Below are 56,661 nucleotides of genomic sequence, written 5' to 3'. Positions count from 1 at the left end.
GCATCGCCCCGGTGGTGTTCAAAATCATCGGCAATATCATCCGCAAAGCGGTGACGGCGCCATTCAGCCTGCTGACAGGGGCTTTCGCCTCTGCCGATGACAAGAGCGACATCACCTTTGAGCCAGGCTATGCGCGCTTGGATGCGCAAGCCCAAGAGAATTTGCAAAAGCTCGCCAAAGCACTGCTTAGCAAGCCACAACTGAAACTGACCTTGGTGGGGCAGGCCGATAGCGCAACAGAAGTGCAGGGATGGAAGCAGGCCCAATTGGAGCAACTGTTGAGCGGCGGTGCCGACGATAAGGATGAGGAAGATGCGCCGGCGCGTACGGAAAAGCAAAAGCTGGCTGCCCTCAAGCAGGTTTATCGCAACACCGTCAAAGAGCGTCCGCGCAATATGCTGGGCTTGGCCAAGGAGTTGCCCGCAGAGCAGATGCGGGCGCTGATTCTGCAAGATATGGTGGTGCCCGCTTCGGCGTGGCAAGATCTGGCCGCAGAGCGTGCACGCAACGTACGTGACTATTTGCTGGCCCAAGGGGTGGAGGCAGAGCGCGTTTTCCTGGGAAGTTCTGGCGGCAAGGCGCAAAACCCGGTAACTCCTGCAGTGTTATTGAACATTTCTGTCCAGTGATACTTTAGGTCTTTGCAAATAGCGGCGAAAATACGCCCCAGTCCGTGCGTGTACTTCGTTCAGAGGTGGCACGCCATTGCACCAAGCCCTTCATGCCTTTGGAATGAAGGGCTGTTTTCCTATTTCATGACTCCTAATTTATTCGCAGCAAAATGTCCGACGCACCTGAAATGAACCCGTCCCCAGCCAAGCACACTGAGGCTCATCCGCTGGATGCTCTGACTGGTGGTGCATTTTCGGCCGCCACATCGGGCGATCGTGCTGCTTGCATCCGCGAGTGGTTGGCCAAGCAGCCTTCTGAAGAGCAGTTGCAAGAAGTGTTTAAGGAGCTGAGCGTGCGCGACAAGAGCGTAGCGCGCTTGGTGCGTGAACGCATGGATGACCTGCGCCGCGCCAAAGACCAAGAAGTGATTGCCGTGGAGTGGGCACAAAAGGCCAATGATCTGCTGTCGGCATCGACACTGAATGTGGCAGAAGCGGTGGCATGGCAGCGTGAGGCGGCCAAAGCAGGTGCACCTTTGTCGCGCGAGCCTTTGTCTGTCTTGAAGCAACAATTGGTGGAGCGTGTCAAAACCATTGAAGACTTGCAGCACCGCGTCCAAGTGCAGCGTGAAGCCGCTGTATTGCTGGCTCAGCGCATTGAGGTGCTGTCCACCAAGCCTTGGCGCGATGCACAAGCGGCCCAAGAGGGGTTGCGCAGCGATGTGGCCCACTGGCAGGAGCAAGCGGTCGCGTTGACCAATGACGCCAGCTGGAACAGCGTGGATGGCCGTTTCCCCCCATTGCTCGACGCTTCGCGTGCGCAGTTGTTGGTGGTGTGGGAAGCCTACCAATCCGCTCTGGCCTTGACCCAAGCGGCTGCTGCGGATGAGCAAGCAGCGTTGCCCCCAGTGCCTATGTGGGCCGATGAAATTCGCGTCGCACGTGGCTTGCCGTCGGAGTTGGCCGTTGCAGCACCAGTCAAGGCTGCCGTGAAAGTGGATGGTGCGCACAAGCAGCAAGCCGCTGTTCAAGCGTTGACGCCTGCGCTGAAGGTGCTGGCTGCAGCGCCGGAAGGCAAAAAAGGCCAGGCCATTCAAGCATTGCGTGCTGTGCTCAAGCAGCATGGTCGTTGGCTGGATGATGCAACTGCCCAGCAGGTGCATGAGCAGTTGCTGGCGGCCGGAGATGCGCAGGGCTGGCAACCTAAAAGTGTTGACCGTTTGCGTGAAGAGTTGCTCGCCAAGGCGGAGGCACTGGTCAACCGACCTGAAGGACAGGCTTTGGGCGGGCGCAAGCTGCAAGATTCGCTGCGCCAACTGCGTGAGCAATGGAAGCTGGCAGATCAAGGTGCTGCGCCCAACCATGCGTTGTGGAAAAAGTTTGATGAAGCGTGCAATCTTGCATACAAGCAAGTGGAGGCATGGCTAGAGCGTGTGCGCGCCGAGTCTTCGCAGCACAAAGCCTCGCGTTTGGCCTTGATTGAAGAGGTTAAGGCTTGGGCGGCAGCGCATGCTGACACGCAGGACTTGAAGGGCGTTTCGCGTGCTTTGCGTCAGTTCTCCGAGCGTTGGCGCGATAGCGGGCATGTGGGTGAAAAAGTGTTTGCGGAACTGCAAACGGCGTGGAAGCAGGCCATCACTTTGGCAGAAGCGCCTTTGCATGCCGCACAAAAAGCCAGCTTGGATCGTCGTCACGCCATGATTGCGGAAGCGCAGGCGTTGGCTGATGCGCCGGTGCTGCGCATTGACGCAGTCAAGGCATTGCAGCAACGCTGGCAGGCGGAGGCCCAGGCCGTGCCTTTGGATCGCAAGCATGAGCAAAAGCTGTGGGATGCTTTCCGCAAGCCTTTGGATGAGGCATTCAATCGCAAGGGTGCGGAGCGTGGCCGCGCTGCCCCTTCGTTGGAAAATTTGTCCCAGCATGACCGTGTGGTGCTGGAGGCTTCCAAAGCCTTGCAGGCAGCGAATGCATCGGGCGATGTGCAGCAGATTCGTGCAGCCATGGCGGCCTTGGAAGATGCAATGCGAAATCAGCCGCTAGAGCAGGCTGCTAGCGCGTCTGCAGCTCCTGTTCAAGAAGCGCTGACTGCGGATGCGCCTAAGTTGGACAAGCCTGTGGTCGCGGTGCGTGGTGATGATCGCCCAGGTGTGAAGAAAGAGGCGGCAGCGCCTGCACGTGATCCACGTCCCGTGCGTGAGCGTAAAGATGCGCGTCCTGTGCGTGCAGAGCGTGCTCCCCGTTTGGGGGATGTGGCGTTTCGCGCGCAACGCGATGCGCTGGAAGGTGCGCAGTTTGCCCTGCGTAAACTGGCAGCCCAGGCGCATGGAGAGGCGTTGAGCAAGCTGGTAGAAGCATGGAACAAGCGCGATGCGCAGATGTTGCCTTCTGCCCAGGAGTTGGGTGGGAAAGTCACCGCTCAGGTGCGCAATGCTTGGGCGCAAGCCGTGGCAGCTCCTGCCGCCGCAGCGGATGCGGCAGAAGCATTGCTGCGTCTGGAAATCGCATCGGACAGTGCAACGCCTGCCGAGCACATGGCAGCGCGCCGTATGTTGCAGCTGCAATTGTTGACGCGCCGTAATGCCGCGGCTCCCAGCGAGACATGGGGGCAGGATGTGGCCGCGGTTCTGGCATCAGCCCACAGCGATGCGCAAGCACGTCGATTGCAAAACGTGCTCAAAACTTTGCTGCGTAAGTAAATTGCACTGCACGGCTGCCTGTGCGGCCTGTAGGGCATACAAATAAAAAAGCCAGCGCTTTCGGGTGCTGGCTTTTTTTATCTCGAATGCTGGGGTGTTGAAGACGTTTGGGTGAAAAGGCCCTGCCAACAAAAAAGCCGTTGTATGTGTATACAACGGCTTGCTGTGTTTGGTGCCCAGGAGAGGACTCGAACCTCCACGGAGTTACCCGCTAGTACCTGAAACTAGTGCGTCTACCAATTCCGCCACCTGGGCAAAGCTAGTTGCGTTTATATGAGTGAGGTAGCACTCAACAAGCTATCTTTGTCGGCATACAAACAAATATGCCTATCTAAATTTTGGTGCCCAGGAGAGGACTCGAACCTCCACGGAGTTACCCGCTAGTACCTGAAACTAGTGCGTCTACCAATTCCGCCACCTGGGCAAAAGACAAATTGTTTTTAAATAAGTGAGGTAGCACTCAACAATTTGCTTTTGTTGATGCGTGCTGAACAAAGCATGCATCGCAAATTTTGGTGCCCAGGAGAGGACTCGAACCTCCACGGAGTTACCCGCTAGTACCTGAAACTAGTGCGTCTACCAATTCCGCCACCTGGGCTGATATTTACTGAAGACACCAAGGTCTTTCAATAAATCTCATATTTCGCTGAAAAGAGAAGTTTACTTCTAAACAAAACGTTCATTTGGTAATTTATGAACTTTTTGTTTTCCAACACTGCAAGCAGTTGTCGTTAAACTTGGTGCCCAGGAGAGGACTCGAACCTCCACGGAGTTACCCGCTAGTACCTGAAACTAGTGCGTCTACCAATTCCGCCACCTGGGCTTTTCAGGAAAGATTTAGATTGTATAGCAAAAAAATGGACCCTCGCACCAACCCACGCACTTCGCCAAAAGAGATTGAAGGGATTGTGCAGGGGCATCGAGACGGGCACGGTTTTGTCATTCGTGATGATGGCGATGCCGATATTTTCATTCCAGCGAACGAAATGCGTGCGGTGCTCCATAAGGACCACGTGCGCGTCAACATCGTGCGGCAAGACCGGCGCGGCCGCCCCGAAGGACATATTGTTGAGATTGTCGATCGCCCCACCAAAACCTTGATTGGCCGTTTGCTGCAAGAAAGCGGTGTGTGGCTGGTGGCGCCTGAAGACAAGCGCTATGGTCAAGATGTGCTGGTGCCGCAGGGCGCGACAGGCGATGCCAAAACAGGCCAAGTGGTGGTGGTGGAGCTGACAGAGGCGCCGGCCCTGTTTGGCCAGCCCGTGGGGCGCATTGTGGAAGTGCTCGGGGAGATGGATGACCCCGGCATGGAAATTGAAATTGCCGTACGCAAATACGGCGTGCCGCATATTTTCTCTGAGGCCTGTTTGGCGGCAGCCAAGGCCTTGCCTGACAAAGTCGTGGCCAAGGATCGCAAAGGACGGGTGGATTTGCGCGATGTGCCGTTGTGCACCATCGATGGCGAAGATGCGCGCGACTTTGACGATGCGGTGTACTGTGAACCTGCCAAGGTGGGGCGTAGCAAAGGGTGGCGATTGCTGGTGGCGATTGCGGACGTGAGTCACTATGTGCAAAACGGCAACGCCATCGATATCGATGCCTACGAGCGCGCTACCAGCGTGTATTTCCCGCGCCGCGTGATTCCGATGCTGCCGGAAAAACTCTCCAACGGCTTGTGCTCCTTGAACCCCGATGTAGATCGTCTGTGCATGGTGTGCGACATGCTGGTGACGGCCAAGGGGGAGGTGCATGCCTACCAGTTTTACCCCGGTGTCATGCACAGCCATGCACGCTTCACTTATACGGAAGTCGCGGCTATTTTGTCGAACACGCGCGGTCCTGAAGCCAGCCAGCGCAAGGAGCGTGTGCCTGATTTGTTGAATTTGCACGGCGTCTTCCGAGCGCTGCTGCAATCGCGTCAGCAGCGTGGGGCGGTGGACTTTGACACCGTTGAGACGCAAATCGTGTGCGATGAAAACGGGCGCATTGAAAAAATTGTGCCGCGCACGCGCAATGATGCGCACCGGTTGATTGAAGAGTGCATGCTGGCGGCTAATGTGTGCGCTGCAGACTTTATTGAGCAAAACGGCCGCACTGCACTGTTCCGTGTGCACGACAAGCCGTCGGCAGAGAAAATTGATTTGCTGCGTGGCTATCTCAAGGCCACGGGAGTCAATATGTCGGTGAGCGACTCTCCCAATCCGGCGGAGTTTCAGGCGATTGCCGATGCCACCAAGGATCGGCCAGACGCGCCACAGATTCACACCATGTTGCTGCGCACCATGATGCAGGCCATGTATATGCCAGACAACGGCGGGCATTTTGGTTTGGCATTTGATGCGTACACGCACTTCACCAGTCCGATTCGCCGTTACCCCGACTTGCTGGTGCACCGCGTCATCAAATCTATTTTGATGGATGCGAAGTACAAGCTGCCCCAACTGCCAACGCCCGGTGAGGCGCAAGAGAAGCTGGCCAAGCGCTTGGTGGGTCGGGTGACAGAGCCGCCAGTGAGCCCGCGCAGTAAATTGCAGCAGGCAGAGTTGCAGGCCTGGGAAGCAGCGGGCCTGCACTGCAGTGCCAATGAACGCCGGGCAGACGAAGCCAGCCGTGACGTAGAGGCTTGGCTCAAGTGCAAATACATGCGCGACTTCCTGGGTGAGGAGTTTGCGGGCACGGTCACTGCGGTCACCAGCTTCGGCATTTTTGTCACGCTGGATGCGATGTATGTCGAAGGCTTGGTGCACATCACAGAGCTGGGTGGCGACTACTTCAAGTTTGATGAGCTGCGCCAAGAGTTGCGTGGGGAGCGCTCTGGCGTGCGCTACACGATTGGAACGCGTTTGCAGGTGCAGGTGGGGCGCGTTGATCTGGATGGACGCAAGATTGACTTTCGCATCGTGCAAGACGAGGCGGATGCTGCACAACCGCGTGCGGCTGCCGGTCGCTCTGGGCGACAGCGCGGCGCGGATTCACGCCGTGAACGTCGTGAGGTGCAGGCGCCATCTTCCTCCGTTTATGCAGAGCCAGCGCCGCGCGCACGTGCGCAAGAAGATAGGTCAGGCAGAAGGCGCGATGCCGACAAGCCGGTGAAGGCGGCAGGCGCTGCAGCGTGGGTAGATCCTGCTGTCGCAGCATTTGGCGCGGTGCGTGGCCAAAAAACGGGCGCCAGCGGCCAGGGCGCCAAGGCGCCAGGCAAGACTACAAAAAAGCGCCGCTAAGGCGTTCAAGGTAGCTAGCTTCACATAATGAGAGCTGCTAGCGCTGATGTTTGGTGCATTTCAGATAGCTTTCTATCTGAAGTGACCGAATATCAAGCGCTGGCAGCTCTCTTTTTTATTGAAATGGAGTTAGCTGCGCTTGGGCTAGGGCCGAGGCGGTCAGTGCCTGTTGGGCAGGCCATTGGTCAGCCAGGGCGCCATGCTTCCAGGCGGCGTGGCAGGCGACGCTGTGGCTGTCTGTGCCTGGGCGCCAGCGTGCTGCCACCAGGCCTGCCAGCACATCGCCGGTGCCGCCAATCGCAAGGCGAGCGTTGCCCGTGGGGTTGATGTGCGGGGTGTGCTCGGGGCTGGCGATGATGCTGCCAGAGCCTTTGAGGATGATGGTGGATTGCAGCTGATCTGCCAGCGTTTGTGCGGCCACCAAGCGCTGGGCTTGTACTTCGGCGGTGGTGCACCCCAGCAGGCGTGCGGCTTCCAGGGGGTGGGGGGTGAGGATGGTGTGCTGCTCGCGTGCGCGGCGTGTTTGCAGGGAGGTGCGCAGTGCTGGTTGGTGTGCCAAGGTGTTCAGCGCGTCAGCATCCAGCACCAGTTGTGGGGTGAGTGTCAGTGCCTCGGCAAGCCAGGGGGCTATGGCCGTGCCGCCGCCACAGCCGCAAACTACGGTGGCATGTGCCAAGTTGGCGTGGGTGCTGGAAGTGCTGGCTTGCATCACATCAGGCAAGGTGGTGCAAATGCTTGGGGGGGCGGTATCCAGCAGGTGCAGCAGCGTGCGCCCTGCGCCGTGGTGCAGGGCGGTGCTGGCAGCCAAGATGGCCGCGCCCGTCATGCCAGGTGCGCCGCCAATCACCAAAACATCGCCAAAACTGCCTTTGTGGCTGTTGTGCGGGCGTTGCGTGGGTGTTGGGGTAGCATTCAGCCATGCGCTGGCGGGGTGCAGCTGTAGCGCGTTGCCGCAGTCGAGCGTCTCCCACCAAATATCGCCACAGGCATCACGGCCGTCGCCTGTGAAGAGGCCAGGTTTGAGTGTCAGAAGGCTGAGGGTGTGGCGGCTGCTGGGGGCCCAGGTGTCTGGCGGGCGGCAGTTGGGGTGCCAAATGCCGTGGTCCGTATCAAGGCCTGTGGGAATGTCAATGGCCAGCGAATGCGCGGGACTGCCGTAGCTGCTGTGCAGCAGTTGTTGCACGGGGTTGGTTGTTGCTGTGGATTGCGCGCGTTGGCCAAGCCCGAGAAGGGCGTCAATCACCACGTCGTCGGCGCCCAGCGTGGGTGTGTGGTGCACCTCTAGCCAATGCAGGGGAGCTTGGCGCGCTTGTTGCCAGGCGCGCAGGGTGTCAGGGCTGCAGCGCTCAGCGTTGCCTAACCAGTGCACCCAAACAGTCAGTCCGCGTTGTGCCAGCGCATGGGCAGCTTCCAGGCCGTCACTGCCATTGTTGCCGGGGCCGCACAGCACCCAGGCTTGGCGTGCATGGGGGGCAATTGCGCAGGCCAGTCGCGCCGCAGCATGGCCTGCACGTTGCATCAAGCTGGGGCGCTGCGGTGTGGCGAGTGCCGCTTGCTCAATAAGTTTGCTGCTTTGCGCATTCCACAGCGGTAGAGGTAAGGCTTGATGGGGGTGAATGCGCTGCAGCATGGCTCGTCCTAAAAACGTTGGGGTGAGAAGGCTTGCATGTCGATGGCGGGTGTTTGGTGCTGCACCATGTCAGCAATGACGCGGGCGCAACCGGTCGCCAAGCTGATGCCGTGGCTGCCGTGCGCGATATTGAGCCACACATTCGGGTGTCCGCTGGAGCCAACTGCTGGAAGGCCGTCCGGCAAGTAGCCGCGATTTCCGCGCCATACCTGCACCTGGGGGGAGGATAAGTGCGCTCCGCCCGGAAACCAGTCGTTAAGCAGGCGGTACATGCGCTGCAGTGTGTGGTTGTGATGTGCAGTACCTGGATGGCTGCCCATTTCAAGCCCGGCTGTGATGCGAATGCGTTGCCCCATGCGGCTGATTGTGGCCTGCTGCGCCCAGTCCATGATGGCTGCGCGCGGCGCTTGCAGTGCGTCGCGCACAGGTGCTGTGACGCTGTAACCCCAAATGGGCATCAATGGCAGTCGCAGGCCCAATGACTCGGTAAGCTGGTGTTTGGCACCTGTGCACAGCACGATGGCGTCAAAGGGGTGGAGCTGCCCAGAGATTTCGAGGCCGGTAGGCTGACTGCTGATTTTCTGCACCGATATGCCAGTGCGAAAAATGGCGCCCATTGCCTGTGCTTGCATGCGCAGGTAATGCGCCCACAGACGCGGGTTGATGGACTCGCTGTCGGGAAAGTGCAGGGCGTTGAGCCAGGCAATCTCTTGGCCCAGGCCTGGCTCCAGGGCTTGAGCTTGGGTGGCGTTGAGGAGTTGGCATGTCACGCCCTGCGCTTGAAGTGACGCAAGCTGTGTGTTCCAGAACGCCACTTCCTGTGGCGTGCGTAGCAAAACCAGACTGCCGGCCTTGTGCTCTGCCGCCATCTCGGTGTCTTCACAGTTTTGCCAGCGCAAGCTGGCGCTGTAGCTGCCCAGTGTGTGCAGAGCAGTGCAAAACGGTTGATTGCCTTGCTTGTGGGCAAGCTTTTCGTTTTTTTTCCACTGGCGCATCCAGCGCCAATTTGCTGAGCCCAGCATGCCCGGTGCTTGCAACAGGCTGGCCCCGCTGCGCAAAGATTTCAAGGGCATGCCCGCGCCAGGAGCGGCCAAGCTTTGCGCGACCAAAGGCGACAGCCAGCCGCCAGGAGCAAAGCTGGCATCTTCGGCGGCGGCATTCATTTGTTCGTAGACGGTAACTTGGTGCCCGTCTCGGGCAAATTCCAAGGCCGTGGAGATGCCGGTGATCCCGGCTCCCACGATGGCGATATTCATGGCGTGTAGGCGCTAGTGCGGAACTCATGATTTTGACGCGCAAACACTGTCTCCAGTAGTGCAATTCGCAAAGAAATATAAAGTGTTGATTAGCGTCTCGTGCATCCAGCGATCACGGGCTTGTGAGTACATCTTGGCGATGCATGCTTCTGTCTTGTGCTAAAATTTTTCGGCTTTGCAGTTGATTGCCTCGTAATGTGCGTGGTATGGCTTGCAAAGCTAATCGCAAATCAGCTCTCATAAGGTGTTGTTGACGCTGTTGTCCACAAAATCGAGCTGCATTTAAGACCTAACCTTTTGGAGAAAATTATGTCCGTTACTATGCGCGAAATGCTGGAAGCCGGTGTCCACTTTGGTCACCAAACACGTTTCTGGAACCCCAAGATGGCTCCGTTCATCTTCGGTCATCGCAACAAGATTCACATCATCAACCTGGAAAAGTCCCTGCCCATGCTGCAGGACGCCCAGAAGTTTGCTAAGCAGCTGGCTTCTAACGGTGGCACCATTTTGATGGTTGGTACTAAGCGTCAAGCCCGTGAGCTGGTAGCTGAGCAAGCACAGCGCGCTGGTGTGCCTTTCGTGGACCAGCGCTGGTTGGGCGGTATGCTGACCAACTTCAAGACGGTGAAGACTTCCATCAAGCGTCTGAAAGACATGAAGGCCCAGCAAGAAACTGGCCTGGAATCTTTGTCCAAGAAGGAACAGCTGATGTTCGCTCGCGAACTGGAAAAGCTGGAAAAGGACATCGGCGGCATCCAAGACATGGCTGCTCTGCCTGACGCTATTTTTGTGATCGACGTGGGTTTCCACAAGATCGCTATTTCCGAAGCCAAGAAGCTGGGTATTCCATTGATCGGTGTGGTGGACTCGAACCACAATCCCGAAGGTATCGACTACGTGATTCCTGGTAACGACGACTCTGCAAAGGCTGTGGCTCTGTACGCTCGCGCCATTGCTGACGCGATCTTGGAAGGCCGCGAAGCGCGTCTGAACGACGTGGCTAAGGTTGCTGCTGGCGAAGGCTCTGACGAATTCGTCGAAGTGGAAGATTCCGCTGCCTAAGTCCTGGCTGCGCGACGTGTCGCGATAAAAAAGCGGGGCTCTACGTAGCCCCCTTTTTTTAGCTGAAATCCTGTAACGATTTGAACTGAATACGGAGAAACAAGATGGCTGCAATTACCGCAAGCATGGTAGCTGAACTGCGCGCAAAGACTGATGCGCCCATGATGGAATGCAAGAAGGCGCTGACAGAAGCTGATGGTGATATGACCAAGGCGGAAGAGCTGCTGCGAGTGAAGCTGGGCACCAAGGCTGGTAAGGCTGCTTCGCGCGTGACTGCTGAAGGCGTGGTGGCTTCCTTCATCGATGGCAACGTGGGTGCTCTGATTGAAGTGAACAGTGAAACTGACTTCGTGTCCAAGAACGACAGCTTCTTGGCAATGGCTGCAGCTGCTGCGCAATTGGTTGCCAAGCACAACCCCGCAGATGTGGAAGCGCTGGGTGCTGTAGCTTACGAACAAGACGGTTTTGGCCCCACACTGGAAGATGTGCGCAAGGGTTTGATCGGCAAGATCGGTGAAAACATGTCTTTCCGTCGCTTCAAGCGCTTTGAAGGCAATCTGGCTTCGTATGTGCATGGCACGCGCATTGGCGTGATCGTTGAGTTCGAGGGCGATGCAACTGCTGCGAAGGACGTGGCAATGCACGTTGCTGCCATGAAGCCTGTGGCATTGACTTCTGCGGACGTGCCTGCTGAGCTGATCGCCAAAGAGCGTTCGGTGGCAGAAGGTAAGGCGGCTGAATCTGGCAAGCCTGCTGACATCGTGGCCAAGATGGTTGAGGGTTCCGTTCAGAAGTATCTGAAAGAAGTTTCCTTGGCTGACCAAGTGTTCGTGAAGGCTGCTGACGGCAAGCAAACCGTGGCGCAGATGCTCAAGGCTGCCAATACCACCGTAAAGGGCTTTACGCTGTACGTGGTGGGTGAAGGTATTGAGAAGAAGGCTGACGACTTTGCAGCTGAAGTGGCCGCTCAAATGGCCGCTGCTAAGGGCGCTTAATTACCGGCTAGCGCAACTGCTCTCGATCGTTTTCACATCCACAACCACACATCACACCGGAGTTACCCATGACACAAGTTCAACCAGCCCACAAACGCATCTTGCTGAAGTTGTCTGGTGAGGCGCTTATGGGTGACGACCAATTTGGTATCAATCGCGCCACGATTGAGCGCATGGTCTCCGAGATTGTTGAGGTCTCCAAAGTGGGGGTGCAGGTTGCGGTTGTGATCGGTGGGGGCAATATCTTCCGTGGTGTGGCAGGTGGCTCGGCCGGTATGGACCGGGCGACTGCTGACTATATGGGCATGCTGGCCACGGTGATGAATGCCTTGGCATTGGCAGATGCGATGGACAAGCAAGGCTTGACCGCTCGCGTGATGTCGGCCATCGGTATTGAGCAAGTGGTTGAGCCTTATGTGCGCCCTAAAGCGCTGCAGTACCTTGAAGAAGGTAAGGTGGTGGTATTTGCAGCCGGAACTGGCAACCCTTTCTTTACGACAGATACGGCTGCAGCGCTGCGCGGTGCAGAGATCGGTGCAGAAGTGGTTTTGAAGGCCACAAAGGTAGATGGCGTATACACTGCTGATCCAATGAAGGATCCTACGGCCACTCGTTACACCAAGCTGGCTTTTGATGAAGCCATCGGTCGTAATTTGGGCATCATGGATGCCACGGCTTTTGCTTTGTGCCGCGACCAGAAGCTGCCCATCCGCGTATTCTCTATCGTGAAGCCTGGCGCGCTGCTGCGCGTGGTGATGGGTGAAGATGAGGGCACGCTGGTACACGCTTGATTAATTTAAAGCGACTTTAGGCCTTCCTTGTGCAAGCATGGAAGGCCATTTGCTTTCAGAGGTAATAAATATGACGATTGCTGACATCAAGAAAACCGCCGAAACCAAGATGGGTCAGTCCCTGGAGGCGTTGAAAAACAACTTGTCCCGTATTCGCACAGGACGTCCCAGCCCTCAGTTGCTGGATGTGATTCATGTCGATTATTACGGCTCCATGGTGCCGCTGTCACAAGTGGCTAATGTGTCTTTGCTGGATGCGCGTACGCTGAGTGTGCAGCCTTGGGAAAAAAACATGGCGGCGAAGGTGGAGAAAGCCATTCGGGAAAGTGATTTGGGGCTGAATCCTGCTTCTATGGGTGACTTGATTCGCGTGCCCATGCCTCCCATGAGTGAAGAGCGTCGCAAGGAGATGACCAAGCTGGCGCGTAACGAAGGTGAGGCTTCGAAGGTGGCTGTACGTAATTTGCGTCGTGATGCCAACGAAGCGGTGAAGCGTTTGGTCAAGGATAAGGAAGCTTCTGAAGACGATCAAAAGCGCTCGGAAGCAGAGATCCAAAAACTGACCGATAAAAATATTGCTGAGATCGACGCTTTGGTAGCTGCCAAAGAAGAAGAAATCATGGCCGTTTAAGGCTGTGTGAGTGCGCGGGGAAGAACGATGACCCAATTACATGTAATTCCTCGCCACATTGCCATCGTGATGGATGGCAATGGACGCTGGGCCAAGAAGCGTTTTCTGCCTCGCTTGGCCGGCCATAAGCAAGGTGTTGAGGCTTTGCGTCGCTGTGTGCGCTTGTGCATTGCGCGAGGTGTGCGCGTGCTGACGGTGTTTGCGTTTTCCTCGGAAAACTGGAATCGTCCGGCAGAAGAGGTTTCGGGGTTGATGAACCTTCTGGCGGGGGCTTTGGCGCGAGAAGTACCCAGCTTGCATGCAGAGGGTGTGCGGCTGCACTTCGTGGGGGAGCGGGCAAGCTTGTCTGACAAGGTGCAGTCTGGGTTCGCGCAAGCAGAAGCATTGACAGTGGCCAATGACCGATTGGTGCTGAATGTCTGCTTTAACTATGGCGGTCGCAGCGATATTGTGCAGGCGGCTGCGCATGTGGCGGCGCAAGGGCAAACTATGACCGAGCAAAGCCTGAGCGCTGCGATGGGCATGGCACACGTGGCAGATCCTGACCTGATCATTCGCACTGGCGGAGAGTTCCGGATTAGTAATTTTCTGCTGTGGCAGGCGGCATACTCTGAGTTGTACTTCAGTCCCGCCTTATGGCCGGATTTTGATGCGCTCGATCTCGATGCCGCGATTGCGGACTTTGCGCAGCGCGAGCGCCGCTTTGGTCAAACATCTGAACAAATCACACAGTCGTCGGCATCAGCGGTGGCTATTTAACCAGGGAGAAATTCCCATGCTCTTGCAGCGTGTCATCACAGCCGTGGTGTTGCTGGCTATTTTGTTGCCAGCTCTTTTTGCCTCTAATCCATTAGCGTTCAACATGATTGTTTTGGTGATGTTGACAGCGGGCGCTTGGGAGTGGGGGCGGTTGATTGGCTTGCGTGCTGTAGGTGCGGTTGTCACGGGTGTTGTGATGCTGCTGCTGTGCTTGCTGACGTGGCAGCAGGGTTGGCTGTCGAATTCCTATCGTGTCTTATGGGTGGTTGCTGGCGGTGCTTGGGTGTTGCTGAGCGTGTTGCTCGTCAAGGCAGGGGTGCCTGCTTGGGGCCGGGTGCCTCAATGGATGCGCTGGCTGGCAGGAATGTTGGCTCTGTGGGTGGCAGGCTTAGCCATCGTACAAGCGCGCCAGATCGGGATTAATTTTTTGTTGTCTGTACTGGCCTTGGTATGGGTGGCAGACGTCTTTGCCTATTTCTTTGGGCGCGCTCTGGGGCTGCGTTTTACCAAGCAAAAACTCGCCCCAACGATCAGTCCTGGCAAAAGCTGGGAAGGTGCTTGGGGTGGGGCTTTGGGCGTAGTTTTGATGGCATTTGCCTGGGTGTGGATAGACGCCGCCCAGAAGGTAGAGGTTGCAAGCTTTTACACGCACCTTTACGAGCAAGGCTGGTGGCTGCTGTTGGTGGCAGCTTTGTTCATGGCTGCGATGAGCGTGTTGGGTGATTTGGTGGAGTCTTTGATCAAGCGCAGCGCAGGATTTAAAGACAGCAGCCAGCTTTTACCCGGCCACGGTGGAGTGCTGGATCGTATTGACGCGCTCTTGCCCACCTTGCCACTGGCCATGATGCTGACTTCTTTGGTGCAATGATGAAACAACGTTTGACGGTGCTGGGCTCTACGGGCTCGATTGGAACAAGTACTTTGGATGTCGTGCGGCGGCACCCTGCAAGCTATGAAGTTTTTGCGCTGAGTGCAGCTACGCAGGTTGATGTGATGTTGGCGCAGTGCGCTGAGTTCAAGCCGCAGTATGCGGTGATGGCCAGTGCTGTTCATGCCAAGGCATTGGCGGAGAAATTGCAGTCAAATGGGCTTGCAACGCAGGTGCTGCAAGCGCAAGATGCTCTTGAAAAAATAGCGTCGCATCCAGAAGTCGACGCTGTGATGGGGGCGATTGTGGGAGCGGCCGGCTTGTCACCCTGCTTGGCTGCGGCCAAAGCGGGTAAACGCTTGTTGCTGGCCAATAAAGAAGCGTTGGTGGTAGGCGGTGCGCTCTTTATGGAAACGGTGCATGCCCATGGCTGCACTTTGTTGCCGATTGATAGCGAGCATTCGGCCATCTTTCAATGCTTGCCAGAAGACCGCTCCACATGGCGCGCGCGGCTCGATAGCTTGTTGCTAACTGCTTCCGGCGGGCCGTTTAGACAGCGTGATCCCGCTACGTTGGCAGAGATTACGCCTGCACAGGCCTGCAAGCATCCTAACTTTTCAATGGGGCGGAAAATTTCGGTGGATTCCGCCACGATGATGAATAAGGCCTTGGAAGTTATTGAGGCGCGCTGGCTCTTTGATGTGGAGCCGGACCAAATCAAGGTCGTGATACATCCGCAGCAAATTGTGCATTCCATGGTGCAGTTCAAAGATGCGTCCATCTTGGCACAGTTGGGAACGCCAGATATGCGTGTGCCGATTGCATGTGGGCTGGCGTGGCCAGAGCGTATTGAGAGTGGGGTTGCGCCGCTCGATTTCACCGCTTTGGCAGGGTTGACGTTTGAAGAGGCTGATGCTCAGCGTTTTCCGGGGCTGCATCTGTCGTGGCAAGCGCTGAAGGCACCCGAAGGTACTACAGCGGTATTGAATGCCGCAAATGAAGTGGCTGTGGCTGCTTTCTTGTCGGGTCAATTGCGTTTTGACCGCATTCATGCGGTGAACCTGGAAACATTGAGTGCGGTGACTCCACCGCAGCCTCGTAATGTGGGTGATTTGCTCGCATTGAACGATGAGGCGCGTAGCGTCGCTGCTGAGGTGCTGGAGCGGTTTGCTGCGTGATGGCTTGCACTAGCTACGAAGGGGAGACAGCATGCTGACCTTGGTTGCCTTCATCGTTGCCCTGGGGTTGCTGATAGCCATTCATGAATATGGCCACTATCGCGTTGCAGTTGCATGCGGTGTCAAAGTGTTGCGGTTTTCGATTGGGATGGGAAAGCCCCTTTTGACCTGGAAACGTGCTGGCTCAGATACGGAGTTCGTGATTGCGCTGTTGCCGCTTGGCGGTTATGTGCGCATGCTGGATGAGCGTGAAGGTGCAGTTCCTGCCGATCAACTGCACCAAGCCTTTAACCGTCAGCCTTTGCGTAAGCGCGCAGCCATTGTTGCGGCAGGCCCTCTGGCTAATTTGCTTCTCGCGGTGGTGCTGTACAGCGTTGTGAACTGGGTGGGCCAGGAGCAGCCTCAGGCAGTGATTGCTGCCCCGAAGGTGGGAACGCTGGCGGAGCAAATGGGGTTGCGTGGCGGTGAACGCGTGCAATCCGTGCAAGTGGGGCAAGATGCTGCGGTTGTGGTGGAGTCCTTTGAGGAACTGCGCTGGCAATTGACGCAAGCTGCATTGAATGGCCAAGATGCGACGCTGACATGGGTTGGTGCGGAGGGGAGTGACCTTGCGCAAGGTGTTATGCGTCTGTCTACATTAGCGCAAAGTAGTCTAAATCAGACCGCCTTAAAGCGCATAGGGATTGATGCGCCTTGGACCCCTCCTGTTCTGGGCGAGATCATTCCGCAGATGCCTGCGCAAACTGCGGGTTTGCAAGTTGGTGATGTGGTGATTGCAGTGAATGGACACACCATCACAGATGGCACACAACTGCGAGAGTTGATCAAGTCGGCTGCTGCTGATGAAAGCTTGCGCGACCAGGCGTGGAGAGTTGAGCGCAACCAACAATTGTTAACTATTCGGGTGCAACCAGATCTTGTGTCAACGCCAGACGGAGAAATTGGTCGCATCGGTGCTTATGTGGGTGGCCGTCCTGAGATGGTCTGGGTGCAAAAAGGAGCATTTGAGGGGCTTGCTTTAGGCATCGGGAAGACTTGGGAGGTATCACTTCTAAGTCTGCAGATGATGGCAAAAATGCTGCTGGGGCAAGCTTCGTTGGACAATTTGAGCGGGCCCTTGACGATTGCAGATTACGCAGGAAAGTCAGCAGGCCTAGGCCTGACACAATATGTATTGTTTTTGGCGCTCATCAGCGTTAGTCTTGGCGTTTTGAATCTCTTGCCACTTCCTGTCTTGGATGGGGGGCACCTGATGTATTATCTTTGGGAGGCAGTCACTGGGAAGCCTGTAAGTGACGCTTGGATGGAGCGCTTTCAACGGGTAGGCATAGCCCTTTTGCTGGTGATGATGTCCATTGCTTTATTTAACGATCTCAGCCGCCTTGGGGGCTAATCAACACAGTCAAACTGCCTACTTCGAAGTTGGCGCCTGTATCACAAATGAAATTCTCAAAAAATAGATTTGGCGTTCGTACGGCAACTGCCGTGGCGGCTTGGCTCTGCGCTGCTCAAGCAGCCTGGGCGTTAGAGCCTTTCAAGGTTCAAGATATCCGTGTGGAAGGCTTGCAACGCGTTGAAGCTGGTACTGTCTTTGCTTCGATGCCGCTGCGCGTGGGAGATGACTACAACGACGACAAAGGGGCCTCAGCCATCCGTTCCTTGTTCGCTTTGGGGCTGTTTAAAGATGTGCGCCTGGAGGCAAACGGCAATGTGCTGGTAGTCGTTGTAGAAGAACGGCCCACGATTGCAGGGGTTGAATTTGTTGGTACCAAAGAATTCGACAAGGAAGCGCTGCAAAAGGCTATGCGTGATGTTGGGTTGGCTGAAGGGCGACCATTCGACAAAGCTTTGGCTGATCGTGCCGAACAAGAGTTGAAACGTCAGTACATCAACCGCAGTTTGTACGGCGCTGAAGTGGTGACGACGGTAACGCCGATCGAGCGGAACCGTGTAAATTTGACGTTCTCTGTTACTGAAGGCGATGCCGCAAAAATTAACGATATTCGTATCGTTGGTAACAAGGCTTTTAGCGAGTCAACACTGAAAAAACAGTTTGACCAAGATACGGGTGGTTGGTTGAGTTGGTATACCAAGTCCAATCGTTATGCGCGCAGCAAACTGAATGCAGACTTGGAAACTTTACGCTCTTATTATTTGCAGCGTGGATATTTAGATTTTCGGATCGACTCGACCCAAGTGGCAATTTCACCAGACAAACAAAAAATTTCCTTGGTGGTGAATATTCACGAAGGGGAAAAATTCGTTGTCTCCGGTGTTGAGTTAGAAGGCAACTATTTGGGGCGTGACGATGAGTTCAAGTCGCTCGTGAAGATTCGTCCGGGACAGGCCTACAATGCAGATTTGGTGGCAGAAACAACCAAAGCTTTTTCGGATCACTTTAGTAATTTTGGTTTCGCATTTGCTCGTGTTGAGGCTGTGCCCGAGGTGGATCGCGAGAACAATCGTGTAGCTTTTGTATTGCGCGCCGAGCCTTCGCGCCGTGCTTATGTGCGCCGTATCCAAGTAACGGGTAATGACCGCACGCGTGACGAAGTGATTCGCCGGGAGTTTCGTCAATTTGAGTCTTCGTGGTACGACGGTGACAAAATCAAGTTGTCGCGTGATCGCGTAGACCGTTTGGGTTATTTCACAGAGGTTGATGTGGATACCCAAGAGATTCCGGGTTCGCCAGACCAGGTTGATCTGGTGGTGCATGTGAAGGAAAAGCCCACTGGTGCTGTGACTTTGGGTGCGGGTTTCTCTAGCGCAGAAAAAGTTTCTTTAAGTTTTGGTATCAAGCAAGAGAACGCTTTTGGCTCAGGTAATTATCTGGGGCTGGATGTTAATACCAGTAAGTTCAATCGCACACTGGTTGTTAGCACTACCGATCCGTATTTCACGCAGGATGGTATTTCCCGCACTGTAGATGCTTATTACCGGACTTCGCGCCCATATTCAGGTGATGTTTATGTCGGTAATGAGTTGGTGAAATCAGAGGATTTGTACAAAATCGTTTCTAAAGGGGCATCTGTAAGATTTGGAGTTCCTTTTAGCGAAATCGATACGGTGTATTTTGGTGCTGGGGTAGAGCAGACTAGGATTGATCAAGGTGTGTATATGCCTATTCAATACCGTGATTATGCTGGTAAAAATACAACCGGCATCCCTCTGACTTTAGGTTGGGGGCGTGATTCGCGCGATAGTGCTTTGGCGCCCAATTCGGGACGTTATCAGCGATTTAATGCAGAGTGGTCGCCGGCAGGTGACATGAACTACGTTAAGGCCAACTATCAATTCCAGCAATATTTGCCAATTACGAAGGCAATGACTTTTGCTGTAAATGCAGAGTTGGGTTGGGGTAAAGGACTTGGGGGAAAGCCTTATCCAATTTTTAAAAATTTCTACGCAGGTGGTTTGGGGTCTGTGCGAGGCTTTGAGCAAGGTAGCTTAGGACCTCGTGCGAACCAATATGTAGGCTTAAATGGCGTAATTGAGAATTACGCTTCTGGAAGTTACTCATATTTGGGGGGGGCGAAAAAAGCAGTCATGAATTTTGAATTGATTGCACCTTTCCCTGGGGCTGGTAATGACAAAACCCTGCGCTGGTTCACTTTTGTTGATGTGGGCGCTATTTATGGTGAAAACGACCCCATTCGAGCTGATGAGTTGCGGGCTTCTGCAGGCATCGGCTTGAGCTGGATTTCTCCTTTGGGACCGCTGCGTCTTGCGTGGGCAAACCCTATTCGCAAGAAAAATGGTGATGAGCTGCAAAAGCTTCAATTTCAAATTGGAACATCTTTCTGATGAAAAACATGTATCGCACATTGGCAGTATCTGCCTTGTTGGCTAGCCTGACGCTGACTGCTTACGCGCAGGATTTCAAAGCTGGGTTTGTGAATACAGACCGAATTTTCCGTGAGGCAAATTCCGCAAAAGCGGCGCAAAGCAAGCTGGAACAAGAGTTTTCCAAGCGTGAGCGTGAGCTGGTGGCTGCAGGCAAAACACTAAAAACAGCTTCGGAAGCGTTTGAGCGTGATGCGCCGACGTTGTCCGAAAGCCAGCGTATTGCGAAGCAGCGTGCTTTGGTGGACCAAGACCGTGATTTCCAGCGCAAGAACCGTGAGTTCCAAGAAGATCTGAATGCACGCAAGAACGAAGAGTTGGCGCGTGTTTTGGAGCAGGCCAATCGCATTGTCCAGCAGGTCGCAGAGGCTGAAAAGTACGATGTGATTTTGCAAGAAGCGGTTTATGTTAATCCCAAGCATGACATTACTGACAAGGTGATTAAAGCTTTGAATGGGGCCGCAAAGTAGGCTTTTGAGGACGTTCTGTGATTGTTCAGCTTGGACAAATCATCGATGCCTTGGGGGGGGAGCTGATTGGGGGATTGCGAGACCAAGAAATTGCTCGTATTTCCCCGCTAGAGACGGCAGACGCCGCCTCTATTAGTTTTCTCAGCAATCCAAGGTATGCGACGCAAATGGCCGCCTCCAAGGCGGCTTGTGTCATTGTGGCCCCTGCGATGCGTGACGCTGCGGTAATGCGTGGTGCCTGCATTGTGGTTGCGAACCCTTATGTGTATTTCGCGCGTTTGACGCAATTTTGGCGTGCGAAAAAACAAGGGCTTAAACCTTCCGGCATTCATTCGACAGCGGTGGTTGATGCAACTGCGATTGTTGGCGAGGGTGCTTATATAGGCCCCCAATGCGTGGTGGGTGCTGGTGCTCGCATAGGTGCAGGTACGGTGCTGAGTTCTCGCGTGACCGTAGCCGATGAATGTGAGATCGGCGAGCGTTGTTTACTGCACCCAGGTGTGGTAATCGGCGCGGATGGGTTTGGCTTTGCCAGCGATGGAGCCAGTTGGATCAAAATTGAGCAACTGGGCCGAGTGCGAATCGGGAACGATGTCGAGATTGGTGCTAACACCTGCATTGATAGGGGGGCACTCGATGACACCATCATCGAAGATGGTGTGAAGATCGATAATCTGGTGCAGATTGCACACAATGTGCATATTGGTGCGCACTCGGTGATTGCCGGTAATGTCGGTATTGCAGGTAGTGCGCGCTTGGGGCGCAATTGCTCCATCGGTGGCGCCGCGAATATTCTGGGGCACTTGACTATTGCGGATGGAACCAGTATTTCGCCGACGTCAATGGTGACGCGCTCTATTCATCAGCCTGGCTTGTACACTGGTATCTTCCCATTGCAGACCAATGAGCAATGGGAAAAAAACGCTGCTTCTTTCAAGCAACTGCATGTGCTGCGAGAGCGCATCAAAAAGCTTGAGAAAGCGCTTGAAGCGCAAAAAAGCAACAACGGAAATTCATAATGGATATTCACGCAATTCTCAAACAACTTCCTCACCGCTACCCTTTTTTGCTGGTGGATCGCGTTGTTGAGTTGGAGAGCAATAAGCGCATTCGCGCAATCAAAAACGTTACTTTTAACGAGCCGTTTTTTCAGGGGCATTTTCCAGGCCGTCCGGTGATGCCTGGAGTGTTGATGCTCGAAGCACTGGCACAAGCCGCAGGTTTGCTGGCCTTTGACGCCATGGGTCAGGTGCCTGATGAAAACAACATCTATTATTTTGTTGGCATTGACTCGGCGCGATTCAAGCGCCCTGTTGAGCCAGGTGATCAGCTGATTTTGGAGGCTTCGATTGACCGTGTGCGTGGCGGCATTTGGAAGTTCAAGGGTGTTGCGCGCGTTGGTGATGATGTGGCTTGCGAAGCTGAGCTGATGTGCACCATGCGTTATGTGGGACCTGAAAAGCAGGCTTGATGAGCGCGAATATTCATCCAACAGCCATCATTCACGAAGGGGCACAACTGCACCCGTCTGTGACTGTGGGTGCGTACAGCATCATCGGCCCCCATGTTTCGATTGGCGCGGGTACATGCGTTGGACCACATTGCGTCATCGAAGGGCACACCTCGATTGGTGTCGATAACCATATTTTCCAATTTGCTTCGTTGGGCGCTCAACCGCAAGACAAAAAATATGCGGGAGAGCCGACTCGGCTTGCAATAGGCAATCGCAACACCATCCGTGAGTTTTGTACCTTCAACACCGGGACTAGCCAAGATGCAGGGGTTACGCGCATTGGCGACGACAACTGGATCATGGCTTATGTGCACATTGCACATGACTGTGTTGTAGGCAACAACACCATCTTGGCCAACAACGCCACATTGGCTGGTCATGTGCATTTGGGCGATTGGGTCATTTTGGGTGGGCTGACAGGTGTGCACCAATTTGTGAAGATTGGCGCACATGCCATGGCGGGTTTTGCCAGTCGTGTGGCGCAAGATGTGCCGCCTTTCATGATGATTGAAGGTAACCCGCTGGCTGTGCGTGGCTTCAATTTGGAGGGCTTGCGTCGTCGTGGATTCACACCTGAGCGTTTGAAGGCGGTCAAGCAAATGCACCGGTTGCTGTATCGACAAGGGCTGACTTTGGAAGATGCCATGCAAGCGATTGCAGCTTTGCTGCAAGAAATGCCGGAGGCAGCACAAGACATTGCATTGATGCAGTCTTTCCTTGCCGCTTCCACTCGGGGTATTGCGCGCTAAGGCCATGTCTTTTTTACAGAATCAGCAACCGCGTGTTGCCATGGTGGCCGGCGAGACGTCAGGAGACTTGCTCGCCGGTTTGCTTTTGGATGGCATGCGCCAGCAGTGGCCTCTGGTGCAAAGCTATGGGATTGGTGGCTCACAAATGCAGCAGCGTGGCTTTGATGCCTTGTGGCCTAGTGAGCGGCTGGCCGTGCATGGCTATAGCTTCGAAGTGCTGATGCGCTTGTGGGATATCTTGTCGATTCGCAAACAGCTGCGAGGCAAGCTTTTGCAAGATCGACCCGATGTGTTTGTGGGAATCGATGCTCCTGACTTCAATTTGGGGTTGGAGCAGGATTTGCGCGCATCCGGGATCAAGACAGTGCATTTTGTGTGCCCCTCGATTTGGGCTTGGCGCCCTGAGCGTATACACAAAATTCGCGCTGCGGCAGATCATGTGCTGTGCCTGTTTCCTTTTGAACCAGAGTTGCTCGCTCGGCACGATATTGCGGCCACATATGTAGGCCATCCTCTGGCGCAAGTGATACCGATGGAGCCTGATCGTGCTGCGGCCCGTGCGCGTTTGGGGCTGTCTGCAGATGCGCCAGTGCTGGCATTGCTTCCGGGGAGTCGCCGTGCAGAAGTGCAATATATTGCCAAGCCTTTCATGCAAGCAGCGGCGCTGCTCAAGCAGGAGTGGCCAAACTTGCAAGTGATACTGCCTGCAGTGCCAGCGTTGCATGACAAGCTGATAGCTTTAAGCCATGAGCTGGGCGTGGCGGGTTGGTTGCAGATTGTCCGGGGGCAGTCGCACGATGTGCTGGCGGCCTGTGACTGCACTTTGATTGCCAGTGGTACCGCGACTTTAGAGGCTGCATTATTCAAGCGCCCCATGGTCATTTCCTACCATATGCATCCTTGGAGCTACAAACTCATGCAGCGCAAGCAATTGCAGCCCTGGGTGGGTTTGCCCAATATTTTGTGCTCTGATTTTGTGGTGCCTGAGTTGTTGCAAAACCAAGCATCACCGCGCGCTTTAGCGGATGCTGTGGCGCAGTGGTTAGATGGCAGCGCCCATGCCTGCGCCAAAATTAGTGCTGTCCAGCAGCGATTTACCGCTTTGCACCAAGAGCTGTGCAGAGACACTCCGACCTTGTCTGCCCATGCCATCCAAAAAGTCCTTTCCGCCTGAGCAAAGCTGCCTGCAGTGGCATGCGCCAGGTTTGGTGGCGGGTGTGGATGAGGCAGGGCGCGGTCCACTGGCGGGTCCTGTGGTGGCTGCTGCCGTGATCTTGGATGATCTGAACCCTGTGATGGGGTTGGCAGACTCTAAAAAACTCACGGCATTGCGCCGCGAAAAGCTGTTTGATGAAATCCGTGCCAAAGCTTTGTGTTTTTGCATTGCCGAGGCATCCGTGGAAGAAATTGACCGCCTCAATATTCTGCAGGCCACCATGCTGGCCATGCAGCGGGCGGTCAACGGCTTGCGCCTTAAGCCTGCTTTGGTGCAGGTGGATGGCAATCGCATTCCCTTGTTGGATGTTCATGCAGAAGCCATTGTGAAGGGGGATGCACTGGTACCAGCCATTTCTGCGGCCTCCATTTTGGCCAAGGTGCACAGGGATCGTTGGTGTGAAGCCTTGGATCGCAGCTACCCACAGTATGGTTTTGCAGCGCACAAAGGCTACGGCACCGCAGCGCACTTGCAAGCGCTGAACGCGCATGGGGCAACTCCTGAGCACCGGCGCAGCTTTGCGCCCGTGACACACGTTATTCATAAATTTGCAGTCCAGCAGACTGCAGCCGCCACGGCATGAACATCACAGAAATTAGTTCCCGCGACAACGCGTTGGTTAAAGAGTTGCGCCGTCTCTCCCGTGAGAGTGGCATGTACCGCAAGCTAGGCTATGCATGGATCGAGGGTGACCACCTGTGCCGCGCCGCACTGGCGCGCGGTTTGCAGCCGAAGGTGGCGGTGTTTGCGAAGTCTTTTTGGCCTAAAGCGCCCGTGGAATGGGCGCAAGCAGCTAGCAAAGTCGTGGTTTTGGATGATGCGTTGTTTGCGGACATCAGTGGTTTAGAGTCCCCTGCGCGCATGGGCTACGTCATGCCGTGGGCGGCGGATGTGCAGGTGCGTTCGGGTGTGCCGACCGTGGTGCTTGATCGTGTGCAAGATGCGGGCAATGTAGGGTCCATCTTGCGCTCGGCGTCGGCCTTTGGTTTCCAGCAAATTGTTGCTTTGAAGGGCACGGCTGCACTGTGGAGTCAAAAAGTGCTGCGCGCAGGCATGGGGGCGCACTTTGCCTTGCACCTGGTGGAAGGTGTTCAAGCTGAGGCGCTGTCGCAATTGCAGGTGCCTGTGGTGGTGACCAGTTCGCACCGCGGTGATTTGATTCACCACTCCAGCTTGCCTTGGCCTTGCGCATGGGCCATGGGGCATGAGGGGCAGGGCGTAGGCCCTGCGGTGGAGGCGATGGCGGCGCAACACGTGCGCATTGCCCAGCCTGGAGGGGAAGAGTCGTTGAACGTGGCTGCAGCTGCGGCCATCTGTTTGCACGCGAGTGCAGTGAGTCATCTCGATTGAAGGGGTAGGGGGCAATCCCTGTGAATAGCCAGTAGGGCAACTGGAAGTGGATATAATGAGAGGCTTTTCAGCATTCTTTCCATACGCCTAGCGACGCTTTTCCCGTCATTCATTGCAGACAAGCAAATTCCCTATGCCGCTAGGCAGTAGGGCTCACGCTGGGCGTAACCGTACTTAAAACCGGAGAATCCAGTGCTTTTGTCTCTCAAGGGAAACTTCCCATCCGCCATCTTGGCGCTCGCAGACGGCACGGTCTTTGTTGGCAACTCGATTGGTGCGCAAGGCACCACCGTTGGTGAAGTGGTGTTCAACACTTCGCTGACTGGCTACCAGGAAATCCTCACCGACCCCAGCTACTGCCAGCAGATCGTGACGCTCACGTATCCGCACATCGGCAACTACGGTGTCAATCCTGAAGATGTCGAAGCTGACAAGATCCATGCCGCAGGTCTCATCATCAAGAACCTGCCCTTGCTGGCCAGCAACTTCCGCAGCTCCCAGACGCTGTCCGAGTACCTGACCGAAGGCAAGACCGTTGCCATCGCCAACATCGACACCCGCAAGCTTACGCGACTGCTGCGTGACCACGGAGCGCAAAACGGCGCGATTGTGGGTTTGGCCGCTGGCGAAGAAGTCACACAAGCCAAGATTGACGAAGCTATTGCTGCAGCCAAGGCCGCCCCCAGCATGAAGGGGCTGGACTTGGCCAAGGTGGTGACCACCGACGAATCCTATGCATGGACTGAGACCGAGTGGAAGCTGGGTCAAGGCTACGGCAAGCTTGAAGCGCCCAAGTTCAAGGTCGTGGCTTATGACTTTGGCGTGAAAAAGAACATTCTGCGCATGCTGGCCGAGCGCGGTTGCGACGTGACCGTGGTGCCCGCCCAGACGCCTGCCAAGGATGTGCTGGCTATGAACCCCGATGGCGTGTTCCTGTCCAATGGCCCTGGCGACCCAGCACCTTGCGACTACGCCATTACCGCTGCGCAAGAGATCATGGCTGCCAAGAAGCCGCTGTTTGGTATCTGTCTGGGCCACCAGATCATGGCCCTGGCCTCCGGCGCCAAGACCTTCAAGATGCAAAACAGCCACCACGGTGCCAACCACCCTGTGAAGGATCTGGACTCCGGTCGCGTCAGCATCACCAGCCAGAACCACGGCTTTGCGGTGGAACTGGAGTCGTTGCCTGCGAATGTGCGCGCCACGCACATCAGCCTGTTTGACGGCACGCTGCAAGGCTTGGAACGCACCGATGTTCCCGCTTTCTGCTTCCAGGGCCACCCTGAAGCATCGCCTGGCCCGCACGATATTGGCTACCTGTTTGACCGCTTCACAGCGCTGATGGAGAAGAACTAATGCCTAAGCGCACCGACCTTAAAAGCATTTTGATCATTGGCGCCGGTCCCATCGTGATCGGTCAAGCCTGCGAGTTTGACTACTCTGGCGTGCAGGCCTGCAAGGCCCTGCGCGAAGAGGGTTACAAGGTTATCCTGATCAACAGCAACCCCGCCACGATCATGACCGACCCCGCAACAGCGGACGTCACCTACATCGAACCCATCACCTGGCAGACGGTCGAGAAGATCATCGCCAAAGAGCGTCCCGATGCGATCCTGCCTACCATGGGTGGTCAGACCGCGCTGAACTGCGCGCTGGATCTGTGGAAGCACGGCGTGCTGGACAAGTACAACGTCGAACTGATTGGCGCCAAGCCCGAAGCGATTGACAAGGCGGAAGACCGCCTGAAGTTCAAGGACGCCATGACCAAGATCGGTCTGGGCTCCGCGCGCTCCGGCATCGCCCATTCGATGGATGAAGCGTGGGCCGTGCAAAAGCAGATGGGCTTTCCTACCGTGATTCGCCCCAGCTTCACGCTGGGCGGCACCGGTGGTGGTATCGCTTACAACTCGGAAGAGTTTGAGACTATTTGCAAACGCGGTTTGGAAGCATCCCCCACAAATGAACTTTTGATCGAAGAGTCGCTGCTGGGCTGGAAAGAGTACGAGATGGAAGTGGTGCGCGACACCGCGGACAACTGCATCATCGTCTGCTCCATCGAAAACCTGGATCCCATGGGTGTGCACACCGGTGACTCCATCACAGTAGCACCTGCCCAGACTTTGACCGACAAGGAATACCAGATCATGCGCAATGCCTCCTTGGCAGTGCTGCGTGAGATTGGTGTGGACACGGGCGGCTCCAACGTGCAGTTCTCGGTGAATCCCAAGGACGGTCGCATGATCGTCATTGAGATGAACCCCCGCGTTTCGCGTTCCTCGGCGCTGGCTTCCAAGGCCACGGGCTTCCCGATTGCCAAGATTGCGGCCAAGCTGGCCGTGGGTTTCACGTTGGATGAGCTGAAGAACGAAATCACCGGTGGTGCTACGCCTGCGTCGTTCGAGCCCTCCATCGACTACGTGGTCACCAAGATCCCACGTTTCGCGTTCGAGAAGTTCCCCACCGCCGACAACCGCCTGACCACGCAGATGAAGTCCGTGGGCGAGGTGATGGCCATCGGCCGTACCTTCCAGGAATCCTTCCAGAAAGCCCTGCGCGGCCTGGAAGTGGGCGTGGACGGCATGAATGAAAAGACCCAGGACCGCGAAATCCTGGAAAAGGAACTGGGCGAGCCCGGTCCCGACCGCATCTGGTATGTGGGTGATGCCTTCGCTGCCGGCTGGTCGCTGGACGAAGTGCTCGCCATCACCAAGATCGACAAGTGGTTCCTGGTGCAGATCGAAGAGATCGTCAAGATCGAACTCGACCTGGACAAACACTACGAAGCCCATGGCGACAAGGCCCTGTCCCTGCTGGATGCCGCCACGCTGCGCACGCTCAAGCAAAAGGGCTTCTCGGACCGCCGTCTGGCCAAGCTGCTGCACACCACCGACAAGGCGGTGCGCGAAGCGCGCAAGGCGCTGAAGGTGCGTCCCGTGTTCAAGCGCGTGGATACCTGCGCGGCCGAATTCGCCTCCAACACGGCGTACATGTACTCCACGTACGACGAAGAGTGCGAAGCCGCACCCACGGACAAGAAGAAGATCATGGTGCTGGGCGGTGGCCCGAACCGTATCGGCCAGGGCATTGAGTTCGACTACTGCTGCGTGCACGCCGCCATGGCCATGCGCGAAGATGGTTACGAAACCATCATGGTCAACTGCAACCCTGAGACGGTTTCGACCGACTACGACACCTCCGACCGTCTGTACTTCGAGCCGCTGACGCTGGAAGACGTGCTGGAAATCGTCGATGTCGAGCAGCCCGACGGCGTGATCGTGCAATACGGTGGTCAGACGCCGCTGAAGCTGGCCCTGGGCCTGGAAGCCGAAGGCGTGAAGATCATCGGCACCACACCCGACATGATCGACGCCGCCGAAGACCGCGAGCGCTTCCAGAAGCTGCTCAACGATCTGGGCCTGCGCCAGCCTCCCAACGCCACGGCACGTACCGAAGCTGAAGCCCTGGAAAAGGCTGCCGGCCTGGGTTACCCCCTGGTGGTGCGTCCTTCCTATGTGCTGGGCGGCCGTGCGATGGAAATCGTGCACGAGCAGCGCGACTTGGAGCGCTACATGCGCGAAGCGGTGAAGGTGTCGAATGACTCACCCGTGCTGCTGGACCACTTCCTGTCCAACGCCATCGAGTGTGATGTGGACTGCGTGCGCGATGCCACCGGTGCCGTGTACATCGGCGGCGTGATGGAGCACATCGAGCAAGCGGGCGTGCACTCCGGTGACTCTGCCTGTTCGCTGCCGCCTTACTACCTGAAGGCAGAAACTGTTGCGGAAATCAAACGCCAGACCGCTGCCATGGCCCAGGGCCTGAACGTGGTCGGCCTGATGAACGTGCAGTTCGCCATCAAGGAAGTGGACGGTCAGGACGTGATCTACGTGCTGGAAGTCAACCCCCGTGCTTCGCGCACCGTGCCCTTCGTCTCGAAGGCCACTGGCGTGCAACTGGCCAAGGTGGCGGCACGCTGCATGGCCGGCCAGACCCTGGCCGCACAGGGCGTGACCAAGGAAATCACACCGCCTTACTTCAGCGTAAAGGAAGCTGTGTTCCCGTTCGTGAAGTTCCCCGGTGTGGACACCATCCTCGGCCCCGAGATGAAGTCCACCGGTGAAGTCATGGGTGTGGGCAAGACCTTTGGCGAAGCCTTTGTGAAGAGCCAGATGGGTGCTGGTGTGCATTTGCCAGAAACAGGCAAGGTTTTCCTGTCGGTGAAGAACAACGACAAGGTTCGGGCCGTTGCGATTGCGAAGGAGCTGGTTGCCATGGGCTACAGCCTGTGCGCCACCCGCGGTACCGCGGCGGCGATTGCCGAAGCTGGCTTGGAGGTGCAAGCGGTCAACAAAGTGACCGAAGGCCGTCCCCACATTGTGGACATGATCAAGAACGGCGAAATCGCTCTGGTCATCAACACCGTGGAAGAGCGCCGCAACGCCATCGCCGACTCGCGCCAGATTCGCACCAGCGCGCTGCTGGCCCGCGTGACCACCTTCACCACCATCTTCGGCGCGGAAGCAGCCGTGGAAGGTATGAAGGCCATGCGTGGCAACCTCGACGTACATTCCGTGCAAGAGTTGCACGCCATGCTGGCGCACTAAGCGCTGGCGCTTGGCTGCATTCGTCGGGTAATACTTGAGGGCAGTGTGCCGTAATCACGGCATAATTAGTCCTTGAACCTAGGAACACCGCCGCGTGGCACTCTGCGCGGCGGTTTGCTTTTGGGGCGTCCCAAACAGCCACGTTGTTGTGGCACTCTGGACATGCCCTCGCGGCGCTACTGTGCTTTTGTTGCGCGTGTACGCCCAGCCGTATGTGGAGAAACTGACATGGCAACCATTCCAATTACCAAGCGTGGTGCAGAAAAGCTCAAGGCTGAATTGCACCAACTCAAGACCGTTGAGCGCCCCAGCATCATCCAGGCGATTGCGGAAGCACGCGCCCAGGGCGATTTGAGCGAGAACGCCGAATACGAGTCGGCCAAAGACCGTCAAGGTTTCATCGAAGGCCGCATCATGGAGGTGGAAGGCAAGCTGTCTGCTGCCCAAATCATTGATCCATCCAGTCTGGATGCCGGTGGCCGCGTGGTGTTTGGCACCACGGTGGAGCTGGAAGACGAAGACAGCGGCGCTGCCGTGACCTACCAGATCGTGGGTGAAGACGAGGCCGACATCAAGCTGGGGTTGATCAATATCTCCAGCCCCATCGCACGCGCGCTGATCGGCAAGGAAGAAGGGGATACCGCCGTGGTGCAAGCGCCGGGCGGTGAGCGCCGCTACGAGATCGTAGCCGTCAAATACATCTAATTGGCTGCTCGGCAGATTGCAGAAAAACGCAGCACACACATGACCCACAACGCTTCAACCGCTTCCGTGCGCTGGCCTTTGTGGCTGGCGGGAGTGTGGCTGCTGGCCAGTATTGCAACGATTTTTGCGGTGCCGGTGCTGATTGCCACGGTGCCCGCTTGGCACGAGGTGCGCACGTATCTGCAGCAGTTGGGACAGGTGCATGCTTGGATTGCGATAGCAGCTTGCGTAGGCCTTCTGGTGCTTTCCAAGCGAAAACATGCTGAAACCGAAGAAACGTGGGCGCAAGGTGCTCTGCTTATTTTTGTATTAGGTGGTGTGCTCAGTGTGCTGGTGCTGCAGTTTGGGGTATGGCCCCAGTGGTTGGCGCGCTCCAACAGCACCACTTTGCAACTCCAGGTATTTGGCTTGATGGCCGTACACGGTGGGTGCGCCATGTTGACCTGGCGCCGCTTGCGCGCTTGTGCGCGCGGGAACCTGCCCAGCGATAGCACTTAGGCAATCGCTGCACTGTACGCCGCATTCCCTCCCAAACCGCTGGTTCTGCCAGCGGTTTTTTTGTGGGGTGCAAGGTGTGGACGTTGAATGGGCAGCGCGCTGTGGCTGTGCTACAGATTGCCCACCATGTCTTTGGCCACCACCCACTGGTCAAACTGCTGTGCCGTGACATGGCCGCTGGCAATCGCTGCATCGCGCAGGCTGGTGCCTTCGTGGTGCGCTTTCTTGGCGATAGAGGCGGCCTTGTCGTAGCCAATGTGCGGGTTCAGTGCGGTGATCAGCATCAGCGAGCGATCGACCAGCTCAGCAATGCGATCGCGGTTGGGCTCGATGCCCACGGCGCAGTGCGTATTGAAGCTGACCATGCCATCGGCCAGCAGGCGCACGCTTTGCAAAAAGTTGTGCGCCACCAGCGGGCGGAACACGTTCAGCTCAAAGTTGCCGCTGGCACCGCCAAAGTTGATGGCCACATCGTTGCCAAAGACTTGCGCACACAGCATGGTCATGGCTTCAGACTGCGTGGGGTTCACCTTGCCGGGCATGATGGACGAGCCCGGTTCGTTCTCGGGGATGCGGATCTCGCCCAATCCACTGCGCGGGCCACTGGCCAGCCAGCGCACATCGTTGGCAATCTTCATCAGGCTGGCGGCCAGGGTCTTGAGCACGCCATGGGCGTGCACCAGTGCGTCACAGCTGGCCAGCGCTTCGAACTTGTTGGGCGAGGTCACAAACGGGTAGCCCGCCAGCCTGGCCAGCTCGGCCGCCACACCTTCGGCATAGCCTTGGGGCGCATTCAGGCCAGTGCCCACGGCGGTGCCGCCCAGAGCCAGCTCGTACAAATGGGGCAAGGCGGCGCGCACATGCTGCTCGCCGTGCGCCAGCTGGGCCACCCAGCCGGAGATTTCTTGGCCCAGCGTCAGCGGTGTGGCGTCTTGCAAGTGGGTGCGGCCAATCTTGACGATATCGGCAAAGGCCTCGCTCTTGGCCTGCAGCGTGGCGCGCAGCTGGGCGATGGCGGGCAGCAGCTTTTGCTCAATGGCGGTGACCGCTGCCACGTGCATGGCCGTGGGGTAAACGTCGTTGCTGGACTGGCTTTTGTTGACATCGTCGTTCGGGTGCACCAGGCGCGCCTCGCCGCGCACGCCGCCCAGCAGCTCGCTGGCGCGGTTGGCCAGCACTTCATTCACATTCATATTGGTTTGGGTGCCTGAGCCGGTTTGCCACACCACCAGCGGAAATTCGCTGGGGTGTAGGCCTGCCAGGACTTCATCGGCTGCGGCGTTGATGGCGGTGGCCTTCTTGGCATCCAGCAGCCCCAATGCGCTGTTCACCGTAGCGCTGGCTTTTTTGACCTGGGCCAGCGCTGCAATGATCTCGCGCGGCTGCTGCTCGCCACTGATGTCAAAGTTCTGCAGCGAACGCTGGGTTTGTGCCCCCCAGAGTTTGTCTGCGGGCACGGCAATCGGGCCGAAGGTGTCTTTTTCGATGCGGGTGGCAGTCATGGCAAGGCAACTCCTGTGGGTACAAAGACCTGAGCATAGTAGCGCGTTGTTTGAGAGTCGCTCTCAATTACAGCGATAGCTTGCCGGCCCTTGCCAAGGGGCGGCACGCCTGCTGATGCCCCAGCCCTAGAGCAATGGACTGAGTGTGGCCAGCAGGTTGTTCCATATACGCTGCCACCACGGCCATGCTTGCAACTGTGTCAGCGTGACGGGGCGCGACTGCGCGATGTACGCGCTCTGCCGTGCACGCACCGCCTGGGTGATTGCGGTATCTTGCAGCAGCACATTGTTTTCAAAGTTCAGGTCAAAACTGCGCAAATCCAGGTTGGTGGAGCCCAGCAGCGTGACTTGCCCATCCACGCACAAGGTCTTGGCGTGCAGCAAGCCGGGCGTAAATTCATAGATTTGCACACCGGCCTGCAGCAAGCGGTGGTAGTAGCTGCGGCTGGCGGCTGCCACAAAGGCGGAATCATTGCGTGCCGGGGTGATCAGCGTGAGCTGCACGCCGCGCCAGGCAGTGGCGCACAGGGCATCGAGTACCGTGGCATCGGGGACAAAGTAGGGCGTAGAAATCACCACTTCGTGCTGGGCGCAGGCCAGCAGCACCGACACCAGTTCGGAGGTGGAGCGTGCGCGCTCGGTCGGGCCTTCGGCCATCGTGACGGCGGCAAAGCCTGCCGCAGGCATGTCGCTTGGCGGTGGCAGGGCCAGAGGGGGCGGGGGGGCAAAGGGCTTGGCACCAGACTGGTTCCAGTCGCTGGCAAACACCCACTGCATTTGCTGCACCACCGGGCCTTGCAGGCGCAACATGATGTCCACCCACGGGGCGTAGGCGGCCTTGGGCAAAAAGGCTTCGTCGGCGCAGTTCTGGCTGCCGATATAGGTGATCTGGCGGTCAATCAGGGTGATCTTGCGGTGGTTGCGCAGGTCAATGCGGCTGGTCAGCAGCACCCGCACCGGGTGGCTCAGCGGCTGGGCCACCGCCACTTCAACCCCCGCCTGCTGCATCTGCTGCCACAGCGGTGAATGCACCATGGCCCGGGAGCCCAGGCCATCCACCATGGCGCGGCATTGCACGCCGCGCTGGGCGGCACGCATCAAGGCGTGGGCCACGTCGCAGCCCGTGTGGTCATCCAGCCAGATGTAGTACAGCACATGGATTTCATGCTGCGCCGCCTCCATGTCGTGCAGCATGCGCGCGCGGGCGGTTGCGCCGTCAGCCATCAATTCGCCCTGGTGGCCCAAGTTCGGGGTAAAGCCGTTGATGGATGCCGCATAGCCAAACGCACTGTGCCAGCGGTGGTCAATGGTGTCGCGCACGGCTTGCTGCACCGCTTGCGGCGTGGGCAGCAGATGGGGGTGACAGCGTTGCTGGTAGTCATGTACGTTGATGTGCTGGGAGCGCCCCCCACGGCGCAGCGCGACTTCGCCAAACAGGTAATACAGCACGCAGCTGACCAAGGGCAGCAGCACCGCCGTCACCAGCCAGCCCATGCGCACGTCGGGGCGCATATCGGTACGCCACAAAATGCGCAGTCCTAGGCCCAGCACCACCACGCCGTGCAAGACGATCAAAAACCATGTCATAGGGCAAGCAGCATACAGGGCAGGCGGGATGGACTCCAGCGCTGGGCTGACCGTGCAGCAGGGGTGCCCTAAAGCCTTCAGTCCTATATAAGACTTGTCGGCTATGGCGCGCAGGTGGTCACAGTTGCGCCGATAATTGACAAGATTTTTCCGGCGCCTGTGCGTGCCTATAACAAACCGAGAGAAGCTTCACGATGACTACCTCCATCCGCCAGCAAGACCTGATCGATTCGGTCGCAGGTGCCCTCCAGTACATCAGCTACTACCACACGCCGGATTTCATCCAGCATCTGGCACGCGCCTATGAGCGCGAGCAAAGCCCTGCGGCCAAGGATGCGATGGCCCAAATCTTGACCAACTCCAAGATGAGCGCCACGGGCCAGCGCCCCATCTGCCAAGACACCGGCATCGTCAACGTGTTCCTGAAGGTGGGCATGGATGTGAAGTGGGACGGCTTTACCATGGGCCTGGAAGACGCCATCAACGAAGGCGTGCGCCGTGGCTACAACCACCCGGACAACACGCTGCGCGCCTCCGTGGTGGCAGACCCCCACTTCCAGCGCAAGAACACCAAGGACAACACGCCCGCGGTGATCAACGTGCAGATCGTGCCCGGCAACACCGTGGAAGTGACCGTGGCGGCCAAGGGTGGCGGCTCCGAGAACAAGTCCAAGATGATCATGATGAACCCCAGCGATGACCTCGTGGAGTGGGTTTTGAAGACCATTCCCACCATGGGCGCAGGCTGGTGCCCCCCCGGCATGATCGGCATCGGCATTGGCGGCACGGCAGAAAAAGCCGTCCTGCTGGCCAAGGAAAGCCTGATGGAAGACCTGAACATGTACGAGCTGCAGCAAAAGGCTGCCAGCGGTGCAGCACTGGACGACGTGGAAAAGCTGCGCTTGGAGTTGTTTGAAAAGATCAACGCGCTGGGTATTGGCGCCCAAGGCCTGGGCGGCCTGACCACGGTGCTGGACGTCAAGATCAATATGTACCCCACCCACGCAGCCTCCAAGCCCGTGGCCATGATCCCCAACTGCGCGGCCACCCGCCACGCCCACTTTGTGCTGGACGGCTCTGGCCCCGTGTTCCTGGACCCTCCATCGATGGACGTCTGGCCCAAGATTGACTGGGCACCGGACTACAACAAGTCCAAGAAGGTGGACTTGAACAATCTGACCAAGGAAGAAGTGGCCAGCTGGAAGCCCGGTGACACCCTGCTGCTCAACGGCAAGATGCTGACCGGCCGCGACGCTGCCCACAAGCGCATTCAGGATATGCTGGCCAAGGGCGAGAAGCTGCCCGTGGACTTCACCAACCGCGTGATCTACTACGTCGGCCCCGTGGATGCCGTGCGTGACGAGGCCGTGGGCCCCGCCGGCCCCACCACCGCCACCCGCATGGACAAGTTCACTGACATGATGCTGGAGCAAACCGGCCTGATCGCCATGGTGGGCAAGGCTGAGCGCGGCCCCGTGGCGATCGAAAGCATCAAGAACCACAAGTCGGCCTATCTGATGGCCGTGGGTGGCGCTGCTTACCTGGTGTCCAAGGCCATCAAGCACGCCAAGGTGGTGGGCTTTGAAGACCTGGGCATGGAAGCCATCTACGAATTTGACGTGGTCGACATGCCCGTGACCGTGGCGGTGGACGCGGGCGGCACCAGCGCCCATATCACCGGCCCCGCAATCTGGAAGGAAAAGATTGCGACCGGCCAATTCAAGGGCATTGAAGTGGCTGCGGCCAAGTAAGCACATCGGCTGCAACCCTGCGCTGACACAAAACCGCCTTCGGGCGGTTTTTTTATGGAGCGCTGCAGGTGGTTGGGGCGCACCCCATGTCGCGCCAGGGCCGGTCTGGCGCTGGAGATGGCCACCAGTGGCCGCTGGATCGCCTGCTGCCTGGGTGGTGCTTGAGGTTTAATCAGGGCCCACCTTGGCAGCACACACCTTATGCACGGGACACACAGATTCTTCTCGCCTCTTGGCAAAATCCTGCTGCATTTTTTCCTGCTCAGCCTTTTTATGCGCGAGGCCTTCATCGTGCGCAGTGACGGCCCCGGAGGCTTGGGGGAAATGGTGCTCAAGTCGCTGCTGTTGATGGTGTGCTGGGCGGTGTTTCTGCTCTCCAGCACCTTGCTGCTGGTGGCTGCCCAAAGGGGAAAGCAGGCTGCCGCCAAGCAGGGCGTCTTTATCTTTGCCAGTATCTGGCTGGCGCTTTGTGCTGCGCTGGCCGTGGTGGAAGCCTGCTCGGACAGCCGTGGGCATTGCCAAAACTGGGGATGGTTCTTTTAAGGCGCTCGCCTTGATTTCACCAGCGCCTGCAGCTATCAAAAAATTGGGGAATCTCTGGCGTATGCCATCATGCATGCATGACACGTCCTTTTGCCCAAGCTTGCGAAAACAACCAAGCCCCCATTTTTGAAGTGCTGCAGCACGCCTTTGCCGACCGCCAGCATGTGCTGGAAATCGGCTCCGGCACGGGCCAGCACAGCGTGTACTTGGCACCGCGCTTGCCGCACGTGATTTGGCAGACCAGCGAGTTGCCAGCGCTGCATGCGGGGATAGCCGCGTGGCATGCCGATTTCCCCGCGCCCAATCTGCGCTTGCCGCTCGACATGGACTTGCGCTGCAGTGACTGGCCCCACACCGCCGATGGCGTGTTTGACGCGGTCTTTACCAGCAACACGCTGCACATCGTGGCGTGGCCCCTGGTGCAGCGCTTGTTCACGCTGCTCGGGCAGCACTTGCCCGCGGGCGGGGTGTTTGCGGTCTATGGGCCGTTTAACTACGGCGGCACCTTCACCAGCGAGAGCAACCGTGCATTCGACGCATGGCTCAAAGCGTGCGATGTGGACAGTGGCATTCGAGACTTTGAGGCCGTGGTGGCGCTGGCCGCCCAGCACGGCCTGCATTTGCGGCAAGACCATGCCATGCCTGCCAATAACCGGATTTTGGTGTTTGAAAAAGCATCGCTCAGTGCATAAGCATCAAACAGGCCTTTAGCGCTTATCTAGCAAGCGATAGCAGCTCTTGTTTTTGATGTTTCTTGAGCAATAGGTTGGCGCGATTTGTAAGCAAAGTTGCTGCGCGCATTGAAAAATGCAGCCAGGAACCTTAGTTAACACGCCGTACTCTTACCGTTTTCTTTGACCTTTCCTTGTCTGGAACCCCTGCATGACACACGACGAAATCCGTGCCACCCTGACTTTGTGTTTGTTGGCATCGTTTGCCGATGGCGAAAAGCACGACCGCGAGCGCGAGCAAATTCGCCAAGTGGCCGAGGGGCTGGCGGGCGACCAAGCTATCAACCTGCCCGGTCTGTACCAAGATGTGTTGTTGCGCCGTGTGAATCTGGAGTCGGCAGCGGCCCGCCTGACCAGCGAGCACGCCCGCCAGCTGGCCTATGAGATGGCGGTGTGCGTGTGTGACGCCGATGGCCACACCAGCCCCAAGGAAGATGCCTTTTTGGCGCAGCTGCGTGCGGCGCTGGGCATGGGCGCAGCATCTGCGGCGGCCTCGGTTGCTCCTGCAGCGGTAGCTGTCAGCGCCGGTGCAGCAAGCGCTGCCTCCCAATTTGAGTCCCAAGCCCGTGCCGTGGCCGATGCGCCGGTGCAGGTGGCAGCCGCCCCTGAAGCAGCGGTGCAACTGCCTGCCAGCGTGAGCGTGCCGCACCCTGCGGCGGTGGATGCCTTGCCCCAAACGGCAGCGCAGCGCCGCCCCGGCAGCCTGAGCGCGGCAGAGATGGACAGCAAAATCCTCAAGGCCTCTATCCTCAATGGCGCCATTGAGTTGCTGCCCGAGAACTTGTCCACGCTGGCCATCATCCCGCTGCAGATGCGGCTGGTCTACCAAATTGGCCAAAGCTATGGCTACCAGCTCGACAGCGGCCACATCAAAGACTTTCTGGCCACGCTGGGCGTGGGCCTGACCTCGCAGTACCTGGAGCAAGCGGGCCGCAAGTTGCTGGGCGGTTTGCTGGGCAAGGTGGGCGGTGGTTTGCTCGGTGGCTTGGGCAAGCAGGCGGTGAGCAGCGGCATGAGCTTTGCCAGCACGTATGCGCTGGGCCATGTGGCCAACCAGTACTACGCGGGCGATCGCACGTTGAGCACAGACATGCTCAAAGACGCTTACCAGCACGTGATGCAAGACGGGCGCCAGTTGCAGGCGCGCTATCTGCCGCAGATGCAGGAAACCGCGCGGGGGCTGAACACCGCGAAAATTTTGAGCATGGTGCGCGGCGGCTAAATCCGGCGTGTGCCAGTGAAACACCAAGGGCTGCCTGGTGCAGCCCTTGGTGTTGGTGGATATGCAAAGTGCAAAGCTTGGTGTCAAATATGACTGTGGTGCTTACTGGGCAAGCGCTGGTAGCTATGAAACTTGCGTTTTGCTGATCTGCATCGGGTGCTATTCCACCCCGGCACTGGCCGGCTGGGGCTTGCGTGCAGCCAAGGTGTGCAAGGGGGCGCTGGTTGTTGGGGGCGGGGTAGCACCGCCTGAGCCCTTGTGGGCCGTGCGAGGGCGCTGGGGGCTACAGCCTGCACCTTGAAGCGCTGCACCAGCTCGCGCAGATGTTCCGACTGCGCGCGCAGGCTGTGTGCGGCGGCGGCACTTTGCTCGACCAGGGCGGCGTTTTGCTGGGTCATTTGGTCCAGGGAACCCACGGCTTCGTTCACCTGGGCCACGCCATCGCGCTGCTCGGCCGCGTTGGTGTTGATGGTGTGCATGACTTCGGTGACGCGGTGAATGGATTGCACCACCTCGGTCATGGTGCTGCCTGCGCTTTGCACCAGGCTGGCGCCGTCGGCAATACGGTCAACCGAAGCCTGAATCAGGGTTTTGATTTCTTTGGCGGCTTGGGCACTGCGCTGGGCCAGCGTGCGCACTTCGGCGGCCACTACGGCAAAGCCCCGGCCTTGCTCACCGGCGCGGGCGGCTTCTACGGCGGCGTTCAGCGCCAGAATATTGGTTTGGAAGGCAATGCCGTCAATCACCCCAATGATGTCGGCAATCTTTTGGCTGCTGCTGTGGATGTCGGTCATGGCCTCCACCACTTGGTGTACCACCGTGCCGCCGCGCTGTGCCACGCCGCAGGCTTGTTGCGCCAAACCTGCGGCGTGCTGGGCGCTGCTGGCGGTTGCTTGCAGGGTCTGGGTCAGTTGCAGCATGGCCGCAGCGGCTTGCTGCAGGTGGCTGGAGGTGACTTCGGTGCGCTGCGACAAGTCTTGGTTGCCCGAGGCGATCTCGCTGCTGGCCAAGGTGATGGCATCGTCGCTTTGGCGCACATCCTCCATCATGCTGGACAGCGACTGGCTCATGCGCTGCAGCGACTGCAGCAACTGGCCAAATTCGTCGTGGCGCACGTCTTCACCAAAATTCGAGCGCAAATCACCAGCGGCAATCTGCTCGGCAATCTGGTTGGCCTGTTGCATGGAGTGGCGAATGCTGCCAATCAGCAAATAGGCGCCCACAGCAATGCCCAGCAGCAAAAACACCATGTGGATGGCAGCCGCGCGCACCACGCCTTGGCGGGCAGCGCCCATGTCGGCGCGCATTTGTGCAAGCTGCTGGGTTTGCTGCTGCACGTATTGCTGCAGGGCGCTGGCGTAGGCCTGAGCGGCTTGGCGCAGGCTGCTGCGGGCGGTTTGCAGCTCGGCAGGCGCAGCGCCTGGATTCGTTTTGCTGCGCTGGGCTTGCTCGGTGAGCGACAGCATCGTTTGGCGCAGTTGCGCCAGCTGTTGCAGCGCTGCCTGGTCCTGGCTGCCGGTGCTGCTGGCCTGCAAAGCTTGCTGCAGCGTGGCAATCACTTGCTGGGTGGCGCTGATTTGCGTGGCCAGCTCGGCTGCCTCCTGTGCATCACTGCTGGAGAGCGCGGCTTGTGTGCGTACGATGTTGACCTGGGCCAGCGCACTCCATTGCGCGGCTTGATCCAGCCGCTGCGACAGCAGGCGGTCTTGTTCGTTGAACTGCTTTTGGTGGCTGGCGGAGTTGTAGCCGGCGTGGCCCACGATCACGATGGCGCCCAGCACAATGCTGCCAACGCCGAGCCACAGCTTTGTCGTCACACTGAGGTGCTTCATGGCGGTTTGTCTGGTGGAGGAAATAGCGGCGCTGCACTTGTAAAAGCACGACCGTGCGAAATTGCAGTTGAAACCAAATGTGAGACGGTGCGTATTGGGGCATACGCCCATTGATGCCCCTTGCCGATGGCAAGTGAGAGCGTGGTTTGGCATCTTTGGCAAGGCGCTAGATCAAGCTTTGGTCAGCTTGTTGCAGCGGCTGGTAATGCGCAGCGATGTGCAGATAATGAAACGGTTACACCTTGCTGCACGCCCTGGATTTGCTCATGCATTTGCGCTCTTTCGCCTCTTTGCACTTTTGTTTCACAACCGCTGTCGGTGCCGTTTTGCTGGCGTTCGCGCTGCAACCTGTGGCCTATGCGCAGGCGGGCAAAACCATCACCCAGGCCGACTTGCAGGCGCGCTTGCACGAAGCGCAGGCCAACCCCGAGCTGGGACAAAAGCTTTATGGCCTGGGCAAAAAAGTGGCGGCAGTGTGTGTCAATTGCCACGGTGGTCAAAACGGCCAGGCCATTTTGGAAGTGCCTTACCTGGATGGGCAAAACCCGGCTTATCTGGTGGAGCAGATTCGCCAGTTTTCACAAGGCACGCGCAAGAACGCCTTCATGGAAGGCATTTTGAAAGCCATGAACCGCGATGAAATGGTGGGCATGGTGCTGTTTTATGAGAAAGAAAAGCTGGCCCCCCGCCCGCCCAAAGATGCGGCAATGCATGCGCGCGGCAAAGCGTATTACGAGCGTATTTGCATCAACTGCCACGCTGCCAACGGCCATGGCAACGAGCGTTTGCCCCGCATTGCGGGCCAGCACGCTGGGTACGTCGATCTCACCTTGAAACGCTACCGTGACGGCAGCAGCGTGCGCTCTGACCCGAACATGGCGTTTGTGACCAAGGGTATGTCAGACCAAGACATTCAGGCCTTGGCCACGTATCTGGAAACCATGCCGTAATTGCCCGCCGCTGCAGGCGATGCACCGTCCACCGCCCCTGCATGGCATGTGCCTGCAGGGGCTTGTTGTTGCTGAGGGCCGCACAGGGCTGGGTACGGGCGCATACTTGGCGGTTATTTGCACAACCCTATTTGTTGCTCCATGACTTTGGCGACCTCGCCGATTGGCGTTTTTGACAGCGGTATTGGCGGCTTGAGCGTGTTGCAAGCACTGCGCCGCGAGTTGCCCCATGAACATTTCGTCTACCTTGCAGACAGCGGCAACGCGCCCTACGGTGAGCGTGGCGATGCTTTTGTGCAGGCGCGTACCCACGCGATTGCCCAGCATTTGCAGGCGCAGCACGGCATCAAGGCGCTGGTAATTGCCTGCAACACGGCCACCGCTGCGGCGGTGGAATCCCTGCGGGCGGCCATGCCGCAGTTGCCGCTGATTGGGGTGGAGCCCGCCATCAAGCCGGCAGCGGCTTCCAGCCAGACCCAGCATGTGGGGGTGATGGCAACGCGGGGCACCGTAGAGAGTCGCCGCTTTCGCAAGCTGCTGATCGAGCATGGCCAGAACGTGCAGTTTCATGTGCAAGCCTGCGATGGCTTGGCGCGCGCCATTGAGCTGAGCACTTTGCAGCAGCCAGAAGCGGCTGGTGAAACTTCAGAAATTGAAGCACTCAGCGCACGCTACATCAGCGCTTTAGGCCAATTTGGCTTGAAAACTGGTGAGATGGATACGCTGGTGCTGGGTTGCACGCATTACATCTTCATCAAAGAGGAGTTGCGGGCCTTGCTGGGGCCGGAGGTGCAACTGATTGACACGGGGGCCCCCGTGGCGCGCCAGACGCGGCGCTTGCTGGCGCAGCAGCAGCGTTTGCGCCCCGAGCCTGCGCAGACGCCCCCCGATGCCTGTGCGCAAGCCCATCAGATCCGGTTGATGACGACGGGCTCTTTGCCCTCGCTGCAAGCAGCGGCCCAGCGCTGGTTGCAACTGCCTGCCAGCTGCTGCGCGACGGTGCAGGTGTAGCCCGCTTCAGCAGCTGATAGCCGCTGACAGCAGCCATTGCACGGCCGAAGGATGTTGAAAAAAATAGATAGCTGCTTGCGCAAGCTGCATCTGCGCTAGAGGCTTATTTAAGCCTCAACCCCATGCGCCGGCAGCGAGCCAATCCGAGTGCCTGCGCAGGGGTGCTCAGTCCATCGCTGCAGTGAGCGGGCGGTTGGCCACCACTTCTTTCATGACCAAGGTGGATGTCATGCGGTGCATACCCGGCAGGGCGGTGAGGCGCTCGTCATAAAAGCGCTGAAAAGCAGGTAGGTCATGCGCCACCACGTGCAGCAGGTAGTCAGGTTCCCCAAACAGGCGCTGGGCCTGCACCACGTTTTCGAGCTGGGCAACGGCCTGCTCAAACTCTGCCACGGCTTTGCTGCCCGTCAGCGTCACAAACACCAGCGCGGCAAATTCCAGCCCCAGCGCCGATGCGTCCAGCTGGGCGCGGTAGCCCCGGATGACGCCGGATTCCTCCAGCGCACGCACGCGCCGGTGGCAGGGCGAGAGGCTCAAGCCCACCCGTTCTGCCAGTTCGGTGACGGTTAATCGCCCGTCGTTTTCGAGTTCAGCAAGAATTTTTCGATCCAAGGCATTCATGGGGTGAAATTTTCCAAAATCTAGAATTTTTGGGGAAGTTATAGGGAGCACATTTTCCGCTGATCTTCCTATCCTTGCTGCTTTCAAAAACCTGTGTAGGTGTGCTGTGTCAGTGACCATGATGGCCGCGTTTTGGGCCGTTTCCTTGCTTCTGGTGGTGACGCCGGGGGCCGACTGGGCCTATGCCATTTCGGCGGGCTTGCGTGGGCGTTCCAAAGTGGCGCCTGCCGTGCTGGGGTTGGCCTTGGGGGCCATGCTGGCTACCTTGGCGGTTGCGGCAGGCGTGGGGGCACTGGTGGCCAAGCACCCGCTGGTGCTGACGGCCATTACGGTGCTGGGCGCGGCCTATCTGCTGTGGCTGGGCGTGGCGATGTGGCGCAGCCCGGGTGCCGCCCATGCAGGCCAGGCGCAGGGGAATGACACCTCCTGGCACTGGCTGGCCAAGGGCACATGTGTGAGTGGCTTGAACCCCAAGCAGTTGCTGCTGTTGCTGGCCTTGCTGCCCCAGTTTGTGCAGCAAACCGCGCAGTGGCCGGTGGCGCTGCAAATTGTGGTGCTGGGGGGCTTGCACGCGGCCAGCTGTGCTGTGGTCTATATGGGGGTGGGCCTGGGCTCGCAGCGCGTGCTGGGTGCGCGGCCTGCAGCGGCGCAATCGGTGTCGCGGGTGTCTGGCGGGTTGATGGTGGGTATTGCCGCCATGCTGATGGCAGAGCAACTGTGGCTGGGTGCGACCCCAGCTCTTTAGGGCGCTGTGTACCGGCGATGAATGGGCCGTGCATCAAAAAAGCGCTCTTGGGGAGCGCTTTTTTTACAGGTGCATGCCCGTGATTACTGGGGCTGCACGCCGGGCAGCAGCTCTATGCCGGTGCGCTTGACCAGCTCTGCATAGCTGATGGGGGGGCTCACGCGTTCATCGTCGCGGTTGGCTTGCCAGTGGGCCCAGGCACGGTTGCTGCTGGCGTCATACACCAGCTTGTACAGGTAGGTGGGGACGGCCACGCGGTTATCGCCCACGGTCGCAGGCTGTGCATCAAAGACCGGGCCGGTGATGACATACACATCCCCTTTGGCGCGGGCGGCGTAGCGGCGCGTGTCTTTTTCAATCTGCGCCCAAGGGCCACTGTTTTGCTTGATGGACTGGGGCACCATATTGGCCAGCGAAAAGCTTTGCGCCATGGCTTGGGCCGTGGGCATATCGGCAGCCGGGGCCATGTGGCCACGGGAATAGCCAGAGCGTTTGTAGTCGTTCAGCTCTGCACGTTCGGCGCGGGGCAGGCGGGCGTCGGCATAGAACTTGTTGGTGCGCTTTTCATCGGCATCGGCCACCAGCGTTTTGTTCAGGCGCTGTGCCACAAACAGGGGGGTGCGGGTGTTGCCGTTGTGCAGGATGGCAAATGCATCAAAGCACAGGTCGCGCAGCTTGGGCTGGGGGGCGATGGAAGGCGGTTCACCTGCCGCAAAAAACTGGCGGCACGCTGAAAAGTGCTGGCTGGTGGCTGGTGCTGCGGCAGATGCATGGGGCGCTGGCGCTGCAGGGCCGGGTGTCGCAGAGGAGGGGGTGGAAGAAGTGTTGCTTAAACAGGCACTTAACAAAGCGGCACCCAAAGCGGATGCCACGACAGCGCGTGCACTGCGCGCTGAAAACTTTTGAAAAATCACTGAAATCCCTTGCCGCCATTACGGCTGATGTTCACAAATCAATAGCAAGGGATTGGAGCAGCTTTTGCAAAAAAGTTCCGACGAACGGTTATCTGTGTGCGCACTGTGGCGCGGCATTGTCAGCGCGCTGCAAGCAACGCGCTGACGTTGGGTTAGTTGCCATCCCAGCTGGCACTCCAGCGGTCATTCCATTGGTGGCGTACGCGATCCATGCTGCGGCGATCACGTTTGCTGGGGCGGCCATCGTGTTGCAGTGCGATGGTGCTGGCTGGCTCGGGTGCCAGGCGGTGCTGCTCAGCCAGACGCTCGCGCTCGGCCACGCTCTCTGCGGTTTCCTGGTAGAGCTGCTGGGCCACGGGCGCAGGGCCACGCATGGCACTCAAACCCATTACCCGGACGGTTTTGGGCACATTGCCTTGGCGCAGGGCAACGGTGTCGCCCACACGCACTTCGCGCGAGGCTTTGGCGGCCGCTGCATTGACCGTCACACGGTTTTTGCTGATTTGTTCCACGGCCAGGCTGCGAGTTTTGTAAAAACGCGCCGCCCACAACCATTTATCGAGTCGCATGGAAGAAATTTCACTCATGCGCACATTGTCGTGGATGCCTGCGGCAGTCGTGGCTTGAACGTGGCAGGCATGGCGCCATCCGGGTTTTTACCGGCTGTGCAGATGCCGATGAACGGGATGATGCAGCAGCCAAACAAGCTTGATCCTGCGCAGAACGGCGCCACGGCACAGGTGGCAGCCTTGCGCTGCATGGTTTGGCAATGCAATCCAGACAAAAGGGTGTGACGTATGACTGAACAAGACGCAGCAGCGCCTGCGCAGACTTTGCAGGGAGAGCCAGGGCCGGTGGCGCCACCGCCTGCAGTTGCATGGCAAATTGCGGTGGGTGTGGTGATTGCTGTGGTGGCGGTGGTGCTGGCCTGGGCTACCTGGCAGTTGCCTGCACAACCCCTGCAACTGGATGGCGGAGCGCGTCTGGTGCCGGGCTTGTGTGCTGGCGTGCTGGTCTTGTGTGGTGGGTGGCTGGTCTGGGAGGCGCTGCATGGGGGCTGGCGCCATCTGCCAGCGTCCACCAGCGCGGCCCATTTTCAGATTACGCCATGGGTGTGGGTGACCGCAGGGCTGCTGCTGTGTGCCTTGCTGATTCGGCAAAGCGGTTTTGTCTGTGCTGCCGCGCTGTGCTACGTGCTGGCTTTGCAGGGCTTGCGTGCTGCAGAGCAGCCGGGGCTGGGTGTGCGTGGCATCTGTTTGGTGACGGATGGGGCGGTCGGGCTGCTGCTGGCTGCCGTGGTGTACGTACTTTTTACGAAGGTGCTGGGCGTCAGTTTGCCTGCGGGGTGGTTGCCATGGATGTGATACATGCCTTGTGGCAGGGGCTGGCTGTTGCCACCACCCCTGAGAATTTGGCCTGGGCTTTGGCGGGGTGTGTGCTGGGTACGGCGCTGGGGGTCCTGCCGGGCTTTGGGCCTTCGGTGGCCGTAGCGCTGCTGTTGCCTATGACTTTCCATGTCGACATCACCCAGGCTTTCATCTTTTTTATTGCGATTGCCTGCGGGGGCATGTATGGCGGATCAACCACCTCCATCTTGCTCAATATACCGGGGGAAAGCGCCAGCATGGTCACCGCCATGGAAGGCAACCGCATGGCCTTGAACGGGCGTGCAGGCGTGGCGCTGGCGACGGCGGCGATTGGCTCGTGGCTGGCGGGCACGCTGGCGGCGCTGCTGGTGGTGTGGGTAGCACCTTGGGTAGCAGGGATTGCCAGTCGCCTGGGGCCCGCAGAAATCTTCATGCTCATGGTGATGGCGCTGGGTGCTGTCAGCGCGGCGATTGGTAAAAGCACCTTGCGGGGCATGACGGCCTTGTTTGTGGGGCTGGCGCTGGCATGCGTGGGTGCAGACTCGGTCACTGGGGTGGAGCGCTGGACTGCAGGCTGGCCGTTGTTGCTCGACGGTATCGATATGGTGTTGGTGGCGGTGGGCCTGTTTGTCGTGGCAGAGGTGTTGCATGCCGCCATGTTCGAAGGCCGGGTGCGCCGCACCTTGAATACCGTAGGCCGCGTGCGCATGTCGACCCAAGACTGGAAGCGCTCCTGGCGGCCTTGGCTGCGCGGCACCGTGATTGGGGCACCTTTTGGTTGTGTGCCTATCGGCGGTATTGATATGCCCACCTATGTGAGCTATGCCTCCGAGCGTTACATGGTGCGCGATGCCTACCGCGCGGAGTTTGGGCGTGAGGGCGCGATTGAAGGCGTGGCAGGCCCCGAGGCAGCCAACAATGCCACGGTGACGGCAGCGCTGATACCGCTGCTGGTGATGGGAATTCCCACCAGCAACACCACGGCGGTGATGCTGGGTGCGTTTCAAAACTATGGGGTGTTGCCGGGGCCACAGTGGTTTACCAGTGGCCACAGCTTTGTCTGGGTGCTGATTGCTTCGTTGTTCATTGGCAATGCCATGTTGTGGGTGCTGAATATGCCCATGGTGCGGATGTGGACCATGTTGCTGCGCATACCGCGTCCACAGCTGTACGCCGCCATGCTGGTGCTGGCGGCTGCGGGTGTTTATGGCATGCGCCAGAGCGTGGGTGATCTGTTGCTGCTCTATGGCATGGGGTTGCTGGGCGTGGCCATGCGGCGCTTTGATTTTCCGCTGACGCCGCTGGTGATCGGTGTGGCGCTGGGCCCGCTGGCCGAGGTGCAACTGCGCCAAGCCGTGGCGGTGGGCAATGGCAGCCTGGCGATTTTTGTGCAGCAGCCCTTGGCACTGGCCCTGTTGATGGCCGTGGTGGCGCTGGTGGTGTTGCCACGGGCGCTGCAAGGCTGGGCCAATCACCGTATGGCACAGGCACGCGCTGCGGCGCAGCAAGAGCAGCTGTAGCGAGCTTGCGCACGCGGCGGGTGCGCTGCAATCGCATAAAAAAAGGCCTTGGTGCATGCCAAGGCCTTTTTGTGGTGTGCGGTGCTTAGTGGAGCATCAAGGGCTCTTGCTCCTCGGTTTTTGTCGTGCGGCTGGCTTTGGCGCTGGCAGCGCTTGCAGGCGCTAATTGGGGTGACAGCGCTGCAAAGCGTGCCGAGGTGCCGGTGCCCGTTTTGAAGGTGGAGACCAGCTGGTTCAGCTCTGCAGCCTGGTGGCTGAGGCTGCTGGCGGCGGCTGCGCTTTCTTCCACCAAGGCCGCGTTTTGCTGGGTGACCTGGTCCAGCTGCGCAATCGCGTCGCTGACTTGGCCGGTGCCCTGGCTTTGCTCCTGGCTGGCGTTGCTGATTTCTTGAATCAGTGTGGAAACGCTTTGCACCTGACGCACCACGTCGGCGATGGTTTGGCCGGTGACGCCGACCAAGCGTGTGCCTTCACTCACTTGGTTCACGCTTTGCTGAATCAGTTGTTTGATTTCCTTGGCCGCTTCGGCGCTGCGGCCCGCCAAAGCACGCACTTCACCCGCCACCACGGCAAAGCCGCGACCTTGCTCACCGGCGCGGGCCGCTTCGACGGCGGCGTTCAGCGCCAAAATGTTGGTCTGGAAGGCAATACCATCGATCACGCCAATGATGTCGGCAATCTTGCGTGAGCTGGTGGAGATGGTCTCCATGGTGCGTGTGACTTGCTCCATGGCTTCGCCGCCTTGGCTGGCGGTTTGGGCAGCGTCGCGCGCCAGGGCTGTGGCTTGGTGCGCGTTGTCGGTGTTGTTGCGCACGGTAGAGGCCAACTGCTCCATGCTGGCAGCGGTTTGCTGCAAGTTGCTGGCTTGTTCTTCGGTGCGCTGCGACAAATCGTTGTTGCCGGTCGAGATTTCGGTAGAGCCGGTAGCGATCGATTCGCTGCTCTCGCGGATGCGGTTGACGATGCCAATCAGGTTGTCATTCATCCCCTTGAGCGCCTGCATCAAGCGGCCCAGTTCGTCTTTTGATGTGACTTCAATCTTGGAGCTCAAATCACCCTTGGCCACTGTCTCGGCCACATGCACCGCGCTGTCCAGACTGCGGGTGATGGTGCGGATGATCAAGATGGCGCTCAGCAAGGCCAGCACCAGTACCACCACCACGGCAGCAGCCACCAAGATGATGGCGCGCTGCAACTCTGCCTGTGCTTCTTCATAGGCCTGCATGGCCAGCTTTTCTTGCAGCGCGGACAGCTGTTGCAAGTTGGCTGCCAAGGGGCTGACATTGGGGAACAGGCGGTATTCGATGAAAGAGCCCAGCGACTCGTGGTCTTGCTGGTCAAACAGGCGCAGCAAATCATCAATGCGTGGTGCCAGAGCATCCAGCAAGACTCCTACACGGTCAGCCAGAGCTTTTTCTTCTTCGGTGATATGTGTGGAGAGGTAATCCTTCCAGGCAGCCTCTGCACTGACTTTGATTTTTGACAGATCTTCTTTGCCAGACTCCGCCAGGATTTGCTGGTTGTACACCTTGTTGGTGACTTCCACGAGCTTGATGCCATAGCCATCGGAGATCAGCTTGAGTTGCTGCATGGGCAACACGCGGTTGCTATAGATATCTTCTAAGCGTTGGTTGCTGGCATGGAGCTGCTGAACCATTGCCAAGGTGATCGCGACTGTCAATACCAGCAGTCCACCGACCAAAAGCCACAGCTTGGCGCGGATACTCAGATCTCTCATTGCTTGCATGTCTTAAACCTGTTTCTCTTCAGTAGTGAGCACATGTGAGTCACATGTGCCGGAGCCTGTGGCGAATGCATAAAGCCTGCCCACGATATGCATGAAATTGTGGCAGATTGTTAATGGAAATGTTCTTTTGGTTACATTGAAAAGGGGTATACCCCCATGTTTTTTTGTTTCTTTTGGCGTGAATCGCCGCGTTTGGTCGTCATTTGTACGCAGATTGCGATGAAATCTTCCATCGCGATGCCGGTGTTCTTGAGGGGCGATGTTGCTGGAGGTGGGGGGTGTTTCGAGGGCGTGCGGGCATAAAAAAGGCCGCAAAAGCGGCCTTGGCACCGAAGTGGGTAGGTGCTTAGTCGGGCATGGAGCAGTGGCCACCTTGCACGGCCACGCCAGAGCCCGCAGCAATCAGGGGCGCCTCAAAGCGCAAATCTACCGGGGGGGAGGTGTGAAAGTCCCACACCAAGAAAATTACCAGCAGCGCCCAAAAGACAGCGCGCAGCGTGTTTGTGTGTGTCATGGCGTCCATCCTTTCTTAGAAGCCAAAATGGCGGCGAATGCGCAGACCCAAAATGGTGCCTGCAAACGCCAGTGGCACCCAGATCCAGCCGTGGATGGAGCCTGTGGAGATACCCGAGAACATGGCGCCCACGTTGCAGCCAAACGCCAGGCGCGAGCTGTAGCCCAGCACCAGGCCGGCAATCAGCGCCACCGCCCATTGCTTGCCGCTCAAAGGCTTGCTGCTGGCGGGTGTGGAGGCGCTCACCCACAGGGCACCGGCCAAGATGCCGATGTTGGTGATGGAGGTCACGTCCAGCAGCACCGTCTCGCTCAGGCGCAGGGCGTTGCCAGGCTGGCTCCAGAACCAGGTGCTGCCCACATCCATGGCGCCAGTGGCATTGGCAATTTTGGCGGCCCACAGACCAAAGCCGTAGACCACGCCCCAGGGCTGGCCTGCAATCACCAGATTCAGTGTGGCCAGCAGGGCCAGCAGCACGGCGCCCACGATCCATTTGCGCACAAACAAAGGCTTGGGTGCGCGCCCCGCTTGCAAGTTGGCGCGCTTGCAGTACAAGCTCACGCCGGCAGCCACCACGGCCAGGCCTGCCAGTGTGGCGGCCAAGGCCACATCCCAGCCCCATGCGGTGACCAGACCCACGGGCGCTGCACGGCCCAAGTCCAGCCACCAGCCCAGATGCACACTGCCCAGAAAGCTGCCAATCGCAAACACCGGCAAGATGGCGGCGTTCATGGGAATGCCAAGGCCTGCCTTGTACAAGGTGCCGCTGCCGCAGCCGTCGGCAATTTGCATGCACAGGCCAAACACAAACGCGCCGACGATCAAGCTCACGCTGGGCGGGCCCAGCGCTGCGGTCAATTCAGGAAAGTGGCCCAGCAGCGGCATGGCCAAGCAGGCTGCCAATGCCAGCAGCAGCAACTGGCCAAAGACGCCCGAGGGGTCTTTGTCTTCCACCAGCATGCGCCAGCCGGTGGTAAAGCCAAAGCGCTTGCCTGCCAGCACAGCGCCCAGCCCAATGCCCACGGCAAACAACGCCGCCTGGCGCACGGAGACCGACCACAACAGCCAGCCAAAAAACACGGCCATCAGGATGGCCAAAGGTAAACGCTTCATTGCGAAACCGCCTCTCGAAAAATCTTCTTATTCAAAAAACATGAGCTGCTAGTGCTTTATTTATCTAGATTTCCAAGTGTTTTATGCTTGAAACCTATGAAATACGTACGCTAGCCGCTCTTTTTTATTGTTGTGCCATGCGTTCAGTTGAACTTGCGCTCCCACCACTGCTTGGTGGAGCGCAGCAATTGCTCACCTCGGCCGGGAGCGTTTTGCAGCTGGGGAAAGTCGGGCTGCTGCGTCCAGTCCACCATCGATCCGGCGTATAGCTTCACGTTGGGAATGCCTGCCACTTCACTCAGACCAAACCAGTCTGTCGCAGCCCAATGGCCGGTGTTGCAAAACGCGACGGCGCTTTGCCCTTCGGGTACCTGAATTTGGGCGGCAATTTGCTTGGCCTTGGCGGTGTCGACAAAGAGGGCGGTTTTGGGCTCAAACCACTGGTTAAAGTCCAGCTGCACCGCGCCGGGCAAAGTGCCCGCTAGCTTGGCGGCAGGTGCCTGGGTTTTGCCTTGGTAGAAGGCATCGGGGCGTGAGTCCACCAGCACCGCATTGCTCAGCTTGAGGCTTTGCTGCACATCTTGGCGGGTGGACAGCCATGTCGCATCAAACGTGGGCGCGTAGCTGCTGGGCGCCACTTTGACGGGCTGCGTAGACAGCGGCAGCTTGGCGGCATTCCATGCTTGCATGCCGCCGTTGACGATGGACAGCTCCTTCAGCCCCAGCGATTTCAAGGTCCAGTACACGCGGGCCATGGCGCCAAAGTCGGTGGCGTCTTTGCCGTTGGAGACCACCACGGCATGGCTGTCCGCCTTCAAGCCCAGCGACTGCAGCAGCGCAACCAGCTTGGCGTGGTCGGGCAACTCGCCAGGGTTGGTGGCAGGGCCGCGCCATTGGCCGTAGGGGGCGTTGACCGCACCGGGGATGTGGTTTTCTGCAAAGCTTTTGGGGTCGCGGATGTCGATCACGCGCACGGTGGCGGAGGCTTGGGCTTGGGGCAGCAGTGCGGCCAGTTGCTGTGGTGTGAGCAATGGCTCTGCGGCCAAAGCCCAGCCACTGGCGCTCAGGCACAGCGAAAAAGCAATCAATGTTTTAGAAGAAGGCATGGCGATGGTGTTTGCGTGCAATGCAAGCACTTACAAAAAGACTTATGGCCCCGATTGTCCGCCTTCAGTGCCCACAGAGGAACGACCGATCTATTGCAAACATATAACTTCAAGGAATAAGGGGCCTGCTGTCGGAGCTGGGGTCGGTCAAGTGGTGCAGCAGAGACTGCGCCGCGCCGGGCAGCGCTTCGTAAGAGCGCATGCACAGCACCAGCTGGCGCTGTGCCCAGGGTTCGTCCAGGGCCACCGTCTGCAGGCCCAGGCTGTTGACATACAGCGCTGCACTTTTGCGCGGCAGCACCCCTACGCCCAGGCCCGCAGCCACCATCAGGCACAAGGCGTCGTAGCTGGTGACCTGGATGCGCAGCTTCAGCGGCATCCCCAGCTGGGCGGCGCTGCGGGTGAGCAGGCCATTCAAGGCACTGCCCATGTGTGCGCCGACAAAGTCATAAGTCAGTGCTTGCTGCATGCGCACCTTGGCTTGCTGGGTCAGCGGGTGGCCGCTGGGGGCAACCAGCACCAGCTCATCCGTGCGGTAGGGGATGTAGCGCAAATCGCCGCCGTAATGCCCGGCATTCAAGATCCCAAAGTCGGCCGTGTTTTGCGCCACGGCCAAGGCAATTTCGCTGCTGATTTTTTCTTGCAAATGCACCTGCACTTCCGGGTGCTGGGCCATAAAGCTTTGCAGTTGGGCAGGTAAGAACTGGGTGATGGCCGAAATATTGGCCACCACGCGCACATGGCCGCGCATGCCCATGCCGTACTCGCGCATCTGGCGGCCAATGCCGTCCATTTCTCCCAGCACATTGCGCGCCAAATCCAGCAGGGTGTAGGCCGCTGGCGTGGGGCAGATGCCGCGGTTGCTGCGCTCAAACAGCCGCACCTGCAGCTGTGCTTCGAGCTCGCTGAGCCGGCGGCTGGCTGCCGAGGTCGCAATATGTTCGCGCGCCGCGGCGCGGGCAATCGCTTGTTCTTCCATCACGGCCACAAACAAGCGCAAAGAGAGAGGGTCCAGTCGCATAGGTCGATTTTGCTGTGCTTAAACAGCAAGGCAGATGTTCTGTATGCCAGGTTTTCATAAGGGAAAGTACTTGGTTTTGTGGTGGCTATGCTGAAATGCGATGGCATTTTCGCGAAACAGCGTTTTGTAAAACCGTGCTGCTTTTGCATGATGGCCAGCAAGCGGGGCTGCACACGGGGTGTGCCCGCAAGGAGATGCAATGCAAGAGACGGTAAACCCCTTGGCGGGGTTGCAAGAAGGTGCGCTACGCGGTGTGCGCGTGGTGGAGATGGGGCAATTGATTGCCGGCCCTTTTGCGGGCAAAACCCTCGGCGAGTTTGGCGCTGAGGTGATCAAGATTGAAGCGCCGGGCGCGGGCGATCCGCTGCGCAACTGGCGCTTGATCAAAGAAGGCACCTCCGTGTGGTGGCAGGTGCAGTCGCGCAACAAAAAGTCGGTGGCGCTGGATTTGCGCCAGCCTCAGGGCCAGGACTTGGCGCGCCAGCTGCTGCAAGAAGCCGATGTGCTGATTGAGAATTTTCGCCCCGGCACGCTGGAAGGCTGGGGCATGTCGCCCCAGGAGCTGCATGCCATCAACCCCGGCTTGGTGATTTTGCGCATCAGCGGCTACGGCCAGACCGGTCCCTACCGCGATCTGCCAGGCTTTGGCGTGGTGGGCGAGGCCATGGGGGGGCTGCGCCATCTGACGGGTGAGCCCAGCCGCGTGCCGGTGCGTGTGGGCGTGTCCATCGGCGATACGCTGGCAGCGCTGCACGGCACCATCGGTGTGCTGACGGCGATGTACCACCGCAAGGTCAACGGCGGTAAAGGGCAGGTGATTGATGTGGCGCTGCACGAGGCAGTGTTCAACGTCATGGAAAGCCTGATTCCTGAATACAGCGCCTTTGGTGCAGTGCGCGAGGCCGCAGGCAGTGCGCTGCCAGGGATTGCGCCTTCCAACGCCTACCCCTGTGCCGATGGCTGGGTGCTGGTGGCGGGCAATGGCGACAGCATCTTCAAGCGCCTGATGCAGACCATTGGCCGTGACGATCTGGGCAACGCCTCAGATTTGGCCAACAACGCAGGCCGCGTGGCGCGTGTGGCAGAAATTGATGCAGCGATTGGCGCGTGGACGCAGACGCAAACCATTACTGCTGTGCTGGAGGCTTTGGCCGCGGTCCGTGTGCCTGCAGGCCGCGTCTACACGGCCAAAGACATTTGCGAAGACCCGCACTACCGCGCCCGCGACATGATCTTGACCCAGACCACGCGCGATGGCTACAGCGTAGAGGTGCCGGGCATTGTGCCCAAGCTCTCGGCCACGCCGGGCACCATCCGCAGCAGTGCGCCCCAACTGGGTGACGACACCGATGCAGTCTTGGCGGGCATGGGCCTGAGCGCCGCGCAAATTGCGCAGTTGCGCACGCAGGGGGTGATCCAATGAGTGGCGCCTCTGTATGGCAAGGCGGGGGGCAGCGCATTTACATCCAGGAAGTCGGGCCGCGCGATGGCCTGCAAATGGAGTCTGTGTTTGTGCCCACGGCTGACAAGATCGCCATGGTCAATGCCTTGTCTGCGGCGGGCGTGGCCAAGGTGGAGGTGACGGCCTTTGTCTCACCCCAGGCCATTCCTGCGCTGGCCGATGCGCAAGAGGTGCTGCGCGGCATTGTGCGCCGCCCCGGCACGGTGATGACCTGCTTGGTGCCGAACATCAAAGGCGCTCAGCGCGCCATGGAGGCAGGGGCTGACGAGCTGAACCTGGTGATGTCCGCCAGCGAAACCCACAATCTGTGCAATTTGCGCATGCTGCGCGAGCAATCGTTTGCCGGGCTGGCCGAGGTGGTGGCCGTGGCGCAGCAAGGCGGCGTTGCGGTGAATGTGTCGCTGTCCTGCAGCTTTGGCTGCCCCATGGAAGGCGATGTGCCAGCTGCCGAAGTGCTGGGCTGGGCGCAGCGCTTTATTGACTTGGGGGTGCAAGGCATCACGCTGTGCGACACCACCGGCATGGCCCACCCCGCGCAGGTGCATGCCCTGGTCAGTGCTTTCAAAGCGCGCTGGCCGCAGACCACGCTGACGCTGCACTTTCATGACACACGGGCGATGGCGCTGGCGAATGTGCTGGCGGCCATTGCGGCCGGGGGCGATCGTTTTGATGCCTCGGTGGGCGGCATGGGCGGCTGCCCGTATGCCCCCGGGGCCAGCGGTAATGCCTGTACCGAAGAGCTGGTGCATGCCTTGCAGTTGATGGGCTATGACACCGGCGTGGATCTGGCCGCGCTGACGGCGGTGGCCGCCAGCTTGCCTGCCTTGATTGGGCATGCAACGCCCAGCGCCATCGTGCAGGCGGGGCCAGTCAGCCAGCGGCACCCAACACCGGCATCCCTGCCAGACATCCGTGCGCGCGCGCAAGCGCGCTGGTTGGCTTGAGCAGGGCTGCAAGCCAAGCAGGCCTGCGGGGGCAGGCCATGACAACGAGTAGACAACAAGCAAAGGAGACCGTGATGAACTACATGACACGACAACAATTTGGCCGCTTGGCCCTGGCGAGCGCACTGGGCCTGGGGCTGCACGGTGTGGCAGCGGCACAAGCGGCTTATCCGACCAAGCCCATCAGCATGGTGGTGCCCGCTTCTGCCGGAGGGACGACCGATTTAGCCGCCCGCATGGCGGCGCAAGCGCTGGGCCCGGTGCTGGGTCAAACCATCGTGGTGGAAAACAAAGGGGGCGGCAACGGCAATATTGCTGCTGCGCAGGTCAAGCGTGCCGAGCCTGATGGCTACACCTTGTTGATGCAGTACTCGGGCTTTCATGTGATCTCGCCGCATCTGGGTAAGTCCAGCTGGGAGCCGGCGGACTTTGTGCCCGTGGCCAATGTGCTGTCGGCGCCGCAAATTGTGGTGGTGCGTGGTGATTTGCCAGTCAACAGCATGCAAGAGCTGGTGGCCTATGCCAAGGCCAACCCCCGGAAGCTGAACTACGCGTCTTCAGGCAATGGCTCTTTGCAGCACGTCACCGGCGTGCAGTTGGAGCAGGCGGCAGGCATTCAGATTGTTCACGTGCCCTACAAAGGCACAGGCCCGGCGCTGCAAGACTTGCTGGGCGGCCAGGTAGACCTGACGTTTGGCACCGCGCCGCCTTTCATGCCGCACATCCAGGCGGGCAAGCTCAAAGTGCTGGCCGTTACCGGCAAGGAGCGCCTGCCCAGCTTGCCCCAAACGCCCACCACGGCGGAAACCGGCCTGCCCGCAGTGAATGCAACGTCGTGGTTTGCGCTGTTTGCGCCCGCCAAGACGCCGGCTGCCGTGGTCAGCAAACTGGAAGCGGATGTGCGCAACATGCTGCGCGATGCGGCTTTCAAGCAAAAAGCCCTGGACCAGGGCGCAACAGCAGACTTTATGGACAGCAAGGCCTTGGGCGCCATGGCGGCACGTGACCGGGAGATGTGGGCCAAGGTGGTCAAAGAGGCCAACATCAAAGCCGACTGAGACGGCTCAGAGGTGGCTGGGTGTGGTGGCTGAGAGGTGGTTGCTGCAGCCACCACCACAACCACCGTTGCACGCGGTGACTTAAAAATAAGAGCTGCTGGCGCATGAATATGCTGAGTTTCCAATATAAAAGTATTGGAAGCCCAGTTTTTTCAAGCGCTAGCAGCTCTCTTTTTTATGGCTAGGTAAGAAGGGGCAAGGCTTAATGCAGCTCTTTGCCTTTGAGCTCAGGAATCAGGAGCACAGTGGCAATCATGTCCAGCACGTAGATGGCGGCCAGCAGCGCAATCGCCATCTGAAAGCCATAGCCCATGGCCACCGCACCCACCACCACCGGGCCCAAACCGCCCACACCGCGGCCGATGTTAAACAGCACGTTCTGTGCCGTGGCACGGGCTTCGGTGGGGTAGGCCTCGCTCATCACGGCGCCCAGGCCGCCCAGCATGCCGTTCACAAACATGCCCAGCACGGCACCGGCCCAGAGCATGGTGGTGGGGTCAGACAGCTGCGAGTACACCAGCACCATCACCACAGCGCCGAGCTGGAACAGCAAGAAGCTGGGTTTGCGGCCGATGCGGTCGGCCAGGTGACCAAAAATCCAGATGCCCACCATCATTCCCAGCACGGTCACGGCGGTCCACATGGACGATTTGGTCAGGCTGAACCCCAGCTGCTTGGACAGGAAGCTGGGCATCCAAATCATGATGCCGTAGTAGCCAAAGTTCTGTACCGAGGTCAGCACTATCACGCCCAG

General features: G+C 58.5%; 49 protein-coding genes and 4 tRNA genes (2 of these 53 only partly in view). 35 read left to right on the top strand and 18 right to left on the bottom strand.

Features of this window, described 5'->3' with window-relative positions; all coding sequences use genetic code 11:
- Together B3R00_RS12165 and B3R00_RS12160 are read left to right on the top strand one after the other, a co-directional pair.
- Positions 1 to 629, top strand: partial view of a DUF748 domain-containing protein gene (locus B3R00_RS12165; RefSeq protein WP_286999238.1) — the end only. Its footprint begins 3,094 nt before the window's first position; only the last 629 of its 3,723 coding nucleotides appear in the window; its start codon lies beyond the left edge, outside the window; it ends in the stop codon at positions 627 to 629.
- Positions 630 to 781: 152 nt separating this feature from the next.
- On the top strand, positions 782 to 3,307 hold the full coding sequence (locus tag B3R00_RS12160; protein WP_286999237.1) for a DUF349 domain-containing protein: 2,526 nt from the start codon (positions 782 to 784) through the stop codon (positions 3,305 to 3,307).
- A gap of 170 nt (positions 3,308 to 3,477) precedes the next feature.
- Here the strand turns inward: B3R00_RS12160 and B3R00_RS12155 are convergent.
- The 4 genes from B3R00_RS12155 to B3R00_RS12140 form a co-directional block, all read right to left on the bottom strand.
- Positions 3,478 to 3,562 (bottom strand) — tRNA-Leu (locus tag B3R00_RS12155).
- A gap of 84 nt (positions 3,563 to 3,646) precedes the next feature.
- Positions 3,647 to 3,731: transfer RNA gene (locus B3R00_RS12150), tRNA-Leu, on the bottom strand.
- Between the two features lie 89 nt (positions 3,732 to 3,820).
- Positions 3,821 to 3,905 (bottom strand) — tRNA-Leu (locus B3R00_RS12145).
- 140 nt (positions 3,906 to 4,045) lie between these two features.
- Positions 4,046 to 4,130 (bottom strand) — tRNA-Leu (locus B3R00_RS12140).
- Between the two features lie 34 nt (positions 4,131 to 4,164).
- On the opposite strand from B3R00_RS12140, the gene rnr reads away from it, so the two are divergent.
- A complete protein-coding gene (gene rnr / locus B3R00_RS12135; RefSeq protein ID WP_286999236.1) occupies positions 4,165 to 6,528 on the top strand; it encodes a ribonuclease R in 2,364 nt (787 codons plus the stop codon).
- A 115-nt stretch (positions 6,529 to 6,643) separates the two neighbouring features.
- Here rnr and B3R00_RS12130 read toward each other — a convergent pair whose 3' ends face one another.
- Positions 6,644 to 8,158, bottom strand: a complete 1,515-nt coding sequence (locus B3R00_RS12130) for an NAD(P)H-hydrate dehydratase (protein ID WP_286999235.1) — start codon at positions 8,156 to 8,158, stop codon at positions 6,644 to 6,646.
- Between the two features lie 8 nt (positions 8,159 to 8,166).
- The gene (locus B3R00_RS12125; protein WP_286999234.1) at positions 8,167 to 9,414 is read right to left on the bottom strand and encodes an NAD(P)/FAD-dependent oxidoreductase; all 1,248 of its coding nucleotides are present in this window, start codon (positions 9,412 to 9,414) and stop codon (positions 8,167 to 8,169) included.
- A gap of 309 nt (positions 9,415 to 9,723) precedes the next feature.
- Here B3R00_RS12125 and rpsB point away from each other — a divergent pair, with 309 nt between their 5' ends.
- The 20 genes from rpsB to B3R00_RS12025 all read left to right on the top strand — a co-directional run bounded on the left by rpsB (position 9,724) and on the right by B3R00_RS12025 (position 30,646).
- Positions 9,724 to 10,476, top strand: coding sequence for a 30S ribosomal protein S2 (gene rpsB, locus B3R00_RS12120; RefSeq protein ID WP_219162297.1), 753 nt, complete (start codon positions 9,724 to 9,726; stop codon positions 10,474 to 10,476).
- Positions 10,477 to 10,580: 104 nt separating this feature from the next.
- Positions 10,581 to 11,471 (top strand): translation elongation factor Ts, encoded by an 891-nt coding sequence (tsf, locus tag B3R00_RS12115; protein WP_174862747.1) that lies wholly within the window; start codon positions 10,581 to 10,583, stop codon positions 11,469 to 11,471.
- 68 nt (positions 11,472 to 11,539) lie between these two features.
- On the top strand, positions 11,540 to 12,262 hold the full coding sequence (pyrH, locus tag B3R00_RS12110) for a UMP kinase (RefSeq protein ID WP_286999233.1): 723 nt from the start codon (positions 11,540 to 11,542) through the stop codon (positions 12,260 to 12,262).
- A 70-nt stretch (positions 12,263 to 12,332) separates the two neighbouring features.
- The gene (gene frr / locus B3R00_RS12105) at positions 12,333 to 12,893 is read left to right on the top strand and encodes a ribosome recycling factor (protein WP_174862746.1); all 561 of its coding nucleotides are present in this window, start codon (positions 12,333 to 12,335) and stop codon (positions 12,891 to 12,893) included.
- Positions 12,894 to 12,920: 27 nt separating this feature from the next.
- Complete coding sequence (uppS, locus tag B3R00_RS12100; protein ID WP_286999232.1) at positions 12,921 to 13,652, top strand: polyprenyl diphosphate synthase; 732 nt, start codon at positions 12,921 to 12,923, stop codon at positions 13,650 to 13,652.
- A gap of 16 nt (positions 13,653 to 13,668) precedes the next feature.
- Positions 13,669 to 14,520: a phosphatidate cytidylyltransferase gene (locus B3R00_RS12095; RefSeq protein ID WP_286999231.1), complete on the top strand. Its 852-nt coding sequence runs from the start codon at positions 13,669 to 13,671 to the stop codon at positions 14,518 to 14,520.
- Complete coding sequence (ispC, locus tag B3R00_RS12090) at positions 14,520 to 15,698, top strand: 1-deoxy-D-xylulose-5-phosphate reductoisomerase (RefSeq protein WP_286999230.1); 1,179 nt, start codon at positions 14,520 to 14,522, stop codon at positions 15,696 to 15,698. The genes B3R00_RS12095 and ispC overlap by 1 nt, the downstream gene beginning before the upstream one ends.
- 31 nt (positions 15,699 to 15,729) lie before the next feature.
- Entirely contained in the window at positions 15,730 to 17,091 is a 1,362-nt protein-coding gene (rseP, locus tag B3R00_RS12085; RefSeq protein WP_286999229.1) for an RIP metalloprotease RseP, read from the top strand.
- 47 nt (positions 17,092 to 17,138) lie between these two features.
- Entirely contained in the window at positions 17,139 to 19,502 is a 2,364-nt protein-coding gene (gene bamA, locus B3R00_RS12080; protein ID WP_286999228.1) for an outer membrane protein assembly factor BamA, read from the top strand.
- A complete protein-coding gene (locus tag B3R00_RS12075) occupies positions 19,502 to 20,011 on the top strand; it encodes an OmpH family outer membrane protein (protein ID WP_286999227.1) in 510 nt (169 codons plus the stop codon). The genes bamA and B3R00_RS12075 overlap by 1 nt, the downstream gene beginning before the upstream one ends.
- A 17-nt stretch (positions 20,012 to 20,028) precedes the next feature.
- Positions 20,029 to 21,030, top strand: a complete 1,002-nt coding sequence (gene lpxD, locus B3R00_RS12070; protein WP_286999226.1) for a UDP-3-O-(3-hydroxymyristoyl)glucosamine N-acyltransferase — start codon at positions 20,029 to 20,031, stop codon at positions 21,028 to 21,030.
- Positions 21,027 to 21,482: a 3-hydroxyacyl-ACP dehydratase FabZ gene (gene fabZ, locus B3R00_RS12065; RefSeq protein WP_174863821.1), complete on the top strand. Its 456-nt coding sequence runs from the start codon at positions 21,027 to 21,029 to the stop codon at positions 21,480 to 21,482. Before lpxD ends, fabZ begins: the two co-directional genes overlap by 4 nt.
- Complete coding sequence (gene lpxA, locus B3R00_RS12060; protein WP_286999225.1) at positions 21,482 to 22,273, top strand: acyl-ACP--UDP-N-acetylglucosamine O-acyltransferase; 792 nt, start codon at positions 21,482 to 21,484, stop codon at positions 22,271 to 22,273. The genes fabZ and lpxA overlap by 1 nt, the downstream gene beginning before the upstream one ends.
- Positions 22,274 to 22,277: 4 nt before the next feature.
- Complete coding sequence (gene lpxB / locus B3R00_RS12055; protein ID WP_286999224.1) at positions 22,278 to 23,447, top strand: lipid-A-disaccharide synthase; 1,170 nt, start codon at positions 22,278 to 22,280, stop codon at positions 23,445 to 23,447.
- Positions 23,419 to 24,072, top strand: coding sequence for a ribonuclease HII (gene rnhB, locus B3R00_RS12050; RefSeq protein ID WP_286999223.1), 654 nt, complete (start codon positions 23,419 to 23,421; stop codon positions 24,070 to 24,072). Before lpxB ends, rnhB begins: the two co-directional genes overlap by 29 nt.
- The gene (locus B3R00_RS12045; protein ID WP_286999222.1) at positions 24,069 to 24,839 is read left to right on the top strand and encodes a TrmH family RNA methyltransferase; all 771 of its coding nucleotides are present in this window, start codon (positions 24,069 to 24,071) and stop codon (positions 24,837 to 24,839) included. Before rnhB ends, B3R00_RS12045 begins: the two co-directional genes overlap by 4 nt.
- A gap of 192 nt (positions 24,840 to 25,031) precedes the next feature.
- Positions 25,032 to 26,195 carry a glutamine-hydrolyzing carbamoyl-phosphate synthase small subunit gene (carA, locus tag B3R00_RS12040; RefSeq protein ID WP_286999221.1) on the top strand — a complete coding sequence of 388 codons (1,164 nt, stop codon included), beginning with the start codon at positions 25,032 to 25,034 and terminating at the stop codon, positions 26,193 to 26,195.
- Complete coding sequence (carB, locus tag B3R00_RS12035) at positions 26,195 to 29,443, top strand: carbamoyl-phosphate synthase large subunit (RefSeq protein WP_286999220.1); 3,249 nt, start codon at positions 26,195 to 26,197, stop codon at positions 29,441 to 29,443. The genes carA and carB overlap by 1 nt, the downstream gene beginning before the upstream one ends.
- 228 nt (positions 29,444 to 29,671) lie before the next feature.
- A complete protein-coding gene (gene greA, locus B3R00_RS12030) occupies positions 29,672 to 30,148 on the top strand; it encodes a transcription elongation factor GreA (protein WP_219162283.1) in 477 nt (158 codons plus the stop codon).
- A gap of 39 nt (positions 30,149 to 30,187) precedes the next feature.
- Entirely contained in the window at positions 30,188 to 30,646 is a 459-nt protein-coding gene (locus B3R00_RS12025) for a DUF4149 domain-containing protein (RefSeq protein ID WP_286999219.1), read from the top strand.
- A 110-nt stretch (positions 30,647 to 30,756) separates the two neighbouring features.
- On the opposite strand, the gene fumC is transcribed toward B3R00_RS12025, so the two are convergent.
- Both fumC and cls read right to left on the bottom strand, forming a co-directional pair.
- Positions 30,757 to 32,148 (bottom strand): class II fumarate hydratase, encoded by a 1,392-nt coding sequence (gene fumC / locus B3R00_RS12020; protein WP_286999218.1) that lies wholly within the window; start codon positions 32,146 to 32,148, stop codon positions 30,757 to 30,759.
- A gap of 126 nt (positions 32,149 to 32,274) precedes the next feature.
- Entirely contained in the window at positions 32,275 to 33,735 is a 1,461-nt protein-coding gene (gene cls / locus B3R00_RS12015) for a cardiolipin synthase (RefSeq protein ID WP_286999217.1), read from the bottom strand.
- A 194-nt stretch (positions 33,736 to 33,929) separates the two neighbouring features.
- On the opposite strand from cls, the gene B3R00_RS12010 reads away from it, so the two are divergent.
- From B3R00_RS12010 to B3R00_RS11995, 4 genes are all read left to right on the top strand, one after another.
- Positions 33,930 to 35,486: a fumarate hydratase gene (locus B3R00_RS12010; protein WP_286999216.1), complete on the top strand. Its 1,557-nt coding sequence runs from the start codon at positions 33,930 to 33,932 to the stop codon at positions 35,484 to 35,486.
- A gap of 273 nt (positions 35,487 to 35,759) precedes the next feature.
- Positions 35,760 to 36,029 carry a hypothetical protein gene (locus B3R00_RS12005; protein ID WP_286999215.1) on the top strand — a complete coding sequence of 90 codons (270 nt, stop codon included), beginning with the start codon at positions 35,760 to 35,762 and terminating at the stop codon, positions 36,027 to 36,029.
- A 77-nt stretch (positions 36,030 to 36,106) separates the two neighbouring features.
- Complete coding sequence (locus B3R00_RS12000) at positions 36,107 to 36,721, top strand: DUF938 domain-containing protein (RefSeq protein WP_286999214.1); 615 nt, start codon at positions 36,107 to 36,109, stop codon at positions 36,719 to 36,721.
- A gap of 190 nt (positions 36,722 to 36,911) precedes the next feature.
- Positions 36,912 to 37,982, top strand: a complete 1,071-nt coding sequence (locus tag B3R00_RS11995; protein ID WP_286999213.1) for a YcjF family protein — start codon at positions 36,912 to 36,914, stop codon at positions 37,980 to 37,982.
- Between the two features lie 83 nt (positions 37,983 to 38,065).
- Here B3R00_RS11995 and B3R00_RS11990 read toward each other — a convergent pair whose 3' ends face one another.
- Positions 38,066 to 39,814 carry a methyl-accepting chemotaxis protein gene (locus B3R00_RS11990; RefSeq protein WP_286999212.1) on the bottom strand — a complete coding sequence of 583 codons (1,749 nt, stop codon included), beginning with the start codon at positions 39,812 to 39,814 and terminating at the stop codon, positions 38,066 to 38,068.
- A 266-nt stretch (positions 39,815 to 40,080) separates the two neighbouring features.
- On the opposite strand from B3R00_RS11990, the gene B3R00_RS11985 reads away from it, so the two are divergent.
- Complete coding sequence (locus tag B3R00_RS11985) at positions 40,081 to 40,764, top strand: c-type cytochrome (protein WP_284213187.1); 684 nt, start codon at positions 40,081 to 40,083, stop codon at positions 40,762 to 40,764.
- Positions 40,765 to 40,905: 141 nt separating this feature from the next.
- Complete coding sequence (gene murI, locus B3R00_RS11980) at positions 40,906 to 41,775, top strand: glutamate racemase (RefSeq protein WP_286999211.1); 870 nt, start codon at positions 40,906 to 40,908, stop codon at positions 41,773 to 41,775.
- Between the two features lie 165 nt (positions 41,776 to 41,940).
- On the opposite strand, the gene B3R00_RS11975 is transcribed toward murI, so the two are convergent.
- Positions 41,941 to 42,396 (bottom strand): Lrp/AsnC family transcriptional regulator, encoded by a 456-nt coding sequence (locus tag B3R00_RS11975; protein ID WP_174862881.1) that lies wholly within the window; start codon positions 42,394 to 42,396, stop codon positions 41,941 to 41,943.
- A gap of 121 nt (positions 42,397 to 42,517) precedes the next feature.
- Here B3R00_RS11975 and B3R00_RS11970 point away from each other — a divergent pair, with 121 nt between their 5' ends.
- A complete protein-coding gene (locus tag B3R00_RS11970; RefSeq protein ID WP_376747626.1) occupies positions 42,518 to 43,141 on the top strand; it encodes a LysE family translocator in 624 nt (207 codons plus the stop codon).
- An 83-nt stretch (positions 43,142 to 43,224) separates the two neighbouring features.
- Here B3R00_RS11970 and B3R00_RS11965 read toward each other — a convergent pair whose 3' ends face one another.
- Positions 43,225 to 43,989 (bottom strand): DNA/RNA non-specific endonuclease, encoded by a 765-nt coding sequence (locus B3R00_RS11965; protein ID WP_376747627.1) that lies wholly within the window; start codon positions 43,987 to 43,989, stop codon positions 43,225 to 43,227.
- Between the two features lie 218 nt (positions 43,990 to 44,207).
- Complete coding sequence (locus B3R00_RS11960; RefSeq protein WP_286999208.1) at positions 44,208 to 44,642, bottom strand: RNA-binding S4 domain-containing protein; 435 nt, start codon at positions 44,640 to 44,642, stop codon at positions 44,208 to 44,210.
- A gap of 210 nt (positions 44,643 to 44,852) precedes the next feature.
- Between B3R00_RS11960 and B3R00_RS11955 the strand changes: the two genes are divergently transcribed.
- Positions 44,853 to 45,419, top strand: a complete 567-nt coding sequence (locus B3R00_RS11955) for a tripartite tricarboxylate transporter TctB family protein (RefSeq protein ID WP_286999207.1) — start codon at positions 44,853 to 44,855, stop codon at positions 45,417 to 45,419.
- Positions 45,410 to 46,942: a tripartite tricarboxylate transporter permease gene (locus B3R00_RS11950; RefSeq protein ID WP_286999206.1), complete on the top strand. Its 1,533-nt coding sequence runs from the start codon at positions 45,410 to 45,412 to the stop codon at positions 46,940 to 46,942. The genes B3R00_RS11955 and B3R00_RS11950 overlap by 10 nt, the downstream gene beginning before the upstream one ends.
- 85 nt (positions 46,943 to 47,027) lie before the next feature.
- On the opposite strand, the gene B3R00_RS11945 is transcribed toward B3R00_RS11950, so the two are convergent.
- The 5 genes from B3R00_RS11945 to B3R00_RS11925 form a co-directional block, all read right to left on the bottom strand.
- Positions 47,028 to 48,689, bottom strand: coding sequence for a methyl-accepting chemotaxis protein (locus B3R00_RS11945; protein WP_286999205.1), 1,662 nt, complete (start codon positions 48,687 to 48,689; stop codon positions 47,028 to 47,030).
- 346 nt (positions 48,690 to 49,035) lie between these two features.
- Positions 49,036 to 49,203, bottom strand: coding sequence for a hypothetical protein (locus B3R00_RS11940; RefSeq protein WP_286999204.1), 168 nt, complete (start codon positions 49,201 to 49,203; stop codon positions 49,036 to 49,038).
- 15 nt (positions 49,204 to 49,218) lie between these two features.
- Complete coding sequence (locus B3R00_RS11935) at positions 49,219 to 50,316, bottom strand: YeeE/YedE thiosulfate transporter family protein (RefSeq protein ID WP_219162266.1); 1,098 nt, start codon at positions 50,314 to 50,316, stop codon at positions 49,219 to 49,221.
- Positions 50,317 to 50,459: 143 nt separating this feature from the next.
- Positions 50,460 to 51,422, bottom strand: coding sequence for a sulfurtransferase (locus B3R00_RS11930; protein ID WP_286999203.1), 963 nt, complete (start codon positions 51,420 to 51,422; stop codon positions 50,460 to 50,462).
- Positions 51,423 to 51,531: 109 nt separating this feature from the next.
- Positions 51,532 to 52,443 (bottom strand): LysR family transcriptional regulator, encoded by a 912-nt coding sequence (locus B3R00_RS11925; protein ID WP_286999202.1) that lies wholly within the window; start codon positions 52,441 to 52,443, stop codon positions 51,532 to 51,534.
- 199 nt (positions 52,444 to 52,642) lie between these two features.
- Here B3R00_RS11925 and B3R00_RS11920 point away from each other — a divergent pair, with 199 nt between their 5' ends.
- From B3R00_RS11920 to B3R00_RS11910, 3 genes are all read left to right on the top strand, one after another.
- Positions 52,643 to 53,866: a CaiB/BaiF CoA transferase family protein gene (locus tag B3R00_RS11920; protein WP_286999201.1), complete on the top strand. Its 1,224-nt coding sequence runs from the start codon at positions 52,643 to 52,645 to the stop codon at positions 53,864 to 53,866.
- Complete coding sequence (locus B3R00_RS11915; RefSeq protein ID WP_286999200.1) at positions 53,863 to 54,849, top strand: hydroxymethylglutaryl-CoA lyase; 987 nt, start codon at positions 53,863 to 53,865, stop codon at positions 54,847 to 54,849. The genes B3R00_RS11920 and B3R00_RS11915 overlap by 4 nt, the downstream gene beginning before the upstream one ends.
- A gap of 74 nt (positions 54,850 to 54,923) precedes the next feature.
- A complete protein-coding gene (locus B3R00_RS11910; RefSeq protein WP_286999199.1) occupies positions 54,924 to 55,907 on the top strand; it encodes a Bug family tripartite tricarboxylate transporter substrate binding protein in 984 nt (327 codons plus the stop codon).
- A gap of 202 nt (positions 55,908 to 56,109) precedes the next feature.
- Here the strand turns inward: B3R00_RS11910 and B3R00_RS11905 are convergent, their stop codons facing one another.
- Positions 56,110 to 56,661, bottom strand: partial view of an MFS transporter gene (locus B3R00_RS11905; RefSeq protein ID WP_286999198.1) — the 3' portion only. It continues 687 nt past the right edge of the window; 552 of the gene's 1,239 nt are visible here — the last part of the coding sequence; its start codon lies beyond the right edge, outside the window — the gene reads right to left on this strand; it ends in the stop codon at positions 56,110 to 56,112.

The organism is Comamonas sp. UBA7840, from assembly GCF_002501455.1.
In the GTDB taxonomy this organism is placed as follows: Bacteria; Pseudomonadota; Gammaproteobacteria; order Burkholderiales; family Burkholderiaceae_C; genus Comamonas; species Comamonas jiangduensis.
The sequence above is the reverse complement of the archived record's forward strand: the minus strand, read 5'-3'. Positions and strand labels throughout refer to the sequence as shown.

What these genes read in the sequence shown, in the direction of transcription:
- B3R00_RS12160 (WP_286999237.1), top strand. Translation starts at nt 782, where the DNA reads ATGTCCGACGCACCTGAAATGAACCCGTCCCCAGCCAAGCACACTGAG.
- rnr (WP_286999236.1), top strand. Translation starts at nt 4,165, where the DNA reads ATGGACCCTCGCACCAACCCACGCACTTCGCCAAAAGAGATTGAAGGG.
- B3R00_RS12130 (WP_286999235.1), bottom strand. Translation starts at nt 8,158, where the DNA reads ATGCTGCAGCGCATTCACCCCCATCAAGCCTTACCTCTACCGCTGTGG.
- B3R00_RS12125 (WP_286999234.1), bottom strand. Translation starts at nt 9,414, where the DNA reads ATGAATATCGCCATCGTGGGAGCCGGGATCACCGGCATCTCCACGGCC.
- rpsB (WP_219162297.1), top strand. Translation starts at nt 9,724, where the DNA reads ATGTCCGTTACTATGCGCGAAATGCTGGAAGCCGGTGTCCACTTTGGT.
- tsf (WP_174862747.1), top strand. Translation starts at nt 10,581, where the DNA reads ATGGCTGCAATTACCGCAAGCATGGTAGCTGAACTGCGCGCAAAGACT.
- pyrH (WP_286999233.1), top strand. Translation starts at nt 11,540, where the DNA reads ATGACACAAGTTCAACCAGCCCACAAACGCATCTTGCTGAAGTTGTCT.
- frr (WP_174862746.1), top strand. Translation starts at nt 12,333, where the DNA reads ATGACGATTGCTGACATCAAGAAAACCGCCGAAACCAAGATGGGTCAG.
- uppS (WP_286999232.1), top strand. Translation starts at nt 12,921, where the DNA reads ATGACCCAATTACATGTAATTCCTCGCCACATTGCCATCGTGATGGAT.
- B3R00_RS12095 (WP_286999231.1), top strand. Translation starts at nt 13,669, where the DNA reads ATGCTCTTGCAGCGTGTCATCACAGCCGTGGTGTTGCTGGCTATTTTG.
- ispC (WP_286999230.1), top strand. Translation starts at nt 14,520, where the DNA reads ATGAAACAACGTTTGACGGTGCTGGGCTCTACGGGCTCGATTGGAACA.
- rseP (WP_286999229.1), top strand. Translation starts at nt 15,730, where the DNA reads ATGCTGACCTTGGTTGCCTTCATCGTTGCCCTGGGGTTGCTGATAGCC.
- bamA (WP_286999228.1), top strand. Translation starts at nt 17,139, where the DNA reads ATGAAATTCTCAAAAAATAGATTTGGCGTTCGTACGGCAACTGCCGTG.
- B3R00_RS12075 (WP_286999227.1), top strand. Translation starts at nt 19,502, where the DNA reads ATGAAAAACATGTATCGCACATTGGCAGTATCTGCCTTGTTGGCTAGC.
- lpxA (WP_286999225.1), top strand. Translation starts at nt 21,482, where the DNA reads ATGAGCGCGAATATTCATCCAACAGCCATCATTCACGAAGGGGCACAA.
- lpxB (WP_286999224.1), top strand. Translation starts at nt 22,278, where the DNA reads ATGTCTTTTTTACAGAATCAGCAACCGCGTGTTGCCATGGTGGCCGGC.
- rnhB (WP_286999223.1), top strand. Translation starts at nt 23,419, where the DNA reads ATGCCATCCAAAAAGTCCTTTCCGCCTGAGCAAAGCTGCCTGCAGTGG.
- B3R00_RS12045 (WP_286999222.1), top strand. Translation starts at nt 24,069, where the DNA reads ATGAACATCACAGAAATTAGTTCCCGCGACAACGCGTTGGTTAAAGAG.
- carB (WP_286999220.1), top strand. Translation starts at nt 26,195, where the DNA reads ATGCCTAAGCGCACCGACCTTAAAAGCATTTTGATCATTGGCGCCGGT.
- greA (WP_219162283.1), top strand. Translation starts at nt 29,672, where the DNA reads ATGGCAACCATTCCAATTACCAAGCGTGGTGCAGAAAAGCTCAAGGCT.
- B3R00_RS12025 (WP_286999219.1), top strand. Translation starts at nt 30,188, where the DNA reads ATGACCCACAACGCTTCAACCGCTTCCGTGCGCTGGCCTTTGTGGCTG.
- fumC (WP_286999218.1), bottom strand. Translation starts at nt 32,148, where the DNA reads ATGACTGCCACCCGCATCGAAAAAGACACCTTCGGCCCGATTGCCGTG.
- cls (WP_286999217.1), bottom strand. Translation starts at nt 33,735, where the DNA reads ATGACATGGTTTTTGATCGTCTTGCACGGCGTGGTGGTGCTGGGCCTA.
- B3R00_RS12010 (WP_286999216.1), top strand. Translation starts at nt 33,930, where the DNA reads ATGACTACCTCCATCCGCCAGCAAGACCTGATCGATTCGGTCGCAGGT.
- B3R00_RS12005 (WP_286999215.1), top strand. Translation starts at nt 35,760, where the DNA reads ATGCGCGAGGCCTTCATCGTGCGCAGTGACGGCCCCGGAGGCTTGGGG.
- B3R00_RS12000 (WP_286999214.1), top strand. Translation starts at nt 36,107, where the DNA reads ATGACACGTCCTTTTGCCCAAGCTTGCGAAAACAACCAAGCCCCCATT.
- B3R00_RS11995 (WP_286999213.1), top strand. Translation starts at nt 36,912, where the DNA reads ATGACACACGACGAAATCCGTGCCACCCTGACTTTGTGTTTGTTGGCA.
- B3R00_RS11990 (WP_286999212.1), bottom strand. Translation starts at nt 39,814, where the DNA reads ATGAAGCACCTCAGTGTGACGACAAAGCTGTGGCTCGGCGTTGGCAGC.
- B3R00_RS11985 (WP_284213187.1), top strand. Translation starts at nt 40,081, where the DNA reads ATGCATTTGCGCTCTTTCGCCTCTTTGCACTTTTGTTTCACAACCGCT.
- murI (WP_286999211.1), top strand. Translation starts at nt 40,906, where the DNA reads ATGACTTTGGCGACCTCGCCGATTGGCGTTTTTGACAGCGGTATTGGC.
- B3R00_RS11975 (WP_174862881.1), bottom strand. Translation starts at nt 42,396, where the DNA reads ATGAATGCCTTGGATCGAAAAATTCTTGCTGAACTCGAAAACGACGGG.
- B3R00_RS11970 (WP_376747626.1), top strand. Translation starts at nt 42,518, where the DNA reads ATGGCCGCGTTTTGGGCCGTTTCCTTGCTTCTGGTGGTGACGCCGGGG.
- B3R00_RS11960 (WP_286999208.1), bottom strand. Translation starts at nt 44,642, where the DNA reads ATGAGTGAAATTTCTTCCATGCGACTCGATAAATGGTTGTGGGCGGCG.
- B3R00_RS11955 (WP_286999207.1), top strand. Translation starts at nt 44,853, where the DNA reads ATGACTGAACAAGACGCAGCAGCGCCTGCGCAGACTTTGCAGGGAGAG.
- B3R00_RS11950 (WP_286999206.1), top strand. Translation starts at nt 45,410, where the DNA reads ATGGATGTGATACATGCCTTGTGGCAGGGGCTGGCTGTTGCCACCACC.
- B3R00_RS11945 (WP_286999205.1), bottom strand. Translation starts at nt 48,689, where the DNA reads ATGCAAGCAATGAGAGATCTGAGTATCCGCGCCAAGCTGTGGCTTTTG.
- B3R00_RS11940 (WP_286999204.1), bottom strand. Translation starts at nt 49,203, where the DNA reads ATGACACACACAAACACGCTGCGCGCTGTCTTTTGGGCGCTGCTGGTA.
- B3R00_RS11935 (WP_219162266.1), bottom strand. Translation starts at nt 50,316, where the DNA reads ATGAAGCGTTTACCTTTGGCCATCCTGATGGCCGTGTTTTTTGGCTGG.
- B3R00_RS11930 (WP_286999203.1), bottom strand. Translation starts at nt 51,422, where the DNA reads ATGCCTTCTTCTAAAACATTGATTGCTTTTTCGCTGTGCCTGAGCGCC.
- B3R00_RS11925 (WP_286999202.1), bottom strand. Translation starts at nt 52,443, where the DNA reads ATGCGACTGGACCCTCTCTCTTTGCGCTTGTTTGTGGCCGTGATGGAA.
- B3R00_RS11920 (WP_286999201.1), top strand. Translation starts at nt 52,643, where the DNA reads ATGCAAGAGACGGTAAACCCCTTGGCGGGGTTGCAAGAAGGTGCGCTA.
- B3R00_RS11915 (WP_286999200.1), top strand. Translation starts at nt 53,863, where the DNA reads ATGAGTGGCGCCTCTGTATGGCAAGGCGGGGGGCAGCGCATTTACATC.
- B3R00_RS11910 (WP_286999199.1), top strand. Translation starts at nt 54,924, where the DNA reads ATGAACTACATGACACGACAACAATTTGGCCGCTTGGCCCTGGCGAGC.